This is a genomic window from Deltaproteobacteria bacterium, from assembly GCA_026712905.1.
Classification (GTDB): domain Bacteria; phylum Desulfobacterota; class Binatia; order UBA9968; family JAJDTQ01; genus JAJDTQ01.
In genome coordinates, this window is record JAPOPM010000126.1 from 1 (window position 1) to 47,496 (window position 47,496).

The following is a 47,496-nucleotide window of genomic DNA, read 5'->3' on the forward strand; positions in this document are numbered from 1 at the left end:
GGGTGCCGACGAAACGCACGTAGACGATGCGCGCCGGGTAGTTGATCCTCACCACGAGCCGGTAGTCGTTGCCCTTGATGTTGAAGATCACCCGGTTGCCGCCAACGATGCTGGCGCTGCGGTACTTCTCCTTCACCTTCGCCGGCGTATCCCAGTCCTCCTTCAGAACCTCGCGATACCAGGCGAGCAGCGGCTCCTCGGCATTCGCATGCCGCTCCCAGAAATTCCGGAGCGTCCTCTTGGCGATGATCCGCATGGCTAGACATACACTATTCCCAAAGAGATTGTAAGTACAATGCTCCCAAAAAGCACAAATCTGTGTACACCCCTAGCCAGCGTCAGTCAACCAGAGTCGCGCCGCCCGCCAGGGAATGGCCGTGGACTGTTGCGGCTCGCGAGAGCCGGAACAGCCCTTGGTGCGCTTCCTCCAGCTAACGGGCGCCGCATCGACCCCACGCGCACGAGCACGAAGTCGAGGAAGAACGGCATCACGAGCGGGAGAGCTATCTGGAGTTCAACCGCGATGTGACCAAGTCCGGTCGTGGCATCCCGAAGGGCTCCGCTGGTCGGCCAAGGCGCTCAGAAAACGCCTGATTCCGGGCAAACTCTGCCCAGGACTGACCCCTTCATGCGGCCGCATCGAACGGCTGCAAAATTTCCTGAGAGAACAAAGCAAGAATCTCAACCGGTAGGTTCCGGTGGTTGCGCGCCCCAGCAACCAAAATTCCCGCTATTTGAATCAGATAGCGGGAATTTCTTTGCTGGTGCAGCGGGCAACTGTAAATCTCCCATTTGTGGCAACCGAAAACTGCACACATTGATTGTCGGTGTGAGTGCCGCTGGACTTACCCCGATTCAGTGGACAGTTGAGGGCTGTCGGCACCAGCACTGAAGGTCCGCGACAGCCGCTGGAAGTAAAGCCTTCTCCATTTCCGAGGGATTGGGTAGCCTCGGAGGGTCGTCATGGACATCCGACTCGCGGATCAGGGAGACCTCGAGGTCGGCTCCGCCGTTCGGGCCAGCGTCGCTTTTGGGACGCTCCACAGCCGCCGCAGCGGCGCTCTCGAAGTCGTTCGGGTTCAAGTAGCCCAGGGCGGAGTGCCGACGTCTGGTGTTGTACCAGCCCTCGATGAACTGGAAGACGGCCATGCGTACCTCGGCCGGGGTCTGGAACGCCCTCCGTTCGATGCCCGCGCCTGGCCCCAACGTGGGCTTCTGGAGTGGTCGCGGTCATGGCCGCCGCCAGGACCGCTATTGGGCGACAGCGTGGAGCCCGCAGCAGATCGCCCATCGGCTCCGGATAGAGTATCCCGACGATGACTCGATGAGGACTTCGCACGAGGCCATCTACCAAGCGCTGTACATACAGGGGCGAGGGGCACTGCGCCGCGAGTTGACGGCCTGCCTGCGCACCGGGCGGGCGCTGCGCGTGCCGAGGGCTCGCCGCCGTGGTCGCGGCAAGAAGTTTGTAGGCCCCGACATCATGATCAGCGAGCGGCCCGCCGAAGCCGAGGACCGAGCTGTTCCTGGACATTGGGAAGGCGACCTAATCATCTGACTTGGCAGCTCCGCCATCGGCACATTGGTCGAACGCACCACCCGATTCACGATGCTGCTCCACCTACCCCGCATGGCCGAACGTGGCCGACTCAGGATCAAGAACGGTCCGGCTCTTGCGGGGCATGGCGCCGAAGCCGTCCGGGATGCCATCACTTCGACGATCGCTACGCTCCCTGATCAACTTCGTCGGTCATTGACCTGGGACCAAGGCGCGGAGATGGCCCAGCACGCTCAACTGCGTATCGACACTGGCCTGCACGTATTCTTCTGCGACCCCCGCAGTCCGTGGCAACGCGGCACGAACGAGAACACCAACGGCCTGCTGCGGCAGTACTTCCCTAAAGGTACTGACCTCAATAGGCACAGCGCTAACGACCTTGCTGCTGTCGCCGCCACACTCAACCGCCGACCGCGGAAGACTCTCGGGTGGAGAACCCCATCCGAAGCCTTCAACGAACTGCTACTCTTACACCACCGAGGACGTGTTGCGATGACCCCTTGAGATCGGCCTGGGAACCCTTGTCGGAATGATGGACCACCTCTTTGGGGCGCTGTCCGATGGCCATGTTGAGCGCTGCGAGCACCAATTCAGTACGAAGTGCGCACAGTTTAGGTGTCCACCAAATCGGGGCAACTCCATCTCGCAGACCGGCTACGGAGCCCGACGATGCAGGCGGATAACGACCCGCCGGGTCCGACTCACCTGAAACCGCCAAGGGTAACGGTGATGACCGCAGGTCGCGCGGCCCACGCGGTTCGTGGCACATTCGTGACATGCGTTTGTTCAGCTACAAGATGACCCATGACTCCGGCTTCGCGCCGAATCCGTATGGTCACACCTTGACCCTAGCCACCTGCAAGCCGCAGATTCGCCGGCTCAAATCGGTGGATGACTGGATCGCCGGTTTTACCTCGCGGACACTCGCCGGCCACGACGTGGGCTCGGAGCGCCTGATCTATCTCATGCGTGTGGCCGAGAAGCTGCCCATGCGAGACTATTTTTCCGACTCGCGTTTTCAGGACAAGATCCCCGACATGTCCGCCAGAGGCCCGATGGCGAGGGCCGGTGACAACATCTATCGCCCCCTGCGACCGGACGCGGACTCCTGGACGCACTTCGAGCAGTTGCCGAACCGCAATCACTGGAATCGTGACAGGCCCAACGAAGATCATCATCGGCGGGATGTCTCCGGCCGATACGTACTGATTGCGGATGAGTTCTACTACTTCGGCGGCAACGCCCTGGACCTGCCGCCCGAGTATCGGCCGGAAGTACCGCGTGGGCAGTCCGGCCACGGAAAGGAGACGCCGTGGAAGCAGGCTCGGTGTTTCGTCGACTACATCCGCACCAGATTTCAGCCCGGTCGCGACGGCGATCCACACCGGTGGCCGAAGGTGCCCGATGACCAGGGCGGACGATGCGGTTGATCCTGAGCCGCAAGGGATTCGACTCCGGCAGCGGAGGCTGTCCCAGTCCGATTCTTCCCGACGGCACGATGCTCTCCCTGCCGATTCCGGACAGGAACTCTCGCATCGCCTACCGGGAGATCGAGTATCAAGGCGTCAATATCGGGCAACTCATTGCCGATCTCACCGGCGACACCCGCCGGCTCCGACACTACGCCCATCTGGACCCGGACCTCGACAGAGCCTCGCTGCCTCGTGCCGATGGATGGCGACCGTTACTTGGACAGACCGGTATCGCTCAAGGTCATCTGCGGAAGCAGAGCGTACAGGCGGGCGATCTCTTCCTGTTCTTCGGTCTGTTTCGGCCGGTGGAACGCACTGGGAGCGGCTGGCGTTTCATCAGGCGGGATGGCGCCAAGCATGTTCTTTGGGGCTGGCTGCAAATTGGCCGAATTCACAAGGTTGACGAGCTGACGTCCGAGACCCTGCCTTGGGCTCGCTATCACCCCCACTTCCAGGGCAAGCGCGACGTGAACAATACGCTCTACATCGCTGCCGATGGGCTACGCCTGAACGGGAGGGAGGTCGATGCACCCGGGGCCGGTCTCTTTCGACAGATCGATGATCGGCTGATCCTGACCGATCCGGACGCCGGATCATTGACCCGATGGCGGCTCCCTGCCGCCTTCTATCCCGATGCCCGAAAGCCGCCGCTCAGCTATCACGGCACACCGGAACGCTGGCAGCGTGGTGATGGCTACTGCACTTTGCAAAGCGCCTCAAGAGGACAGGAATTTGTCCTGGACACAGCCCGGTATCCCGGTGTGACGGATTGGTTGTCGTCGTTGCTGGCTGAACAGGCGCTTGAGCGGGGACCACGCTCATCGTCCAAAAAACGGTGACGCCGACGCGAACGATGCAACCTTGATCTCCCCCGCGCGCCTTCGAGCCTTGGCGATGTCGTAACTGCCCGCCCACCTGAAGCAACGCTACCACCTGATCAAACGACTCTCCACCAAGGCGCCGCAAGGACATCCAGCGCCAGCCCTTCCGTCGTGTCGCCCCGGCGTGCAGCAGCAAGATCGCGGCGGCCGTGAATGGATATCATTCACATGATGAATGATTTTCTGCCGCGCCCGATCGGGCTCCGCCTTGATCAATGTCTACGCACCATGCTGGCGGTGGTGATCAGCGGTGCCCGGCAGACAGAAAAGAGCACCCTGGCCGGTCCGTTGGTGTCTCGGGAGCGTCGCTTTATCTCTTCTTGACGACTTTGACGCACTGGACGCTGCCGTGCGCGATCCGCTCGCGCTGGTAGGCACTGCGTCGGGCCTCGCCGCCGAATCTCTGACTCTGGTGGAGGCAAGCCTCGTGGAAGCGGTTGACGAAAGGTACGATCAGGGCGCCCTGCAAATATTTTACGAACTTGATCGTGCCCGGGCTCGACATACGCCGCCCCGTCGCCGTAGGGTTTCGGTATGGAGTCGACATTCCAGCTTGATTTCATCGCATGGTGCCACTTGGTGAGCATGTGGGCTGACGTCGTCAACCGTCTGAACAGCAAGGCCACGACGCGAAGCGGAACGCCCGTTGTTGCGCTCCCCGCGATTGCGCGATCCGAGACGGTCGCCGCCGCAGTCCAGACGCTCCTGGTCGACGGCCCCGCCGCGTCGATCAGCGACCTCGCCCGAAGGGTGGTCACAACCAGCGGCTCCGAAGACAGCGGCTCATTTCACGCGGTCAGACTACACATCACGCGCGCCTGCACATGCCTCGGACGGGACGGCTACAGGCTCATTGAGTTCGGATCGCGCGGTCATACGTCGCCGTACCAGATCCGGGCCTCAGATGAGTTCAAGGACATCGTAGTCGAGATCCTTGTTCCCAAAATCGAGAAGGTCTACCAGAGCCTCGTCCCGGGCGGGGACCGACTCCAGGCCGACGCAGCTCTTTCGTTCTGGGGGGCGGGGCTCCGGGTGTGGAACCGGGTAGCGGGCCAACCAAAGTTCCGAGCGACACAGAACGAAAAGCAGTGGCTATGCCGCAAAACGCTGGCGAGCCCGTTTGCGGCGGCCGTCGTTCAACTCCTCGGCCAGTATCGCTTGATAGAGGAGGCGACGAAGGAAAGGATCACCGCCAACCCAACAGAGTTGGCTGCCGAATTGTGCGCCACCGGAGTCACGCCAACAAGGCAACACGAAGATTCGCCAGAAGGAGATGACTCTGCCACCACAATGGCAAGCGAATATGCTGCGCGCAGGAGAGCAGTGGCAACCGAATATGCTGCGTGCAGGAGAGCGGCCCAGAAAGCAGGAAAAGAGACGCCAGCGTTCAAGTGGATGACTACCATGGTTCGGCGCGTTGTGCGCCACCTCGGGCCAGATGGGTATGGGCTCATCGAATGTACCCGTCAAAGCCGACCGCGGCAGCCCGTAGCAGCGCGCGCATCAGACGCGCTCCTGGAATGCTTGGAGGACGTGCTTCGGCGCGAGTTCACCCAAGCCATAAACGCCAAGGAGGGGCCGAGATGATCGACGGTGTGCTGAGGTATTCAAGCATCGGCATTCTCGCCCTAGGGCTCGTTTCGCCGGCCCTCGGGGAATCCGTGAATTACCAAGCCCAAACATCCAAGGAGGCGGGGCGCCAAGTCGCGGTCGACACCCAAGCATTGAAGGAAGCGCTAGAGCGCATGCTGAACCAGCTCAACAAGCTAGAAAAGAAGTCGGCCTTGCGCGTTCACCCTCACCCGAGAAATCAAGAGGGGGTGCGAGGGCTGGGTGGCACGATTCGGATCGTCTCTCCACATTCGCCGGGCGGTGCCAGCGACTTCCACGCGCGGCTGGTTGCGCGCCACCTCGGAAAACACCTGCCGGGCAAACCGGAAGTCATTGTCGTCAACGTGCCCGGGAGAGGCGGCCGCGCTGCCGTCGCGTATGCCGCCAACAAGACTAGGGGTGGCGTAACCGTGCTACAGCCTACCGGCTCAACCCTCCAAAGGCAGCTCTTCGATGACAGCGATCTCGCCAGTTGGGCATGGCTCGGCTCAATCAACGAGAAACCCATTCTCGTCGTTCCTCGGAACTCACAGTTTCAGAGCCTCAACTCGCAGATGCCCGAACTGAATGTCCATTGCACGTTGCCGGGAACCGCCAATTGCAGCGCTGCCGCCGCGGTGGCGGAAGCTCGGGACACGACCACCATCGTATCCCACGAATTCCACGCGCGCATCCAGGAACGGCTCGCAAGCAACGCGGGCGTCATCTGGTCAAGCAGGGAACGTCGGCTGGCCAAGCGTGGCGCGAGGGCAATCGCTTACTTCGGTATGGACCGCCATCCGGATTGGGACATCGCGGGCGTGCCATTCCTGGAGGACGGCATCGCGGGTAAAGCCACGACATTTCGGCTTTTGGCTCTCCCGGTCATCGTACCGCACGCTTGGGGCGTGCCACCGGGCGCTGCGCCGGATGCCATCCAAGTACTCCGACGCGGATTCCTGGACTTGATGGACGACCCACAATTCGCGGCGGCCGGCCAGCGTGCGAGTCTCGCCATCAGTCCGGGCAAGAGACTCGCGCAATGGATCGAGAATCTTGAACACGAGATGACACCGGCCGCCGTCACGCGGGCCATTCGGGCCAAACTACGACTAGGCCGAGCGACCGGAATCGAACCGGCCGTGCCGTCGCCAAGCCTAATCAGTTTTCCGCCATGCATGGACGGTCCCGTTGTCGACCCGCTTCATAGGCCTTGGAAACGAACGCCTCGGCCTTGTATCTAGGAGAAGAAGATGAAGACGGTACTTGGTATATTGTGCCTCGGTATTGCAGTCGTGGTGTTTCCGTTGAGCGCCTCGGCCGGACCAACGCCGAGTTACGTGACGGAGTGTCGCTACGTCGACGTTCCCCTGACCGGCTGCGGCTGGACCGTGCGACTCCCGAGATGCTGGACGAAGTGCGTTCTGACGGGCTTCCGCGACCCTTCGATCGGACCGATTCCCTGCGGCAGTCTGGGTTTGGGCTTTCTCGGGCTAGGTCTACCGGCAGGGGTAGTACCGGATTGGGGACCCTCCGCGAAGGAGGTGGACCTGACAGAGGTCACCCTACGAACAGGGGCAGCAGCGAACGTGATCAAGGAGTTGTCACGCGAGTTCAGCGTCGCGAGCCATTCACTCAAGCGGCCCTACATCCCATCCAGCGGCCCGGCAGCTGGTATCGACTTCTCGCCGCGTGCCGGTTTACAAACGCTGTGTGCTTTGGGTGCGAGTGACTTCGTTTGTACTCGGTGCCAACTTCAGCCAAATGACCCGGCCTGTCAAAGACTCATCGGAAAGTGGGCTGTTCCGTGGTCTTCACTTGGCTTCGGAGCCACGCGGTGAACCCCGACGCGTTCATTGAGCGCTGCGCAAACACCGTGCCTGCCCGGCGCATGACGGTGCCGGCGATCCTGTTTCCGCGTTGTGCCGAGAGTCTTGGAGAGCTGTCGAAAGACAATCCAGAAGGAAGCGAAACGGTAAGAAGGAACACGGGCACAGCAATCATTGTCGTAGTGACGTTTGCCTTACTGGCTCTCGGCTCTCCCACTCAGGCGTCCCACAGACCTGCTTCAATGGAGCCGTCCTTTCCAAACTCGCCAGCCTACTCATCAGTTTGTCACCATTCGCCAGCGTATCTCGCGTGTGTTCTCAAGCAGGAGCTTGTCCGCTCACTCGATTCTCAAAGTCCACACACGCGGGGGGAATGGGGAGTCAAACGGGGAAAGCGGCCAGAGAACAAGCGGCCAGAGGAGTTGTGGGACGCTAACGGGAATGTGATTGGCTGGCTGTGTCGGAATCGCTTTGGCGAGCTCGAGCCCTTCTTCATTGAGGAGGACCCCGAACAGTGGCCGGAACCAGGGTTTGGCCGGCCCTGACGGATGACAACGCATCGGACCGTGAACACCATCGAAGCACATCACCATGAACGAACCGGCGGGACCGACGCCCTCATCGAGCGCCTCGCCCAGGCGGTGCATGCCCGGCGCATGACGGTGCCGGCGATCCTGTTTCTCGAAGCCCACAAGCCGCTGACGTCGCTGTTCCACACGGCGGCGGTGATGAGCCTGCCGATGATGCTGCCGCTGTTCGGCGCGAAGGCGCGGGAGCTGCCGGCGTTTCTGCAGTCGCGGGACAACGTGGAGCGGCTCGTCCGGCGCATCGAGGAACTGGCCGGGGAAGGCGGTGGTGGCTGATGGGCGGGTTCGAGAACGCCACTCCGGGGGTGCTGGTGGTGATGGCCCTGATGATCGGGCCGGTGCTCTACTACATCCGCGTGGCGCGGCGCCGGAAGGACCTCTACGTGCGCCGGCTGGCCGGAGTGGACGCCATCGACGAGGCCGCCGGGCGCTCGGCGGAGCTGGGGCGTCCGCTGTCCTTCTCCACCGGCCTCACCAACGTCAGCCCGGTCCTGTACGCCTGCCTCGGCGTGCTCTACTACGTGGCGCGCAAGGCGGCGCAGTACCGGTTGCGCCTGCTGGTGCCGCAGAACACCCCGGAGGTCATGGCCATCGCAGAGGACGTGCTGCGGGAAGCCTACCGCGCCGAGGGCCGCTCGGCCCAGTTCGACCCGCGCAACGTCCGTTTCCTTTCAGAGGAACAGTTCGCCTTCGCCGCGGGCTACATCGGCATGGTGCAGCGGGAGCGCGTGGCCGGCGCCTTTCTCTTCGGCAACTTCGCGGCCGAATCGCTGATCCTGGCGGAGGCGGGGCAGCAGGTGGGGGCCATGCAGGTGGGCGCGTCGGTGAGCCCCGAGCAGGTGGCGTTCTTCATCGCGGCGTGCGACTACACCCTCATCGGCGAGGAGCTGTTCGCCGCGTCGGCCTATCTCACCCGTGAACCGGTCCAGCTCGGCAGCCTCTACGGACAGGACCGCGCCAAGCTCGTCCTGTTGCTGATGATCCTGGTCGGAGTGGGCATCGCCACCCTGAACTCGCTGTGGCCCGAACTGGGCCTCACCAACCTGGGCACGCTCATGCACCTCGGCTGGGGGGTCGGGTCGTGAACGTGCGGGCGCGCCTGATCAAACTCGTCACGTTCCTGGGCGGCATCTACTTCTTCCTGGAGTTCGTGCTGCCGGGCACCGTGTTCGGCGTCAAGGTCGACACCTACCACGACCAGATCTCCAACGGCTTCATCACCGTGGGGGCCATGGCCGCGGGGCTGGGGCTCATCAACCTGCTCATGCAGCACGGCTCGCGGATCGTCTTCCTGCGCCGGGAGTGGCCCTACAGCCTGGCGCTGCTCTCCGGTCTGGCCATCATGATCGCCGTGACGGTGCAGGACTGGCGCGGCACCAGCCGGGTGGCGCAGGAGGTTGCGGGCATTTCCCGGCTGGCGGACTTCGCGGGACGCATCCGGTCGGACCACGAGGGCGCCACCGAAGGCGTGCTGCCCGCGGCCGCGCGCAACCGCAGCCTGCGGGAAGCGGTGGACCGGCTGCTGGCGCGCATCGAAGACGAGGTCGGCGCCGTCGACCTCGAGCGTTTCGAGCAAGGGAGCATCGACCACGGGCTCGCGCGAGGCTACCTGGCGGAGGCGGGAAATCGCGCCGCCGCCGCGCGCGCCGCGGCCGGCAGCCTCACGGTGGCCGACGGCGCGCCCCCGGACCTTGCCGCCAACACGGCGGTGGTGCGCGCCCTGCGCGGCCTCGCCGACAACTGGCGCAGCCTGCGCAACCTCGAGTACGAGTACGCCACGCCCAAGCACGTCTACCGGCTGCTCTTCGAAGGGCTGTTCGTAGCCCTGGGTTCTGCCATGTTCTCGCTGCTGGGATTCTACATCGCGGCCGCAGCCTACCGTGCCTTCCGGGTGCGCTCCGCCGAATCGTCGCTCATGATGATCGCGGCGGTGCTGGTGATGCTCGGGCAGATCCCCTTCGGCGTGTGGATCTGGTCCGGGCTGCCGGACCTGCGGCTGTGGCTCCTGGAGATACCCAACTCGGCCGCGTTCCGCGCCATCACCTTCGGCGCCGGGGTGGCGGGACTGGTGATGGCGTTCCGCATGTGGCTCTCCATCGAATCGGAGTCCTTCGACCGGGAGGAACGCTGACGTGAACCTCGCCCGGCTCGACCGCCGCTGGATCTACCTGATGGTCTTCCTGGCCCTGAGCGCGCCCATCGTGACGCAGTACACGGTGCAGCCGGCGCGCATGAGCGACGCGGAGCGGTTCTTCGAGGTGGTGGAAGGCATCGAGGCGGCGCCTGCCCGCTACGCCTTCGTGGCCATGGACTTCGGCCCCAGCACCAAGGGCGAGAACCAGCCGCAGGCGCGCGCGGTGGTGGAGCATCTGATGCGCCGGCGCATCCCGGTGATCCTGTTCTCGCTCTACTATCTGGCCGAGCCGTTCCTCAAGTCCATCCCCGCGGAGGTGGCGAGCCAGCTCGAGCGCGAAAACCCCGGCGAGACCTGGGAGTACGGCCGCGACTGGATCAACCTCGGCTACCGGCCCGGAGCCGGCATCCTGATCCAGGCGATCCCCAAGTCGGAGAATCTGGCCGAGCTGTTCGAGAAGGACGCCCGCGGCAACCGCATCTCCGAGCTGCCCGCGTTCAGCGAACTGCGCACGCTGCGCCAGATCGCCTTTCTCGCCGAATTCACCGGCCTGGTCGGCGCCTTCGACAACTACGTGCAGTATTTCACCAGCAAGGACTACACGCCGGCCTTCGGCCACGGCTGCACCTCCATCACCATCCCGGAGGCGTTCATCTACCTGGACTCGGGGCAGATCCAGGGCCTGCTGGGCGGACTGGCGGGGGCCGCATGGTACTCCGAGCTGCTGCGCCGGCGCTACCCCGAGCGCCCGGTGGACGAGTCGCTGATGCTCAACACCGGGCTGGGGGTGGCCCAGCTCGTGGTCATCGCCTTCATCATCCTGGGAAATCTGGCGGGCCTGCTCGGGCGCCGAAAGGAAGAGTCCTGACCCATGACGAGCCTGGACACCTGGCACGTGGCCACGGTGCTCGTGGGAGGCATCGGCACGCTCGCCATCTTCAGCTTCCTGATCAAGGAGAACCCCTTCTTCCGAGTCTTCGAGCACCTGTTCATCGGCATTGCCGCGGGTTTCGGCCTGGTGCTGGGCATCAAGAACTTCCTCTGGCCCAAGGTGCTGGTGCCGATGCTGGGCCTGGACATCGTCACCTACCCCGACGGCAGCCTGTCCCACGAGTACGACCCGCGTCTGCTGCTCTACCTCCTGCCCATGGTGTTCGGGCTGTTCTACTACTTCCTGTACTCGCGGCGGTACGCGTGGCTCGCCAAGCTGGTCATCGGCTTCTCCCTGGGAATGAGCGGCGGGCTGGCCTTCAAGGGCTTCTTCAACCAGATCATGCCCCAGGTGGTGAGCAGCTTCCGCCCCCTGGTGGTGTTCGAGGAGGGCGCCCTGGCGGTGGGCGCCAGCCTGGAGAACGCGTTCTTCATCTTTACGCTGCTGGCGGTCATGTACTACTTCTTCTTCTCGTTCCGGCACGGCAACCGCGCCGCCGACGGCGTTTCCCTCTCGGGCCGCTGGCTTCTCATGGTGTGTTTCGGCGCGTTCTTCGGTTCCACGGTCATGGCACGCACCGCGCTGCTGGTGGAGCGGGTGCAGTTCCTGCTCATCGACTGGTACGGCGCGCTGGCGGGGCTGATCGCATGAAGACGGATCCCGCCGCCCTGCGCACCGTGCTGGTCACGGACTGCGGCTCCACCACCACCAAGGCGCTGCTGTTCGAGAAGACCGGGGAAGGCTGGCGCCAGACGCACCGCGGCGAGGCCCCCACCACCGTGGAGCAGCCGGTGGCGGACGTGACCGCCGGCGCGCTCAACGCCTTCGCGGAGGTGGAGGAGATCAGCGGACGGAAGATCCTGACGCCGGACGCCGGGCAAGACGGTGGGGCGCCGTTCCTCGAATCGGGCGAAGACGGCGCCCACGGCATCGACCTCTACCTCTCCACCAGCTCCGCCGGCGGCGGCTTGCAGATGACCGTGGCCGGGGTGGTGCGCCAGATGAGCGCGGAGTCCGCGGAACGGGCGGCCCTGAGCGCCGGCGCCATCGTCATGGACGCCATCTCCGCGGACGACGGGCGCGAGGACCACGAGCGCATCCAGCGGCTGCGGCAACTGCGGCCCGACATCGTCCTGCTCACCGGCGGCGTGGACGGCGGCTCCCAGGAGCACGTGGTGGAGATGGCGGAGACCCTGGTGGCGGCGTCGCCGCGGCCCCGGTTCGGCGACACGCTGCGACTGCCGGTGATCTACGCGGGCAACACCGAAGCCGAGGACGATGTCCGGCGCATCCTGGAGAAGACCGCCCAGATGGCGGTGGTGGACAACGTGCGCCCCGTCCTCGACGCCGAGAACCTCGGCCCGGCGCGCGAGGCCATCCACGAGTTCTTCCTCACCCACGTCATGAGCCACTCACCGGGCTACGACAAGCTGCTGCGCTGGACGCCGGTGCCGGTGATGCCCACGCCCGCGGCCGTTGGGGACATGGTGCGGGAGCACGCCGCGAGCACCGGACAGGCGGTGCTGTGCGCGGACATCGGCGGCGCCACCACCGACGTGTTCAGCGTCTTCGAGAACCGCGACGGCGAGCCGGCGTTCAACCGCACGGTGAGCGCCAACCTGGGCATGAGCTATTCCGTGGCCAACGTGCTCATCGAGGCCGGCGTCGAAGCCCTCCGCCGTTGGCTCCCCTACGAAATCCAGCCCTCCGAGGTCCGCGACCGGTTGCGCAACAAGATGATCCGGCCCACCTCGATCCCCCAGACCCTGGAGGACCTGTGGCTGGAGCAGGCGGTGTGCCGCGAGGCCCTGCGCCTGGCGCTGGCGCACCATCGCTCCCTCGCGGTGGGGCTCAGCGGCGTGCAGCAGCAGCGCGGCATCGCCGACATCTTCTCGCAGACCGCGAGCCGCGCGGGCCTGGTGGACATGATGCGCCTGGACCTGGTGATCGGCTCCGGCGGCGTCCTGAGCCACGCCCCGGACCGCATGAGCGCCGCGCTCATGATCGTGGAGGGATTCGAGCTGCTGGGCTTCACGCAGATCGCCGTGGACTCCATCTTCATGATGCCCCACCTGGGCGTGTTCGCCTCGATCCACCCCGAAGCCGCGCGCGAGATCTTCCTGCGCGACTGCCTCGTGAGCGTGGCTCATGCGGTGGTGCCGGTGTTCCCACGCAAGCGGCCGGCAGGCTCGGTGCTGGCGGAAGTTTTCGTCAACGGCGAACCCGCCGAACCCTTCAAGGCGGGCGCGCTGGACCGCATCGACCTGGAACCCGGCGCCGCGACCCGGCTCGTCGTCCGGCCCGCGCGCGGAACCATCGACGTGGGCGCCGGCGCGGGCATGCCCCTGGAACGGGAATTCACCGCGGGCCTGTGCGGCGTCATCCTCGACGGCCGCAACCGTCCTCTTCAAACCGCTCCGTACGTTGACGAGCAGGCGGCGGAGCGCCGGGCCGTCATGGCCGGGCTGGGGCTTATGGAGTCATGAGCCAGGCGTTGACGCCCACGCTCCAGGTGGCGGCCGAAGCCGTGGTGCGGAAGACCCGGGAGCTTCCCGTGCCGGGCCGCATCCTGTGCGCCCCCGGCGACGTCGTGGCCGCGGACACCGTCGTGGCGCGCGCCGAACTGCCCGGCGACCTCTCCATCCTGCGGATCCCCGAAGCTCTCGGTATCGAGCCCGCGGAGGCCCTCAAGAGCCTCTCGGTGAACGAGGGCGACGTCATCACGGAGGGAGACCTCCTGTGCGAGCACGTGGGCCTCTTCGGCCTGTTTCGCTCGCGCTTCCACGCCCCCGTGGGCGGCACCGTCGAGTTCATCGCGCCGCGCACCGGGCACGTGGGAGTGCGGCTCGCGCCCCACGCCATCGACCTGAATGCCTACGTGGCCGGTACCGTGGCGGCCGTCGAACCGGACAAATCCGTCACCATCGAGAGCCAGGGCGCGTTCATCCAGGGGATTTTCGGTGTCGGCGGCGAACGCTTCGGTCCCATCCGCATGCTCGGCGGCGGCCCCAAGACCCTGCTGGGGCCCGCGAAGATCCCCGACGACGTGGCCGGCCAGGTGCTGGTGGGGGGCACGCGCCCGACGCTCGAAGCCCTGCAACGCGCCGCCGGCAACGGCGCGGCGGGCCTGGTGGTGGGCTCCATCGACGACTACGCGCTCACCGGCTACCTCGGCTACGATCTCGGCATGGCCGTCACCGGACACGAGGACGTGTCCATGACCGTCATCGTCACCGAGGGCTTCGGCTGGCTGCCCGTGGCCGAGCGCACCCACGACCTGCTGCGGCGCCTCGAAGGCCGCGCCGCCTCCATCAACGGCGCCACCCAGGTGCGCGCCGGCGCGGTGCGGCCGGAAATCATCGTGGCCCGGATGGAAGAACCGGCCGGCTCCGGCGGCGGGAAGGATGCGGGAACCGGCGCCCTCCCCTCCGCCATGCCGGGGGACCCCGCGACCGGGCTGCGCGTCGGCGCCTTCGTGCGCATCATCCGGGAGCCCCACTTCGGCGTCGCCGCGGAGATCATCTCGCTGCCCGCCGAACCGCAACCCATCGAGACCGGCGCCCGCACCCGGGTACTGGACGCCCGGCTGCCCGACGGCGAGATCGTCACCGTGCCCCGGGCCAACGTGGAGTTGCTGTGACGGCGTGCCTTGGCCGCGGCGCGGGAACGTTTCGGGGCGGTCTCGCTCCCGGCCCTTGCAAGGGGTTCTTGCGGTCATCGTACTTTCATCCATACTGATGAAGTGGCTCCTGTTGATCAGGGTGTCCCAAGTTTGATCCGTGTTCCCCAAGACTTCGTGTTGACCAACTCAAGGAGGTGCCATGCAATCGAGTCGGTTGTTGGGGGCGGTTTTATGGGCGCTGGCGCTCGCCGCCGCGCCGGGTGTAGCGGAGGCGAGCGAGGATGCGCGCCCGAGCCACGGCATCGCCATGCACGGCGACCTGAAGTATCCGCCGGACTTCAAGCACTTCGACTACGTGAATCCCGCCGCGCCCAAGGGCGGCTCCGTCCGTCTTCAGGCCATCGGCACCTACGACAGCTTCAATCCATTCATCGTCAAGGGCAGCCCGGCCGCGGGCATCGGGCGCATCTACGAGACCCTGATGACCGGTTCCGCGGACGAGCCCTTCAGCGAATACGGCCTGCTGGCGGAGAGCATCACCGTCCCCCAGGACCGTTCCTGGGTGGAGTTCCGGATGCGGCCGGAGGCGCGCTGGCATGACGGCAAGCCGGTGACCGTGGACGACGTTGTCTGGACCTTCGAGACTTTGATCACCAAGGCGGTGCCCTTCTACCGCGGTTACTACGGCGACGTGAAGCAGGTGGAGAAGCGCGACGCGCGCACCGTGCGCTTCACGTTCAAGAGCGGCACCAACCGCGAACTGCCGCTGATCCTGGGACAACTGATCGTGCTGCCGAAGCACTACTGGGCGGAGCGGGACTTCACCAAGACCACCCTGGAGGCGCCCCTGGGAAGCGGCCCCTACAAGGTGGGCGCCTTCGAGCCGGGCCGGGACGTGGCGTACGAGCGGGTGGAAGATTATTGGGGGCGGGACCTGCCGGTGAACATCGGCCGGGACAACTTCGACCGCATCCGTTACGACTACTACCGCGACGGCACGGTGTCGGTGGAGGCCTTCAAGGCCGGCGAGTACGACTTCCGCGACGAAAACAGCTCCAAGAACTGGGCCACGGCCTATGACTTCCCCGCGCTGAAGCAGGGGCTGGTGAAGAAGGAGGAGATCCCCCACGACCGTTCCACCGGTATGCAGGCCTTCGTGTTCAACACCCGCCGGGCGATTTTCCAGGACCGCAAGGTGCGCCGGGCGCTGGCCAACGCCTTCGACTTCGAGTGGTCCAACCAGTCCCTCTTCTACGGGCAGTACACCCGCTCCCGGAGCTACTTCGACAACTCGGAACTGGCGGCCACCGGGCTGCCGGGCCCGGAGGAGCTGGCGGTGCTCGAGCCCTTCCGCGGGCGGGTCCCGGAGGAGGTGTTCACCCAGTCCTACAAGCCGCCGGCCACCGACGGTTCCGGGCGCATCCGTGCCAACCTCGGTCGGGCCGCGAAGCTCTTGCGCGAGGCCGGCTGGAGCTTCGACAAGGCCACGGGCAAGCTTACGCACAAGGCCAGCGGCCGGACCATGGAGTTCGAGGTGCTGCTGGTCAGCCCCTTGTTCGAGCGCATCGTGCTGCCTTTCGCGAAGAACCTGGAGCGGCTCGGCGTCGTCGCCACGGTGCGCACGGTGGACAGCGCGCAGTACCGCCGCCGGCTCGATGACTTCGACTTCGACGTGGTCATCGGCACCTGGGGGCAGTCGCTTTCGCCCGGCAACGAGCAGCGGAACTACTGGGGATCGGATTTCGCCGACCGCTCCGGCAGCCGGAACCTGATCGGCATCAAGGACCCGGTGGTGGACGCGCTGGTGGAGGGCGTCATCAACGCCGCCGACCGCAAGAGCCTGGTGGCGCACGTGCGCGCCCTGGACCGGGTACTCCAGTGGGGCCATTGGGTGATCCCGCAGTGGCACATCCCCTACGACCGGCTGGTGTACTGGGACCGCTTCGGCCGCCCCGAGACCACCCCCACCCAGGGAGTGCAGTTCGACGCCTGGTGGGTCGACCCCCGGAAGGTGGCCGAGCTGGAAGCGAAGCGCTCCGGGAGCTGACGATCACTGGCTGGTACCGAAGCCCCGAACCGTCATTCCCGCGAAAGCGGGAATCCAGGCGCCGTGGCGGGGGGAACACGCAACAGGACACCAAGTAAGCGCATGTTCGCCTACATCATCCGCCGGCTGCTGCTGATCATCCCGACGCTGATCGGGATCATGGTGCTGAACTTCGTGATCATCCACTCGGCGCCCGGCGGGCCGGTGGAACAGATCCTGGCGAAGCTCCAGCAGACGGACGTGTCCGCCACCGAACGGTTCAGCGGCGGCGGCGACCAGCGGGAGGTGGGACCGTCGGCCCAGCAGTCAAGGGACAGCGGCACCGCCGGGCGCTACCGCGGCGCCCAGGGCATCGACCCCGAGTTCATCAAGGAAATCGAGCGCCAGTTCGGCTTCGACAAGCCGCCCCACGTGCGCTTCTTCCTGATGATGGGGAACTTCCTGCGCTTCGACTTCGGCGACAGCTTCTTCCGCGACCGCTCCGTGGTGCAACTGGTGATGGACAAGCTGCCCGTGTCCATCTCCCTGGGGCTCTGGACCACGCTGCTGGTGTACCTGGTTTCCATCCCACTGGGCGTGGCCAAGGCCGTGCGCGACGGCACGCGCTTCGACGTGTGGACCTCCGGTGCCGTGATCGTCGGCAACGCGGTGCCGGGGTTCCTTTTTGCCATCCTGCTCATCGTGCTGTTCGCCGGCGGGCGCTACTTCGATTGGTTCCCGCTGCGCGGCCTGGTGTCCGACAACTGGAGCGAACTGGGTTTCTGGCAGCGCATCGTCGACTACCTCTGGCACATCACCCTGCCGGTGATGTCCATGGTCATCGGCGGCTTCGCCGGCCTCACGATGCTCACCAAGAACTCGTTCCTGGACCAGATCAACCAGCAATACGTCATGACGGCGCGCGCCAAGGGGTTGAGCGAGCGGCGGGTGCTCTACCGGCACGTGTTCCGCAACGCCATGCTCATCGTCATCGCCGGTTTTCCCGGCGCCTTCGTCGGCATCCTGTTCACCGGCGCGCTCCTCACCGAGGTGATCTTCTCGCTGGACGGCGTGGGCCTGCTGGGGTTCGAGGCGGCCATCAACCGCGACTACCCGGTGATGTTCGGCACGCTCTATTTCTTCACGCTGCTGGGTCTGGTGATGAAGCTGGTGGAGGACCTCACCTACGTGGTGGTGGACCCGCGCATCGACTTCGAGAGCCGGGAAACCTGAGGCCGAGCGCCACATGACGCCGCTCAACAGAAGACGCCTGCGGAACTTCCGCGCGAACCGGCGCGGGTACTGGTCGCTCGTGGTGTTCTCCGTGCTGCTGTTCGTGAGCCTGTTCGCCGAGTTCATCGCCAACGACCGGCCGCTGCTGGTGCGCTACGAGGGGGAGTTCTACACCCCGGTGCTGGTGGACTATCCCGAGACCGAGTTCGGCGGCTTCCTGGAGACGGACGCCGACTACAACGACCCCGAGGTCCAGGCGCTCATCCGGGAGCGCGGCTGGATCTTCTGGCCGCCCATTCCCTTCAGCTACGACACCATCGTATTCGGCCTGCCCACGCCGGCGCCCTCGCCGCCGAGCGCGCGCAACTGGCTGGGCACCGACGACCAGGCGCGCGACGTCACCGCCCGGCTCATCTACGGCTTCCGCATCTCCGTGCTGTTCGGTCTGGTGCTGACCCTGGTGAGTTCCGTCATCGGCGTCGGCGCGGGGGCGGTCCAGGGTTACTTCGGCGGGTGGCTCGACCTGATCTTCCAGCGCTTCATCGAGATGTGGTCGGGGCTGCCCACCCTGTATCTGCTCATCATCCTGGCCAGCGTCGTGACCCCGAGCTTCTGGTGGCTGCTGGGCTTCATGCTGCTGTTCAGTTGGATGGCGCTGGTGGGGGTGGTGCGCGCGGAGTTCCTGCGCGCGCGCAACCTCGACTACGTGCGCGCCGCCCGTGCCCTGGGCGTGGGCAACCCGCGCATCATCGCGCGCCATGTGCTGCCCAACGCCATGGTGGCGGCCCTGACTTTCCTGCCCTTCATCACCAGCGGCGCGGTGGTGACGCTCACGGCCCTGGACTTCCTCGGCTTCGGCCTGCCGCCGGGCTCGCCGTCCCTGGGCGAGCTGCTGAAGCAAGGCAAGGACAACCTGCAGGCGCCGTGGCTCGGGTTCAGCGCCTTCTTCGTCATCGCCATCATGCTCAGCCTGCTGGTGTTCATCGGCGAGGCGGTGCGCGACGCCTTCGACCCGCGCAAGACCTTCGCTCAGGAATCCGCGGGCGACATCGAGGCCGTGCCCGCGACAGTCGCACCGGCGGCCGGGAGCGCCGTCGAGGCCGTGTCCGGGACCATGGCGCCGGAAGCGGCCGGCAGCGCGCGCGGCAGCGCCCCCGGAGCCAACACGGCCCTGCTCGCCATCGACGACCTGGGGGTGCGCTTCGGCGCGGGGGCCGGCGCCGTGGAAGCCGTGGACGGGGTCTCCCTCACCATTCGCAAGGGCGAGACCGTGGCGCTGGTGGGTGAGAGCGGCTCGGGCAAGTCGGCCACGGCACTGTCGGTCCTGCAACTCCTCCCCTACCCCGCCGCCAGCCACCCGCGCGGCAGCATCCGCTTCCAGGGGACCGAGCTGCTGGGCGGCGCGCCACGGGACCTCCAGGAGATACGCGGCGACCGTATCGCCATGATCTTCCAGGAACCCATGACCTCGCTCAACCCGCTGCACACCATCGCGCGCCAGATCGGCGAGACCCTGAAGCTGCACAAGGGGCTCGACGGCGCCGCGGCCACGGAGCGCACCCTGGAGCTGCTGCGGCTCGTGGGCATCGCCGAGCCCGAGCGCCGCCTGGGCGCCTACCCGCACGAGTTGTCGGGAGGTCAGCGCCAGCGGGTGATGATCGCCATGGCCCTGGCCAACGAGCCCGACCTGCTCATCGCGGACGAGCCCACCACCGCCCTCGACGTGACCATCCAGGCGCAGTTGCTGGAGCTGCTCGTGAGCTTGCAGCGGCGGCTGGGCATGGCGATCCTGTTCATCACCCACGACATGGGCATCGTGCGCCGGCTGGCGGACCGCCTGTGCATCATGCAGCGCGGCAAGATCGTGGAAGGGGGCGCCACCGCCGACGTGTTGGAGCGGCCCCAGCACCCCTACACGCGCCACCTGCTGGCGTCGACCCCCAAGGGCGCGCCGGCCCCTCCCGACACCGGCGGCGCGCCGCTGGTGGCATGCGACGACCTCAAGGTCTGGTACCCCATCAAGGCGGGCCTCCTCCGGCGCACGGTGGACCACGTGCGCGCCGTGGACGGCATCTCCATGGAACTCCACCCGGGACAGACCGTGGGCGTGGTGGGAGAGAGCGGCTCGGGCAAGACCACGCTGGGGCTGGCGCTGCTGCGCCTCACCGGCAGCAACGGCTCGGTGCGCTTCGACGCCCGCGAGATCCAGGGACTGCGCTCACGCGCCCTGCGGCCGCTGCGGCGCGACATGCAGGTGGTGTTCCAGGACCCCTACGGGTCGCTCAACCCGCGCCTGTCCGTGGCGCAGATCATCGAGGAGGGCCTGGTGGTCCACGGGCTCGGGCGCGCGGCCGAGGAGCGCGACGCGCTCATCGTCGAAGCCCTGCGGGAGGTGGAGCTGGAGCCCGAGGCGCGCCACCGCTATCCCCACGAGTTCTCGGGCGGCCAGCGCCAGCGCATCGCCATCGCCCGGGCCATGGTGCTCAAACCGCGTTTCGTGGTGCTCGACGAGCCCACCTCCGCCCTCGACGTGTCCGTGCAGGCCCAGATCGTCGCGCTGCTGCGACGGCTCCAGGAGCAGCACCGCTGCGCCTACCTGTTCATCAGCCACGACCTCAAGGTCGTGCGCGCCATGAGCCACCACGTCCTGGTGGTGCACAAGGGCGTCGTCGTCGAGCAGGGTCCGGCCTCGGCCATCTTCGAGACCCCGCGGCATGAATACACGAAGGAACTCGTGGCCGCCGCGTTCGATATTTGATCAGCCCGTGGGCGTCGGCAGCGGGATTCTCACGGCGCCGTCGGGCAGTTCCTGGACGAAGTGGGATTCGGGCAGGGTGACGTTCAACTCCGGCTTGTCGTAGCGGATCTGGTAGGAACGCCGTAGCGGAGGAGTCTCCAGCGTGATCTTCAGCGGGAAGGGGCCGGCGGAAGTATCGGCGAAGTCTTCGAAGGTGGCCACGTACCAGGGCTTGCCCGAGGGGCTGAAGCGCTGCCAGCGCACCGGGGCCTGGATCTGCGCATCGAAGGTAAGGACATCGGTACCGCCGTCCGCCCGCGTGCGCCGCAGCGCCGAGCCGGCCGCGCGCCAGGCGGCGCCCGGACGCACCGGCGGAAGACCCATCATCAATGCCACCATCTCCTCCAGTTCGAGCAGCAACTCGGTGGCCCTGAAGAGGTTCTGTCGTGAAGTCCGGGCGCGGTAGAAACGCGCTTCGGAGGGGAGGAACCCGGTGACCTCATCGTCGTCGACGGTGAGAATGAGCGCCGCGCCCACCAGGGAGAACGCCTCGAGCCTGAGACGGTGCGGTCGTCGGACCAGCACCGCGGCGTTGAACGCGCGTCTCTTCCCGGCCGCGCGATAGCTGATCCTGGCCAAGCCGCGCAACGATTGAAGCGCCCGGTGCCGTTCCTCGAGAATGGCGCCGAGGGGTCGAACGGTCCTGGGCTTGGGGGCGGGGTCGGTTTCGGGGTCGGTCTGTCGAAGGGCGCAGCCCGCCAACAGGGCCGTCGCGCACAACGCCGCCGCCAACGCGCGCATTCGTCTACACCGCAACGCCGTCAAATTGCCGGCTCCAGTTGATGGATCTTCCCTTGGATCCGCTCCACTTGTTCATCCTCGGTGGCCGCCTTCAACGCGTCGCGATAGCTACGTAGCGCCTTGTCCGTCTCTCCGACCTTGAGATACGCGTCGCCGAGGTGCTCGATGATGATCGGGTCGTCCACCACGAGGCTCACCGCCCTCTCGAGCTGCTCGATGGCCCTCTCGTAGTCCCCCTTCTGGTAGTACACCCACCCCAAGCTGTCGATGTAGTATCCGTCGTTAGGGGAGATCTCCAGCGCCCGGACGATCAGCTCCTCCGCGCGGTCGAGCTCCACGCCCAAATCGGCGTAGGTGTAGCCCAGATAGTTCAGCGCGGGCGCGCTGTCCGGGTTGAGCTCGACGGCCTTCCGCATGTATTCGATGGTCTTGTCCTTGTCCTTGCTCTCGTCGTAAAGCGCCCCCAACGTGAAGTAGACGCGATCATTCTCGGGGTCCAGTTCCACCACCTCGTGCATGACCTCGATGGCGTTCGGAAGATCCTTGGCCTTGCGGTAGATCTCGACCAGAAAACGCAGCAACTCCCCGCGTCGCCGGTCGTCCACCTCCAACGCCTCACGGATGGCGCCCACCGCCTCGGGGTACCGCTCCTGTCCCTGGTAGATCGACGCGAGTTGGACCCGCGCATCGACGAAATACTGGCTGTCCCGGGGGATGCGCCGGAAATGCGTCGCGGCGCCTTCCTCGTCTTCCAGCCGGGCTAGCGTCAGGCCCAGGAAAAACCGAACGCGTTGGTCCTCCGGCCGTTCCGCCAGGGCGAGCCTGAACTCAGAGACCGCGGCCTCCAGGCTACCCAGCTCGTAGTAGACGAGCCCCATCTTCATCCGCGCCGCCCCGGGCGAGGCCTCTTGATCCCCGCGGCGGTCGAACTCGGCCCGTGCATCGGCAAGATCCTCGCCGCCTGCGCGCAGGGCCTTGATGCGTTTGCCCGCCCACTCGTTCCGCGAGTCGGCCTTCAGGAGTTTCTCGTAGGTCTTGAGAGCCTCGTCACGGCGACCGCGGAACTCCTGCACCAGCGCCAGTTCCGCCAACACGGGCGCGGAGGAAGGGTGCAGCTTGAGGGCCGCGGCATAACTCTCCTCCGCGAGCGACAACTCGCCGGAACTCACCAGGACCCGGCCGAGGTAATACGGGCCCAACGGCGATGAAGAATTGCGTTTCTTGTAACGCTCCAGGCTCTCCCGCGCCTGTTCGTAGTCGCCCTCGGCCAGATGGATCGCGCCGAGGTACAGGAGCGACTGCGAATCCTCGGGGTCCAGCTCCAGCAGCTTCCGGTATTCCCGGATCGCTTCGTCCACCCTGCCGGTGGCCCCGTAGAGCCCGGCCAACAGGCGGCGGTTATCCGGCTCCTGGCCGTTCAACCGCACGGCGGCCTTCGCCTCGCGCAGGGCGTCGTCGATCGCACCGAGGACGAGATGCGACCCGGCCAGGCGCGCGCGCACCAAGGCGCTGTCGGGGTCATGCTCCCGCACTGCCTCATAGTGCTCGTGTGCCGCCTGGAAGTCGCCGTCGAGCACGTCCATGCGGGCGCGCATATAGCGGTACATGGCCTGTGCTTCCGCCGGGACGGCGACCTTGGCGTCGTCCCCAAAGGGACCCGGGGGCCCCTGCGCGACTTCATCCACGGGAAGACAGGCCGCGACAAGCAAGCTGAACAGGATTCCCCAGAGGAGTTGCCACATGGTATTTCTTGAGAATGGACCGGTATCCGCCGGTGCGCATCGAAGCGAGTCCGTGACGAGAAACGCCAGCAGTTTCACAATGTTATTTGCAACCAGCCCACCAGCGCTGGCGGTCCCCCTGGAATTTGGCACTAGCTATCACAGGCGGCGTGACCGGTCAACGCGCGACATTCGCAAGTCTGCACCGGGTGCGGGCGTCACGGCGGCGGGAGGCTTCCATGGTACGTGACGCGGCGGTTGAGTCCATTCGCAACGACAACACGTCCGGCTCCCAGACCATTTCCCGGCACGCGGCGGCGCTGGCGGCGGAGCGCGTCGACCAAGCTTGCGGGGAACACGCCGTGGCGTCCCGCGGCACCGCGGACCATGGCCATGTCGTGGCGCTGATCCTGGAGCTGGGGAACGCGCTGATCGAGGCGCATCCGGCCATGGCGCCGCTGTACAATCTCTTCGGCGCCGTGCTGGAAAGCGTGCCGGACGACGACGGCGGCAGCGCCGGCACGCCGGCCCACGACGACATCCCAGGCCGGGTGCGGCGCGCCGCGGGCGCCTTCGTCGAACGCATGGATGAGCACAACCGGGCCATCGGACGCCACCTCGGCGCAATCATCGAGCCGGGTGCGGCGATCTTCACCCATTCAGCGAGCTCCACCGTCCGCGCCGCCTTGCTGAGTTGCCGGGATGCGGGGCGCCGCTTTTCGGTCCACTGCACCGAGTCGCGCCCCGTGGACGAAGGCAGCGCCCTGGCGCGGGAGCTGGCCCGGCACGGCATCGCGGCAACCCTGTCCAGCGACAGCCTCGCGTTCGCGCTGCTGCGGCGAAGCGAACGCGCCATGCTGGTGGTCGGGGCGGACGCCGTCACTGCCCACGGCGTCGTCAACAAGGCCGGCACCCTCGGGTTGGCCACGGCGGCCCGGAGTTGGGGCGTGCCGTTCTACGTTCTGGCGGGGAGCGAGAAGTTCCTGCCGTCCGCGTCGCGCGACAGCCACCTGCGGGAACGGCCGCCCGAGGAGATCCTGGCCGAGATCCCCGAGGGATTGCGGGTGATCAACTACTACTTCGACCTCACGCCTCTGGACTGCGTCACCGCGATCATCACCGAGGAGGGCAGGCTGACGGCGCGGGAAACCATTCGCAAGCTCGCGGAGTGCCGCGTCCATCCTGGCCTGACGCAAAGGAATCAGAACCTTGCGGCTCGGCCTTCTTGTTGACATACACTAAACAACGTCCGTGAGGTGCATTGAAGGAGCTGCAAGGTGGCCGAATCACTGGAGGCGTTGAAGGAGGAGATCCGGGAGCTGACCGCGCGGGTGGAGGAGCACAGCTACCGCTACCACGTCCTCGATGCGCCGGTCGTCACCGATTCCGAATATGATGAAATGTTCCGGCGGCTGACCCGGCTGGAGCAGGAGCACCCGGAGCTGGCGTTGCCCAACTCCCCCACCAGCAAGGTGGGAGGGCCGCCGGTGGAGCGGTTCGCCACGGTGCGGCACACCCTGCCCATGCTGTCGCTGGACAACGTGACCAGCCCGGACGAGCTGGCGGACTTCGAGCAGCGTATTCAGCGGTTCCTCAAGACCGACGATCCCCTGGAATACGTCGTGGAGCCCAAGATCGACGGCGTGGGCGTCGAGCTGGTGTACGAGGACGGCGTCCTTGCGGTGGGCTCCACACGGGGCGACGGCACGGACGGCGAGGACATCACGCAGAACGTGCGCACGATCCGCTCGGTGGCGCTCTCACTGAGACGGGACGGCGCGCCCGTGCCGCGGCTCCTGGCGGTGCGCGGCGAGATCTTCTACCCCACCGAAGGCTTCCGGCGCCTCAACAACCAACGCGAGGAGGCGGGCGAGTACGTGTTCGCCAATCCGCGCAACGCCGCCGCGGGGGCCCTCAAGCAACTCGACTCGAAGATCACCGCCAGCCGGCCCCTGGACATGTTCTGCCACGGCATGGGCGTGGTGGAGCCGGCGGCGTTCGCCAGCCAGGCGGACTTCCTCGCGACGCTCCAGGACTGGGGGCTCAAGCCCGTGCCGCTCACGCGGGTGTGCCGCGGCGTGGACGAGATCGTCGCCTACCAGGAGGAGATGGAAGAGCGGCGCGACGCGCTGCCCTTCGAGATCGACGGCGTGGTCCTGAAGGTCAACAGCCTGGAATTGCAGCGGCGCCTGGGGCAGATCGCGCGCTCGCCGCGCTGGGCCATGGCCTACAAGTTCAAACCGCGCCAGTCCACCACGCGCATCCTCGACATCCATCCGCAGGTGGGGCGCACCGGCACCCTCACCCCCGTGGCGCATCTCGATCCTGTGCAGTTGGCGGGGGTGACGGTGCGGAACGCGTCGCTGCACAACATGGACGAGATCGAGCGCAAGGACATCCGCATCGGCGACACCATCGTCATCGAGCGCGCGGGCGACGTGATCCCGTACGTGGTCCGTGTGGTGGAGGAGGAGAGGGACGGGAGCGAGCGGGTCTTCGAGATGCCCTCGCAATGCCCGCGGTGCGGTTCCCAGGTGTACCGCGAGGAGGGGGAGGCGGCGTACCGCTGCGTGGGGTTGTCGTGTCCCGCCAAGCTGAAGGAGAGCCTCAAGTTCTTCGGATCGCGCAACGCGCTGGACATCGAGGGGCTGGGGGAGAAGCTCATCGAGCAGTTGGTGGAAAAGGAACTGGTGGCGGACAGCGCGGACCTTTACGGCCTGGACGAGGAGACGCTGGCGTCGCTGGAGCGCATGGGCGCGAAGTCGGCGCAGAATTTGATCCGCGAGCTGGGGCGCAGCAAGGACACGTCTCTGGCTCGTTTCGTGACCGCGTTGGGGATCCGCCACGTGGGGGAGGCGACGGCCAAGGTGCTGGCGGAGCACTTCGGCAGCCTCGACGGGATCATGGGGGCGGAGGAGGAGGCGTTGACGGAGGTGCGGGACGTGGGGCCGGAGGTGGCCAAGAGCATCGCGGGCTTTTTCGCGGAGCCGGGAAACCGGAGGGTCATCGAGAAGCTGCTGGCGGCGGGGTTCCGGCTGAAGGCGGAGGCTCCGGCGGAGGGGGCGCTCACGGGGTTGAGCTTCGTGCTTACGGGGAGCCTTGAGACCATGTCGCGTAGCGAGGCGCAGAAATCCATCGTTGCGGCGGGCGGGCGCGTGTCGGGTAGCGTTAGTGGGAAGACGGACTATGTGGTGGTGGGGGTTGATCCGGGGTCCAAGGCTGCGAAGGCGGAGGAGTTGGGGGTTCGGGTGCTTGATGAGGATGGGTTGAGGGCGATGTTGGAGGGGGGTGGTGGAGGGCCGGACGGGATGGGAGGACAGGCCCCGGGATGATGGAGGGCGGACCCAACATCATCCCGGGGCCTGACCTCCCATCCCTGCGTGGCGGCGTTATCCATGGCATCTTGAATCTGCGAGGCCAATTGGGGCGTCGACGAACTCCCCGAATCGTCATTCCCGCGGAAGCGGGAATCCAGGGGTGGGGTGGCACGATGCGAGGAACACTGCGGTCGTGGCCGCGGTCCCCTACGGGCGAGTAGGTAGATGCTTTACGTTGTCGCGACGCCGATCGGGAATCTTGAGGATATTACGCTACGGGCGTTGCGGGTGTTGCGGGAGGTTGATTTGATCGCGGCGGAGGATACGCGGCATACGCGCAAACTGCTGAGCCGTTATGAGATCGGGACGCCGGTCACCAGCTACCACGAGAGGAATGAAAGGGCCAAGGCGGGGGTGCTGACGCGGCGGTTGGAGGCGGGAGAGGACATTGCCCTGGTGTCGGACGCGGGTACGCCTACCATTTCGGATCCGGGCTATCACTTGATACGGGCGGCGGCGGAAATGGGGGTGGGGGTGACGCCGGTGCCGGGGGTGTCGGCGGCCACGGCGGCGTTGAGCGTGTGCGGACTGGCCACGGACCGGTTCGTTTTTCAGGGGTTCCTGCCGGCCCGCCAGGGCCGGAGGCGGGAGGTGCTGCGGCAGCTTGCGGACGATGACCGTACCTTGGTGCTTTACGAGGCGCCGCACCGGATACGGGAGGCGTTGCGCGACATGTTCGATGTTTTGGGCGATCGGGCGGCAATGGTGGGGCGCGAGCTCACCAAGCTGCACGAGGAGTTGTTGCGGGGCACCCTTTCGGAGCTGGCGGAGAGGCTCGATGATGTGGATGTGAAGGGGGAGTTCGTCGTGGTGGTCGCGGGACGGAGTGAGCGGCCGCCGGTGAGCGAGGAGGTGTTGCGGGCGGAGATCGGCAGGCTGCTGGAAGCGGGAGGCACGGCCAACGAGGTGGCGAAGCTCGTCGCCCGGACTTTCTCGCTGGCCAAACGCGACGTTTACAAGCGGGTATTGGAGGTCGCCAAGCGGCTCCCTTAGTAGTACTTCGTGTCCAGGTTTACCTCTCCCCAACTCTCCGCTTCCATCATCATCGCCCAGCGGGCGTAGAATCGGCGCAGGCGCTTGCCGCCGCCGAAGGCGCCGGACTTTTCCTCGTGGCCGAGGTGGGCCTGGATGTTCTGGGGGTAGCGGCGGGCGATGACGCCGCGGGCGGTGCCGGTGCACTGCTCCCAGTTGTTCATGTCGTCCTGCTCGAGGTTGCCGCTGGGGCCGAAGGTCTGGGTGAGGTGGCGGCGCATGGCGGTCTTGATCTCGGCGGGGGCTTCCTTGTCGACCACGCAGTAGGACCAGATCTCGGTCTTCTCGGGGCCGCGGGGGTGCCACACGCGGATCATGTGGCGGATGAAGTTGGGGGAGACGTTGGGGAAGACGGTGGTGACGAGGCCGGCCTGCCGGGCGAGATCGGGGCCGATGCGCTGCACGGCTTCGTCGAAGTGGTCGAGGAGGTAGTCGCGGATGATGCCGCCGGCGACCCGCGTGAAGCCGATGTCGTCGGAATAGGGGCGGGGCTCCTCGTTGGTGCGGGGGTAGGACAGGTCGTCCACGGGCACCTCGCGCACGGACACGTGGGTGACGGTGTGGTGGCCGTCGTCGCCGAAGAAGTTGTCGGCGGCGTACTTCCAGTTGGCGTTCATCACCCACTTGTGCACGCCGCCGATGATCTCGGTGCCGCCGGCGCGGCGGTCGAACATGACGCCCAGTTCCTGCTCCTGGCCGCCGAGGTAGTCCAGCAAGGGCGGCGCCTTGGGATCGAAGGTGGCGAAGATGAGGCCCCTGTAGACGTCGAGTTGAGCGACTTCCACGAGCCCCCACTGCTTCATGTCCAGCTCGTTGCTGTAGATCTCCTTCATGCCGGGCACGCCGATGAGCTTGCCGTCGTTGCCGTAGCACCAGCCGTGGTAGGTGCACATGAAGGAGGTGGCGTTGCCCTGGTCGGCGCGGCACACGCGGTTGCCGCGGTGGCGGCACATGTTGAGGAACGCCCGGACGGTGCCGTCGGCGCCGCGGCACAGCAGCACGGGGTCCTCGCCCATGTAGGTGGCGAGGAAGTCGTTGGGGTTGGGGATCTGGCTCTCGTGGCCCAGGAACAGCCAGCAGCGCGCGAAGATGCGTTCCAGCTCCTGCTGGTAGATGTCCCTGGAGACGAAGATGCGGCGGTCCAGCAGCCCTTGTCGGGTGTCCACGAGATCGTTCATCGGGTTCATCCCACGCTCCCTAAAAGAAGATGCTCAGGTTGGGCGACTGCAGCACGGCCTGGTCGAGGACGATGGTGCGGCGGGCGATCTTCCACTGGTCGCCGACCTTGCGCAATACGTCGTCGCGCTCGCCGACGAACACGTCCCGGCTGTGCTCGAGCTGGGTGCGGTACACCATGAAATACGAACGCACCCTCAACTCCGAGTCGGACTCGCCGGGTTCCACCTGCACGTTGGTGACGAGGTGACGGGTGCGCGACGGCGGCACTTCCGACCAGGCCATGCCGGTGGCGAGACGGGCCACGCGAGTGCGCAGGGTTTCCTTGGATTCCTCGAAGAGCGCCAGCTCGCCGGGCTTGGAGACGGTGTCCGTGAGGTCGTCGCTCTCCCACGGATTGGTCCGTTCCGGCATCCAGTAGACGATGTCGTCGGTGAAGAGTTCCAGCCATTCCTCGAACGCGCGGTCGTCCAGCAGCCGCGCCTCGCGCACGAGGAAGTCGTTGATCTCATGCCACAGATCGTGATCGGTCACGTTGCCTCCGCCTTGTCGGGTTGCACCTTCCGCCGTTGCTTGCGGGGTCGTTACCAGTACCGGGTCTCCAGGTCGACGTCGGCCCAGTTCCCGGCATTCATCATCATCTCCCAGCGCGCGTAGAACGCGCGCAGGCGCCGGCCGCCGCCGATGGGCGGGCAGCGGTCCTCGTGTCCGAGATGGGCCTGGATGTTCTGCGGGTAGCGCCGGGCCACCACGCCGCGGGCGGTGTCGGTGCACTGGATCCAGTTGTTCATGTCGTCCTGCTCCAGGTTCCCGGACGGGCCGAAGGTCTGGGTGAGGTGCAGGCGCATGGCGGTCTTCACCTCGTCGGGCGCGTCCTTGTCCACGACGCAGTAGGACCAGATCTCGGTCTTGTCCGGCCCCTTGGGGTGCCACAGGCGGATCATGTGGCGGCTGAAGTTGGGCGACAGGTTGGGGAAGACGGTGGTGACCAGGCCGGGCCGTTCCGCCATGTCGGCGCCGACGCGCCGCACCAGCTCATCGAAGTGATCCTCGTGGTAGTCGCGGATGAGGCCCTCGGCGACGCGGGAGAGCGCGCGGTCCGTGTCGGGTCGGGCGTCGTCGTTGGTCTGCGGGTAGTAGCGTTTGTCCACGGGCACCCGGCGCACCGAGGCGTGGGTCACGGTGTGGTGGCCGTCGTCGCCGAAGAAGTTGTCCGCCGCGTACTTCCAATTCGCGTTCATGACCCATTTGTGCACGCCGCCGATGACCTCGGTGCCGCCGGCGCGGCGGTCGAACATGAAGTTCAGCTCCTGGTCCTGGCCGCCGAGATAGTCCAGCAGCGGCGGCGCCGCCGGGTCGAAGGTGGCGAAGACGAGGCTTCTGTGGGTGGCGACCTGGGCCACTTCCACGAGGCCCCACTGGGACATGTCCAGCTCGTTGCTGTAGATCTCCTTCATCCCGGGCACGCCGATGAGCTTGCCGTCGTTGCCGTAGCACCAGCCGTGGTAGGTGCACATGAAGGACGTGGCGTTGCCCCGGTCGGCGCGGCACACCCGGTTGCCCCGGTGACGGCACATGTTGAGGAACGCGCGGATGGTCCCGTCCCCGCCCCGGCACAGCAGCACCGGGTCCTCGCCCATGTAGGTGGCGAGGAAATCATTGGGGTTGGGGATCTGGCTCTCGTGGCCCAGGAACAGCCAGCAGCGCGCGAAGATCCTCTCCATCTCCTGCTCGTAGATGTCCCGGGAGAAGAAGACCTGGCGGTCCAACAGGCCCTGTCGGGTGTCCACGAATTCGTTCATTCGATTCATTCCGTTCACCTTAAACCTTTCGGTTCGCATCGGTCCGTGTGCGAGGTCGTTGGGTGGCGATTATATAGGTTTCGGGCGGTTGGCTGTCAACGATGGGACTGGACGACGGGGGCGGCGTCAAAGCCGGTCCCGGGTTTGAAACACGCTTCCGCGCAGCGTAGCATGAGCCACGAAACGGAGTATGAAGACAGTGAAACCTGATGCGCCTCCCCTGTCCGGCGTCCGTGTCCTCGACTTCGGCCACGTGCTGGCGGCGCCGTTCTGCACGCGGCTGCTGGCGGATCTGGGCGCCGACGTGGTGCGGGTGGAGAGCAGCAAGCATCCGGACTTCCCGTGGCCGTCGTCCTACCGGCACTCGGACGGGCGCCACGCCTCCTATCTGAACACAAACCGCAACAAGCGCTCGGTGAGCATCGATTTGAAGCACCCGGCGGGCCGGGATATCGCCCGGCGCCTGGCCGAGGCCGCGGACGTGGTGGTGGAGAACTTCAGCGCCGGGGTCATGGACCGCCTGGGCCTGGGATACGAGTCGCTCAGGTCGGCCAACCCGCGGCTGGTGTTCGCCAGCATGTCGGGCTACGGCCACAGCGGTCCGCGGCGCGACTGGACCAGCATGAACATGAACCTCCAGGGCGCCGCCGGGCTCATGCAGGTCACCGGCGCCGAGGGCGACCCGCCCACCGCCATCTCGAACTCCTGGAACGACTACATCGGCGGGCTTCACACCTGCTACGCGGTCATCGGCGCGCTGACCGAGCGGGAAACGACCGGCCACGGCATCCACCTGGACATGGGCCAGTTCGAGTGCAGCGTCTCGATGATCGCGCCGCTCCTGCTGTTCAGCGCCGTGCAGGGGCGGAGCCCGGAGCGCATGGGCAACCGTTCGGACCGCTGCGCGCCGCGGGGCGTGTACCAGTGCGCGGGCGTTGACCAGTGGTGCGCCGTGAGCGTCCACGACGATGCGCAATGGCGCGCGCTGGCCGAGGCGGTGGCGGAGACGGTCCCGGACGCGGGCCTGGCGGGCGACGCCCGCTTCGCCACGGTGGAGGAGCGGCAGCGCCATCACGACGAGATCGACACGCGCATCGAGGCGTGGACCCGCGGGCTCGAGAGCGCCGACGTGGAGACCCGGTTGCGGCGGGCCGGCGTCCCTGCCGCGCGCATGCGGCGGGTCCAGGACTTGGTGGAAGATGGTTCGCCGTCCAGGGCCTACAAGCGCATGGCCGAGCCCAGGGTGGGTTCCATGCTGACGACGGCGCTGCCCTTCGAGTTCTCGGAAAGCGCCCTGCCGGCGGCAACGCCCGCCCCGTGTCTGGGACAACACACGCGCGAGGTGCTGCGGGAATGGCTGGCCCTCCCGGAAAGCGAGTTGGCGGAGCTGGCCGGCACGGGAGCCTTGGTATAGTGAGCGACGCCCCCGAAACCATCGTCTCCGATGAACTGCGCCGCTGCATCGGCCGGAAAGGCCCGGTGCGCGCGCTGGAGACGTTGAGCGCGTCGGACGTCCGCCGTTACGTGGACGCCACCGGCGACGCGAACCCGCTGTGGCTCGACGACGACTTCGCCCGCTCGGCGGGCTACGGCGGCCGTCTTCTGCCGCCCATCCTGGTGGGATGGACGCCCTTCAGCATCAAGGAGCCCGAGGGGAAGGCGTCATCCTTCGACGTGCGCCGGCAGCTTCCCGTGCCCGCGGCCTACACCAACGTGCGCAACGCCGGCAGCGAGACCGAGTGGTTGCAGCCCGTGCTCCTGGGCGAGCCGCTTACCTGCCAGAGCCACATCGTGGACATCACGGCGCGCCAGGGCAGGATGGGCGCGGGGATTTACGTCACGCAGTTGGAGGAGGTGCGCAACGCCGAGGGCGGCCTGGTGTTCGCGCGACGCCACACGGTGGCGCTCTTCCGGGAACGGCAGGCAAGGGAGTGAGCTTGTGGGGAGAGTGATTGATCTCGGATCATTGGCGGGCGCCTACGCCGCGCGGCTGCTCGCGGAGTCCGGACACGACGTCATCCGCATCGATTCTCCCGGCGGCGACGCCATGCGCCGCATCGGTCCGTTCCTGGGGGATGCGTCCGGGCTGGAACACGGCGCCTTTCACCATTTCCTGAACGCCGGCAAGCGGAGCCTTTCCGTCAACCTCGACTCCGCCGCCGGATGGCGGTTGTTCCTGGAGCTGCTGCGAACGGCCGATGCCGTGGTGACGAGCCGGTCGCTGCCGGTCGACGAGGACGACGCGCCGAAGGCGGATATCGTATGGACCGATATCGAGGAGGCAGAGGACGAGCTGTGCGCCTACGCCCGCTCGGGGCTGCTCTCCCTCACCGGACACCGCGACGGCCGGCCCACGCTCATGGGCGGGCACATCGTCTATCTGGCCACCGGCATTCACGCGGCCGTCGCCACGGCCGCCGCGCTCCGCGTACTGCAAAGCACCGGGAAGGGGCAGCGCGTGCGCGTCGCCATGCAGGATTGCCTGGAGACCTTCGTCGAGCAGGCCATGGTCGAGTACACGTTCTCGGGGACACGCACCGAGCGGCGCGGCAACCGGGGCACCATTACGGCCGTCTCCGGGGCGCTGCCGTGCAAGGACGGCCACTGGGTGGTGAGCCAGATCAACCGGCCCGGCCGCTGGGAGAAGTTCGTGGAATGGGTCCGGGACCCCGAGCTCATGGCCGACTCTTCGCTGGGGTCGGACGACGCGCAACGGGAGAAGAAGGATTTCATCATGGACCGGGTGCTGGCCTGGTCTAAACAGTTCACCAAGTCGGAGATCGTCGAGGAGGGGCAGCGGCGCCGGTTCCCGTCATCGCCGGTGTCGACGCCGCTGGACCTGACCCGGGACGCGCAGCTCATCGCGCGCGGCTACCTCGCCGAAGCGGACGATCCGCGGTTCGGCCGCATCCCGTTCCCGCGCGGGGCGGTCGCCCGCGTCCGGGGACAGGAGATGGGACCGGCGCCGACCCTGGGACAGCACAACGGCGAGATCCTGGCCGAACTGGGCTACTCCGACGCGGACCGCCGGGCAATGGTGGAGACAGGCGCGGTCCAGGAGTAGGGCGCAAGCGCGGTGAGGAATGACCGGCATGACCGGCGCGAAGACACCCATGGCCGAGCAACGATTCTTCGAGGATGTCCAACCCGGCACGGAGCTGGTGGCGCGCGAGTACGGTCCCCTCACCATCATCGACACCGTGCGCTGGGCCGGCCTGCAGGAGAACACGCAGCAACTCCACTACGACCGCGACTGGGTGCGCGAGCACGCCGGCCTGCGCACCTTCATCGCCAGCGGCGCCTACCGGCAGGCCCTGCTGATGCGCATGCTGACCGATTGGCTGGGTCCCCGCGGCCGGCTGCGCAAGCTCGGCATCCGGCACACCTACTCGACCTTCGAGGGCGACACCATGCGGTTCGCCGTGCGGGCGGTTGAGAAAAGCGATGACCCCGCCGATCCGCGGATCGCGTGCGAGTTGGAGGGCGCCAACCAGGAGGAACGGCAGATCCTGACCGGACGGTGCACCCTGGTGCTTCCGTGCCGTAGCTGAAAGGAGCGGAACACCCATGATCATCCCGGCCATGAGTCCCGGCGAAGCCAGGGCTCACGTGGACGAACACTATCGCAAGGTGGCACAACGGTGGCGCGAGCGGGTGACCGGCTCGCCGTTCATGATTCAGCTCATGGAGGGGAGCCTGCCGCGCGCCGCGCTGCGGACGTTCTTCAAGAACTGGGCTTCGTACACCATCGAGATCAACACGGTGGAGGCGGCGTCCTACCACAAGCACATCGCCTTCTTCCGTCGCAATCGCGACCTCATGGCGCCCATGGCGCGCAAACTCGCCGATGAGCTCCTCCATCCCGAGCCGCCCGGACACATTCACGTGGTGCTGGAGACGGCCAAGGCGTTGGGAATCGACGAGGACGAGGTTTACCTGGAGCCCATGCTGGCCGAGTTTCGCGCCAAGATAGACTTCAAGCGCACGATCCTCTGGGAAGGCACCGTGGCCGAGTTCTACGCGGCCGGGGCCACCGAAGAGCAGACCGGCTACTGGTCGGCTGACTGCTTCAAGGCGCTCACCACCCACTACGGCCTCACCCCCGAGCAGGCCATCTACTTCTCCACCCACGAGGAAGCCGACCTCAAGGAGCACGCAGACGGCGTCATGGGCCACGGCAGCTTCCGCCGCCTGGTGCTGCGGCGCCTGCTGGAGGGCGGCATCGAAGTGCGCACCGGCTACGACCTCGACTACTGCGGGCGCACCGCCGTGGACCTCCACGGCGCCATCCTCAACGCCTGCCTGGCGCCGAGAGGCTAGCGGCATCCTTGCGCCAGGAAGGCTCGTCACCGTTGTGCATCGGTCTCATTGTTCCCGCGGTGTTTCGATGCTCTTGCACCGGTCCACGCTACTACAGTCCCGGCGCCCGCGGCAACGAGCGACGGTTCACCCGTTCTTCATCATTCCTTAACGATGACGCGCTAACCTGTGGCTACAGCGATGAAGATCGCACTGATCACCGACGCTTGGGAGCCGCAGGTCAACGGCGTGGTACGCACGTTGCAGCAGACCCGCGCACACCTGGAGAGGCTAGGGCACGAAACGCGCTTCGTGACGCCGCTGGATTTCGCCACTTTCCCCTGCCCCACCTATCCCTCCATTCGGCTGGCTCTACTCCCCGGCCGCGGAGTCCGGCGCATCCTGCGGGAATTCAAGCCCGAGGCCGTGCACATTTCCACCGAGGGACCCATCGGACACGCGGCGCGCTCCTTCTGCTGCCGCCTCGGTATCCCTTTCACCACGTGCGTCCACACGCTTTTTCCCGAATACATACGTGCGCGCCTTCCTATTCCGGTGAGCTGGTCCTACCGTGTTCTCCGCAAGTACCACGGCCGCGCAGCTCGAACCCTCGTGGCGACGCGTTCCCTGGCCGGGCATTTGCGTCGAAACGGCTTCGACAACCTCGCCATTTGGGCAAGGGGCGTCGACGCCGACCTGTTCAAGCCCGCACCCAAGTCCTTCCTGCCGGGCCCGCGGCCAGTGTCCATGTACATGGGGCGCGTGGCGGTGGAAAAGAACATCGAGGCTTTCCTGGATCTGGACCTCCCCGGCACCAAGTACGTGGTGGGAGACGGCCCGGATCTGCAAAGGCTGCGCTCGCGTTATCCGGACGTCCGGTTCGTCGGCCAGAAGCTGGACGAGGAGCTGGCGGCGCATGTGGCCGCCGCCGACGTGTTCGTCTTCCCGAGCCTGACGGACACCTTCGGGCTCGTCATGCTGGAGGCCATGGCCTGCGGCGTTCCGGTGGCGGCGTTTCCGGTCAGCGGACCGTTGGACGTGGTACGGAACGGCACGACCGGCGTGCTGGACCGGGACCTTCGCGCCGCCGTTCTCGGCGCACTCGACCTTGATCCCGCCGACTGCGTGGCCTACGCCCGGCAGCACACCTGGCTGGAGTGGACCCGGCGGTTCGTGTCGCTGATGGAGCCCATCGAGCCAGGCTTCTGGAAAGACGCCACCGCGTCCCCCTCCCCCGCCTCCGCCCCACCTGGATTCCCGCTTTCGGGGGAATGACGTACTCATCCGGTTCTAGCCGTGCGCTATCGGTGGAGGAGAGAGTGCGCACTACCAGGCCCGCCAACCGCTCCGTTGCGGTGGTGGGCGTCGCCCTTGCCGGTGAGCAGCGCTACGGAAGCGGGGTCCACGTCCTGCACGCCGTAGGCGATACGGTGAGTGTCCTGCCATTCCAACAACTCCAGCCGTCCATCCTCGTGCTCCACCAGAGCGCTGTTGCTCTCCACCCAGTCGCCGCAGTTGCAATAGGTGATGTCGTTCAAGGAAACGATCTGAGCCCGGTGGATGTGTCCGCAGATGACTCCGTCCACGCCCAGGCGCGCCGCCTCGAACGCCACCGCCGCCTCGAAGTTGCTGATGTAGCGCACGGCATTCTTGACCTTGTGCTTGATGGCGCCGGCCAGCGACCAGTAGGGCAGCCCTACCCTGCGCCGCGCCACATTGAGCCGCGTATTGACGGCCAGCAGCAGGTCGTACGCATGACTGCCCAGGAGCGCGATGGCCCTGGAGGAACGCACAACGCTGTCGAACTGGTCGCCGTGGATGACCAGGAACCGCTTGCCGTCGGCCTTCCGGTGCACGACCCGGTCCTTGATCCGGATGTTGCCGAAGGCCATGCCGTCGTAGTCACGCAGCATTTCGTCGTGATTCCCCGGCACGTAGATCACCTTGGTGCCGTACTTGGCCTTGCCGAGGATCGTTCGTAGAACGTTGTTGTGGTCCTGGGGCCAGAAGGGCCGTTTGCGCACGGACCATATGTCGATGATGTCACCCACAAGGTAGAGAAACTCGCATTCCACGGAACGCAGGAAAGCGAGCAGGGACGCGGCGCTGCAGCCACGGAAACCCAGATGGATGTCGGAGAGCCAGACCGTCCGGAAATACCGCGGCACTGTTCCCGTCGAGTTCGACACGTTGCCACCTCCTGAGTGGTTCGAACCGGGGAAGACAATCCCGGTCCGTCGATTTTGAATTCCCAGTGGAAAGGCTAACGTCTCCGTGTGTTCATGAGATGACGCGGTTGCGTCGGAAAAGCGAAGTGTTCGTTGATGTTCCGTTACGAGACGCGACGGCCTGCGTGCGTGCAAAGGCCGTCAGGGGTTTCCGTCTCGGTCGATGCAAGTCCTGGCTCGGCTGATCCAGGCGAGCTTGTCGGCCGCTTGGACCCCATGCCTTGCGTTTTGGCCGCGGCGATAGCAAGACATTTAATGCGACCTTAACCTGTGTCGGATATGGAACCATGATGGCGACCCGGATTACTTCCTGGCGTCCGCCGACTGGATGCCGCGCAACCTCGACCGCCGCGTCGAGGTGGCCTTCCCGGTGCTGGAGCCCGGACTGCAAAAGACCATCGACGAGGTGCTTTCCCTGCAACTGCGCGACAACACCAAGGCATGGAACATCCTGCCCGACGGCACTTCGGAGCGGATTCCCCGGAACGGCGAAGCGGGGGTACGATCCCAGGAAGAGACCTACTCCGTGCTGGGCTCCCCGCGCGGCGCCAACCGGGCGCTGGAGGAGTGAACGAGACCGGCCTCGGCGGCCATTTCGCGGTCCCTTGAACAGAGATGCAGCATTCGACTCCAGAAGTACCGCGAGTGCCCGTGGATGCATCCGCGAGCCCGTTGCCGCGCGAAGTGGCGCTTGAGAACATCGTCATGTGGACCGGGCTGGGCCGCTACGACGACGTACGCCGGCTCCTGGCCGACTTCCACCCCGCCGACATCGCGGAGCTGCTGGATCAACTCGACGAACCGCGGGTGCGACAACGGGTATTCGGGCTACTGTCCCACGAGACCGCCTCCGCTGTCCTGAGCCTCGTCCCGCCGGAGGTGCGCGACGAACTGGTGGCGGACCTCTCGGACCGGGAACTGGCCGGGCTCGTGGAGGAACTGGACACCGACGATGCCGCGGACCTGATCGAGACCCTGCCGGAGGAGCGTACCCCCACGGTCCTGGCGGAGATGCCGTCGGAGCTGGCGGAGGAAATCGGCGACCTGCTGGACCACCCGCCGGACAGCGCCGGCGGCATCATGCAGACGGAGTACGTGTCGGTGCCGCAGTACGCCACCGTGGAGCAGGCCATCGGCCTGATCCGGCGCGCGCAGGACGACGTGCCCGAGGTCCACGACGTCTTCGTGGTGAACATGGAGCGGCGCGTCACCGGCATCCTGCCTCTCAGCAACCTGGTGCTGGCGCGCCCGGACGAATCCGTCGCCCACATCATGGAGCGGCCGGTAATCTCCGTTCCCGTGGCGATGCCGCAGGACGAGGTCGCCCGGGTCCTGCAGAAGTACGACTTCGTCACGGTTCCCGTGGTCGACGACCAGGACCGGCTCGTGGGCCGCGTCACCATCGACGACGTCGTGGACGTCATCGAAGAGGAGGCCAGCAAGGACATCTACGCCATCGCCGGCGTAGAGAGCGAGTCCATCAACCTGGCGCGCGACTCCGTGTTCAAGCGCGTGGGCGAACGCTTCGCGTGGGTGATGACGACGGTGCTGCTGGGGCTCGTGGTGGCCCTGGTGATCTCCAAGGTCTTCGTCGAAACCTTCGAGAAGATGGCGCTCCTGGCCGCGTTCCTGCCGGTGATCATCGCCACCGCCGGCGCCGTGGGGCTCCAGTCCTCCACGCTGGTGGTGCGCGCCATCGCCCTCGGCACCCTCTCGCTCCAGCGCGTCCTCTCGGTCATCCTCTACGAAGCCGCCACCGGCCTGGTCCTGGGCGCGAGCTGCGGCCTGATCACCGCCGCCGCCAGCTACCTCATCAACATGGGCACCCCCGACATCCTCAAGCTCTCCCTCGCCGTGTTCATCGGCATGGTCATCTCCGTCACCACCGCCGCCTGCGTGGGCACCGTCCAGCCCATCATCTTCTACAGGCTCAACCGCGACCCCGCCGTCGCCGCCGGCCCGCTGGTGACGGCGTTCAACGACTTGCTGGGAACGACGCTGTACTTGGTGGTGGCGACGGCGCTTCAGGCGTAGAGGGGCATGGGTTTGGAACAGCTTACCTAGCACTACGTCACCATCACCCCCACCCGGCTGGCTTCGAGGACTGGGGCAGTGTCCTCGGTGACGAGGTCATGGTCGCCGCCCTCATCGACCGGCTGCTGCACCACTGCCACATCGTCAACATCCGCGGCAACAGCTACAGGATGCGCGAGCACCGGAACCTCGTACGGCCCGCATCCGAGCAGCCCCCCCAAGGGGTTGCGCTATGAACACCAGGTCCTGCCGTTCCGGCACGCGAGAGGGGTTGGACTCCAGTCGCTACGCGCCCTCCGTCCAAGCCCTCTCGCCCAACCGGAACCAACCGAAGAGCTTCAGATCTGCACTGACGCCCTTCTCGGAACTGTGCAGTTTTCGATTGCCAAAAGTGTGCAGTTTTCGGTTGCCATTGACAGGATGGACTGGCTTCTTCAGACTTCGCGAGTGTGAGTTCGAGTCTTCGGGCGCATGGCTCCAGAGGCGGAGATCGCTGCCGGTCGTGGGCAACTCGACGAAAGCCACCTGGGAGTCATTCACCGGTCCTCGTCCACCAGGCACCACCAGGCGAAGTAGGCCGATTGCGTACGGAAGGGGGTCCAAGTGCGTTTCCCGACGCTGCCTTTTTGTTTGCCTCTGGTACTGTTCCTCGTGGCCTGCGGGACGACTTCCGGAGGTACCAGTCACATCGAGGTCGAGAGCAACCCTGCGCTTCAGCCCCCAGTCGCCGGTACGTATGTAGGCGTCGGGCCGATATACCGGGACTTCGACTCACTGTGGGTGGAGTCACTGGAGACTTTCCATAGTTCGGGTTACTCCTTGTATCTGTCGTATGGAACGATTCAAGACGGTACTGGCCGGACCGCGGAATATCTCGCCCATGATGCCGGCGCCCATGGCCGTATTCGGCGTTTCGGCCTGGAGCCGCCTACCGTTGTCGTCGCCGAGGGCACTGAGCCGTATCTCGTCAGGGAAACGCTCTCGGCAGTTCAGACGATCAACGCTTCACTGCCGGATAGTTGGCAGTTGCGGTTCGCCTCGCACCCAGCGGCAACGAACGCCGTGCGACCGCCGGATGGTCAAATTGTGGTCGAGTTCCAACCACGTGAGGAATGGCCGCCGGAGCACGCGTTCGAACCGGAGGCCGGCAGTCTTGTGCGGCGGTTCTATTCTCCGGATGGCTCGGATATCGTGTCGGGTCATATCTGGATGGACGTTGGACGTCTAGGGAATCGGTATCGACGACGTGATCCCGTCCTTTTTCGCGAAATCCTGCACACGCTCGGCCGCAACCTACTGGACGGCACGCAGTTTCCCAACACGATCATGAACGAGCCACCTGAACGAAGTCCTTTGTATGTGCTCCACCCCCTGGATCGCGAAGCGTTGCTCGCGGTGTACGGATGGCTTGGACCCGGTACAACTACAGATCAGATGCATGAGCGACTTGGGCCTTGGTCGGAGGAATCAAGGAATCTGGTGGGCGAATTCGCAGTCCCGTGCCCCATAACCGCGGAGTGCGAAACTGCTTTGTTACCCGTCATATTCGGCGTCTCAGCGCGAAACGGCCTAATACAACCGTGGACGCAGGGCGTCAGCCCCTCCCGTGGCGCCCCCTACGACAGCGACGGTTCCGGTGTGGCGTTCTGGGCCGGCCATCTGGTGGGATTCACGCCGACCAATCGGGCAGTGGTGGGGGAAGCCTCCCTGGAGTTAGATACCGAGACTCTGCATGGAGAGCTTGTGTTCAGGAATCTGGAATCCTGGACCGCGGAACCGGGAGCGCCGGGCACCGGCAACCGGTGGGGAGATGGGGACCTCGACTACACGGTAGCCGTTCGTGAAGACACCCTGGTCAGCATCGCCGGCGATGAGGGCGTGATCACGGGACGGTTCTCCGGCAGCTACCATGACGGGATGGCCGGGGTGCTCGAACGGGATGATCTCAAGGCCGCGTTCGGCGGGGAGCGATGGTATGACAGGAACGACCGCTGAAGGCTCTCGGTGTCGTGCGGACTGGATCAACGCGAAGACGATCAGCCTGATGAGCACCATGACCGGGTGGTCCCCACCAAGCGGCGGAGCAAAGCAGGTTCCTATGGGGCAGTCTCTCCGGAAACCTACCGTCTATGGCATCGCCGGGGAATTTCAGCGACCCGCAGGGGTCGCAACCGGGACCACCGAAAGTTGCGCTCGCTGGGATTCAGGGTACGAAAGACGACTGGGCTCATTTGCTAGACGTCAAACCCCAATGCGGAAGCAACCGCCCGCTGTCGAGAGTCCAAGGTGATGAACGAGATAGTACTTGGCACTGGCGCGACGTAAAGCGCCGTCGCGACATGCCACAGGTCGGCGCCTCGCAAGTAGCCGGCCTCGACCACGGCCTCGAACTCGCGGGTCAGCCGCCGGTCCGGCAGGATCCATTCGATGTCCGAGACGAGGTCGGAAGCGAATCGCCGTCGTTCGCGAGCGAATACGGCACGCAACTCGGCTTCGAGGAGGTTCGAGGATACGAGACGGAGAAACGAGTCCAGCCTTCGGGCACAAGTGGCACCGCCACGTTCATCGAAGGCAACGGCGACGAGCGCGGAGGTATCGACGTAAGCGACGGTCATTCGCCGCGCTCCGCGAGAAACCGCTTGAGAGCCCCTGGGCGGCGTACCACCGACCTCAGGGGTTTCCTGGGTCCAGATGACCTGATCAAGATTCCTTGCCGTTCCAGGTCATCGAGCCGTGCTTCGATTGTCTCGCGTGACTCGCGGATCGCGCGAATCTCGGCCACGGGCTTCCCCCGGTAGGAAACCGTAACGGTTTTCCCGTCGCGCACCTGCCTGAGAACCTCGGAGAACCGCGCTTTAGCGTCATATGCCGAGTAGGTGATAGACATACGACATCATAACCGGTCAGACTGGTCGAGACAATCCGACATAATGAACCCGCAACCACACCCGCCAGGCTACCGAAGCGTACAGCCTTTCCGTCCGCGGCGCAGGCACGCCAGGTTGTGGTGGAAAACCCCCACCTGGGCGCGGGCGAAGCCGGCCCGGCCGGCGCCGTTCGCCCGGCTGCGCTGGTAACGTGCCCAATCGCCTTGGTTGCCGTCGCGCCAGTAGCCGTCGAGGACCTGGGCGGGCAGCGGCTTGAGTTGCGGGCGGGTGTTGTAACGCGCGCCGGGCGGGCCGTCGCGGCCGGGGAGGCGGCGGCGTTCGCCCAGGAAGCCGTGGAAGGCGTAGAAGGCGTCGGTGCCGGGCTGGAACTCCATCTCGTAGTCGACGGTGCGGTCCGGATCGGTAATGTCGTCGGCGGACATGGTCGGGCGCTCGCCGAAACCCATCATGAAGGCCCTGGCTTCGAAGTCCAGGAACCGCACCGCACGCCGCACGGTCCGGCCGGGCACGTGCGGGTAAAGCTCGTTGGAGCGGATGGCGACGTCGATGTCGAAGCGTCCGTCGGGTCCCAACTCCACCGACTCTCCCACCAGGTAGGTGCGCAGGTAGTTGTGCTGCTGCAGCGTGAGGGCCACCGGGCGCCCGGCCGCGTCCAGCACCACGAACGCGGCGGTGTAGTGGTCGAGCTGATGCCAGTCGTCCAGGTCCGCCACCAGCCGTAGCGGGAGGGCGAACGCCTGGGGCAGCGCGGCGGGCAGACCGCTGACACGGAAGACCAGGTGGTAGGTGACGACGGTGAACGCTTCGGGCGCCTGTCCGTCTTTACCCGGCGCCCACAGGCCGGTGCGCTCCACCGCCGCGTAGACCACGGGACGCGGTTGGACGTCGCCGGGCACGTGCGTGAACTCGGCGCGGACGTCGTCCCGGTAGCGGTTCAGGTCGGCGGGCGTGGGACCGTCGATTCGGACGCCGTCTCCGGTCACCAGGTAACCGTGGGCGATGTAATCCCGGTAGAAGTCGATGGGGCCCTCGTGGCCCACCGGCAGATGGAAGCGCGGCGCGTGCCGTCGGGCCAGCGCTTGATCCGCCGGGCCCGCGGCCGGCGCGGGGGGGTTCGCCGCAAAGTACTCGGCGAAACCGGGATACTGCGAGAAATTGCGGTCGGCGCCGAAGGCGCCCACACCGACGGCCAGCAGCAGAAGTGCCGCGAAGCAACCCGACAGGGCTATAGTTCTCGTACGACCTCCCGACACTAGCGCCTGCGTTTCCTTCCGGGACGTGGACCAAACTCCCGCTTCAGGCCGCCCCCGTCCAGTTTCGCCCTGTGAAGATACGCGGTAAGCGAACCGTAACCGGTGTCGCCGGCGAAGCGGACCGGTACCGGCGGCATTTCATCGAATACCCGCGCCACGTGAAGCTTCACGTCGGTGTGGTGGCGATCCCGGCGGCGGCCGGTTTCCCGTTTGAAACCCGCCTTCCTCTCGAGCCGAAGGCGACACGTCACCGTGGGTCCGGCAAAGGGAGAGTATTGGCTGGCCTTGAGCCGCGCGGTTCCGCGGGCTTCACCCACAAGCTCGTAGAGACGGCGGCCGGTAAATACCGGGATGCGCAGCTCGCATCCCTTGCCACCGTCAAGCCGAGAGAGAACCGCAAGCAAGGCGCCCGCGGGGTCCAGGGCGCCCTTGAGCTCGGCCGGGGCCACCGCTGGCGAGTTCCCGGCTTTCCGACGTGGCTTCATTCGCAGAACGCTCGGCGTTCCCCCGTCGAAGCCAAGCTCGACCAAGCGCTTCTTGCGCCACCGCTTGCTGCTGTAGCCCGCCCGAACCGGCACGATGTCCCCGGCAACGAGCGCACCGTGCGAATAAGCCGTGGTCTTCAAACGAGTGAGTGTCTTGACCAAGCCGGTGGTCTTCAAACGCACCCGCACGGCATACGCCGACGCATCGAGATCGAACGCGGCGGCGTCCGGGTCATAAGACGCGGCGTCGAATTCGACGCCGAGATCGAGGTTGGCCGCGCGGACGCCGGCAAAGTAAGCCCGGTAGGCAAGCTGCAGCCGTCCTTCGCCCGCGGAGGCGGTGGATATCGAGAGGACTCCCACGAGCACGGCCAGGGAGAGACAGCACAACATGAGCCGTGCGCATCGCCGTGCCGCTGAAGCCGCCAATTCCATCCGTCGAGTAAACCAAGTCCGGGCCGGTTGAGCAACAACGGCGGGCGTCCTCCTTCGAACGGTGTGTGGCGAATCAAGGCAGGAGAGAGGATTGGCGCACCGGCAAGCGGTACCCGTACGTTCGGCCCACTTGACGCCGCGCGCATTACCGAGTCAAACTCGGGACCGGAAACGCTGCACCCATCGTCGGGGCACCGCGTGCACGACCCGTCACACGCGGATTGGAGGACCCATGAACCGGCCTGTCGCATATGTGATAGCCGTACTTGTCGCGTCACTGCTTCTGAGCAGCCCGCCGGCGAGTGCGGAAGACGGCGTGCCCAACCCGCTCCGCATCGGCAGCGAAGGCGCCTATCCGCCGTTCAACGTCGTCGACCCGTCCGGGCAGCTCAAGGGCTTCGACATCGACATCGCGCTGGCGCTGTGCGAGCGCTTGAAGGTCGAGTGCAAGCTGGTGGCGCAGGACTGGGACGGCATCATCCCGGCGCTCCTGGCCGGGAAGTACGACGCCATCGTGGCGAGCATGTCCATCACCACCGAGCGCAAGAAGGTGGTCGGCTTCACGGACAAGTATTACAGCAACAAGGTGCGCTTCGTGGCGGCCAAGGAGGGCGGATTCGACCCCGGGAACCTCGCCGGCAAGACCATCGGCGCCCAGCGCGCCACCGTGTCCGCGAGCTGGCTGGAGAAGAATGCCGGCGGCGCCGAGATCAAACTCTACGACACGCAGACCAACGCGTACCTCGACCTGAGCGCCCGCAGGCTCGACGCCATCTTCGCCGACGGCCTGGTGCTGCACGAATGGCTCAAGACCAAGGCTGGCGCGGGTTTCATGCTGGTGGGCGACGCCTACGACCTGGACGAGGGCATCGGTATCGCGGTGCGCAAGAAGGACGACGCGCTGCGGCAAAGGCTCAACACCGCGCTGGCCGCCATCCTCGCCGACGGCACCTACGCGAAGATCAACGCGCGCTACTTCCCCTTCAGCATCTATTAGCGATGCCCGCCGCTAACGGGCGTCACCGCACCGAGAGCGCGAACGGCCACAGGCGGCCCGGATGAACGGGCACGCGCCGGTGCTGCTCGGCTTCGGCGCCCAACTTGCCGCGGGTGCGCTGGTGACCGCGGCTCTGGCGCTGGCCGGGTCCAACTGACCGTAGTGGCGATGGCGGCGGGGACCGCGCTGGCCTTGCCCATGGCCGTCATGCGGACCTCCCCGAGATGGTGGCTCCGGGGGCCGGCCTGGCCCGCACACTCATCGCGCGCACCTACCCGGCGGTGGAGTTTTTTACGCTGGCGGGGTTGATCTACCTCGTGCTGACCCTCCTGATCGTGCGCGGCGTGCGCCTGCTGGAACGTCGCTGGGCTCTCCCCGGCCAAGCTATCGAGGGCGTGCCCGCGTCGCGCCATGGAGACCTGCTGGCGTGATCACGGTGCGCCACGGCCGGGAACGATCCGACCCAGAGACCGTTCCACGTTGCAGATTATCAGAATTCTGATAGGATCTTTCTCAGAGCCTTTCCGTGCGGAGGATCAGCCATGCCCACCATTCGCCCTATTTCGGATCTGCGCAACAAGGCCCCTGAAATCTCGAAACTCTGCCATGAATCCGGAGAGCCGGTCTTCATTACGAAAAACGGCGAGAGTGAGCTGGTGGTGATGAGTGCGGCGGCCTACGAACGGGATCAGTCGCGGCTCAAGCTTTACGAGTTGTTGAACGCGGCTGAAGAGGATTTGCGTCACGGAGACCGGGGTATCGGTGTGAAGGCCTTGGCAGCCCTTCTCCGCGAGGCGCGCGGATGACGCGACGGATCCGCGTTCTTCGTCGCGCCCAATTGGATCTCCTCGAAATTCAGCAATACATTGCGCGGGACAATCCCACGGCGGCCGAGGACGTGATCAACGCCCTGCTCGCTCTGATCTCCGGTCTCGGAGAGTTCCCGGAGCGTGGACGAATTCCCAGGGATGCGGTTCTCAAGGCCTCCGGCTACCGCTATCTGCGACATAGTGAATATCTTGTGCTTCACAAGGTTCTTCGATCTCAGGTCCGCGTGTACAGAGTCGTGCACGGACGGCGCAGATATGAAGACATCCTGTGACGCATGAAACCGGCGCGGCCCGGACCAGGTACGCGCCGCACACAAGAGACAATCCCGAGAGGGCCTCGCGGGCCAGGAGAAGCTTATGGTCAAGGCGCACCAGAAGATTTGCGAGGTCCTCGCCGAGGCGCGGGTGGATTTCGTTTTCGGCATACCCGGCGGCAGCGCCATGCGCATATTCGATTCGCTGTCCCACTACGCGGACCGGGTGCGTCCGATTCTGGTCCGGCACGAGCAGGCGGCCTCGGTCATGGCCGACATGTACGGGCGCCTGACGGGCAAGCCGGGAGTGGTCCTCGGCCAGGGGGCGTTTGTCGGCACCAACGCGATATTCGGCACCCTGGAGGCGCACTTGGCGGGCTCGCCCATGGTGGTGCTGGCGGATACCACCGAGGGCGGCGATTTCTCGCTGAACCCCAGGAACGCCAGCGGCTGGGGGCACTATGGCGGGTTCGACCTGAGGAACCTGTTCTCCGGCATTACCAAGTTCTCCGTTCTCGCCGCCACCCCCAAGGAAGCGGTGCTGGGCCTTCAGATGGCCATCAAGCACGCCACCACGGGGCGCCACGGGCCCACCGCGGTGATCATGCGCCAGGCGGCCATCGCGGGCGAGCTGGATCCGGACAAGCCACCGCGGGTCCACCACACCAAGCACTGGCTCCAGGGGGACGCGACCATGCCGGCGGTGGCGGAGCTGATTTCGGCCATCGAGCTGCTGGAGGCGGCCGAGCGCCCCGTCATCATCGCCGGCAACGGCGTCCATGCGGCGAAGGCCTACGATGAGCTGGCGGCCATGGCCGAGCTGCTGGAAAGCCCGGTGGCCACGACCTACAACGGCAAGAGCGCTTTCCCGGAGAACCACCCGCTGGCCCTCGGCATGATGGGCCGGTACGGGCAGCCGGTGGCCAACAGCGTGATTCAGGAAGCGGACACGATCCTGGTGGTGGGTTCCCGGCTGGCCCCCAACGACACCAACAGCGAGTTGCTCATCGACAGCGACCGGCAGACGCTGATCCAGATCGACATCGAACCCAGGAACGCCGGCTGGTCCTATCCCGTGGCGGTGGCGCCCTCCGGCGGTGCCAAGGCCGGGTTGAGGCAACTGCGGCGGCCGGTCGCGGGCGATGAGCCGCTCGCTGGGGGTGGCGTCGGGGGCCAGCCGGGAGCCCCCCACGAGGATCGTGTCCGCTTCCTGAATCACGCTGTTGGCCACCGGCTGGCCGTACCGGCCCATCATGCCGAGGGCCAGCGGGTGGTTCTCCGGGA

Annotated in this window: 42 protein-coding genes and 4 pseudogenes; 35 read left to right on the forward strand and 11 right to left on the reverse strand. The window is 66.1% G+C overall.

Going from position 1 to position 47,496, the window contains the following annotated elements; genetic code table 11:
* Together OXF11_09790 and OXF11_09795 are read right to left on the reverse strand one after the other, a co-directional pair.
* Window positions 1–256 (reverse strand): type II toxin-antitoxin system HigB family toxin (locus OXF11_09790; GenBank protein ID MCY4487392.1); only part of this gene is annotated, 256 nt, incomplete at its 3' end.
* 806 nt (window positions 257–1,062) lie between these two features.
* Window positions 1,063–1,188: pseudogene (locus OXF11_09795) on the reverse strand (integrase core domain-containing protein).
* A gap of 79 nt (window positions 1,189–1,267) precedes the next feature.
* Between OXF11_09795 and OXF11_09800 the strand changes: the two are divergent.
* The 17 genes and pseudogenes from OXF11_09800 (at window position 1,268) to OXF11_09880 (ending at window position 20,621) form a co-directional block, all read left to right on the forward strand.
* Window positions 1,268–2,062, forward strand: a pseudogene (locus tag OXF11_09800) (IS30 family transposase).
* A gap of 272 nt (window positions 2,063–2,334) precedes the next feature.
* Window positions 2,335–2,988 (forward strand): hypothetical protein, encoded by a 654-nt coding sequence (locus OXF11_09805; protein ID MCY4487393.1) that lies wholly within the window; start codon window positions 2,335–2,337, stop codon window positions 2,986–2,988.
* A complete protein-coding gene (locus OXF11_09810) occupies window positions 2,979–3,869 on the forward strand; it encodes a hypothetical protein (GenBank protein MCY4487394.1) in 891 nt (296 codons plus the stop codon). Before OXF11_09805 ends, OXF11_09810 begins: the two co-directional genes overlap by 10 nt.
* A 195-nt stretch (window positions 3,870–4,064) precedes the next feature.
* Window positions 4,065–4,235, forward strand: coding sequence for a hypothetical protein (locus OXF11_09815; GenBank protein MCY4487395.1), 171 nt, complete (start codon window positions 4,065–4,067; stop codon window positions 4,233–4,235).
* 210 nt (window positions 4,236–4,445) lie between these two features.
* Window positions 4,446–5,498: a hypothetical protein gene (locus tag OXF11_09820; protein MCY4487396.1), complete on the forward strand. Its 1,053-nt coding sequence runs from the start codon at window positions 4,446–4,448 to the stop codon at window positions 5,496–5,498.
* Window positions 5,495–6,745 carry a hypothetical protein gene (locus tag OXF11_09825; GenBank protein ID MCY4487397.1) on the forward strand — a complete coding sequence of 417 codons (1,251 nt, stop codon included), beginning with the start codon at window positions 5,495–5,497 and terminating at the stop codon, window positions 6,743–6,745. Before OXF11_09820 ends, OXF11_09825 begins: the two co-directional genes overlap by 4 nt.
* A gap of 1,133 nt (window positions 6,746–7,878) precedes the next feature.
* A complete protein-coding gene (locus OXF11_09830) occupies window positions 7,879–8,193 on the forward strand; it encodes a hypothetical protein (GenBank protein ID MCY4487398.1) in 315 nt (104 codons plus the stop codon).
* Entirely contained in the window at window positions 8,193–9,002 is an 810-nt protein-coding gene (locus OXF11_09835; GenBank protein MCY4487399.1) for a hypothetical protein, read from the forward strand. Before OXF11_09830 ends, OXF11_09835 begins: the two co-directional genes overlap by 1 nt.
* Window positions 8,999–10,048, forward strand: a complete 1,050-nt coding sequence (locus OXF11_09840) for a hypothetical protein (GenBank protein ID MCY4487400.1) — start codon at window positions 8,999–9,001, stop codon at window positions 10,046–10,048. Before OXF11_09835 ends, OXF11_09840 begins: the two co-directional genes overlap by 4 nt.
* A 1-nt stretch (window position 10,049) precedes the next feature.
* A complete protein-coding gene (locus tag OXF11_09845) occupies window positions 10,050–10,919 on the forward strand; it encodes a hypothetical protein (protein MCY4487401.1) in 870 nt (289 codons plus the stop codon).
* 3 nt (window positions 10,920–10,922) lie between these two features.
* On the forward strand, window positions 10,923–11,633 hold the full coding sequence (locus tag OXF11_09850) for a hypothetical protein (protein ID MCY4487402.1): 711 nt from the start codon (window positions 10,923–10,925) through the stop codon (window positions 11,631–11,633).
* Window positions 11,630–13,468, forward strand: coding sequence for a glutamate mutase L (locus tag OXF11_09855; protein MCY4487403.1), 1,839 nt, complete (start codon window positions 11,630–11,632; stop codon window positions 13,466–13,468). Before OXF11_09850 ends, OXF11_09855 begins: the two co-directional genes overlap by 4 nt.
* Complete coding sequence (locus OXF11_09860) at window positions 13,465–14,622, forward strand: hypothetical protein (GenBank protein MCY4487404.1); 1,158 nt, start codon at window positions 13,465–13,467, stop codon at window positions 14,620–14,622. Before OXF11_09855 ends, OXF11_09860 begins: the two co-directional genes overlap by 4 nt.
* A 181-nt stretch (window positions 14,623–14,803) precedes the next feature.
* Window positions 14,804–16,651, forward strand: coding sequence for an extracellular solute-binding protein (locus OXF11_09865; protein MCY4487405.1), 1,848 nt, complete (start codon window positions 14,804–14,806; stop codon window positions 16,649–16,651).
* 102 nt (window positions 16,652–16,753) lie between these two features.
* Window positions 16,754–17,863: a microcin C ABC transporter permease YejB gene (locus OXF11_09870; protein MCY4487406.1), complete on the forward strand. Its 1,110-nt coding sequence runs from the start codon at window positions 16,754–16,756 to the stop codon at window positions 17,861–17,863.
* A 13-nt stretch (window positions 17,864–17,876) separates the two neighbouring features.
* Window positions 17,877–18,875: pseudogene (locus OXF11_09875) on the forward strand (ABC transporter permease).
* Between the two features lie 102 nt (window positions 18,876–18,977).
* Window positions 18,978–20,621 carry an ABC transporter ATP-binding protein gene (locus tag OXF11_09880; GenBank protein MCY4487407.1) on the forward strand — a complete coding sequence of 548 codons (1,644 nt, stop codon included), beginning with the start codon at window positions 18,978–18,980 and terminating at the stop codon, window positions 20,619–20,621.
* Here OXF11_09880 and OXF11_09885 read toward each other — a convergent pair whose 3' ends face one another.
* A complete protein-coding gene (locus tag OXF11_09885; protein MCY4487408.1) occupies window positions 20,622–21,401 on the reverse strand; it encodes a hypothetical protein in 780 nt (259 codons plus the stop codon).
* A 20-nt stretch (window positions 21,402–21,421) separates the two neighbouring features.
* Window positions 21,422–23,143 (reverse strand): tetratricopeptide repeat protein, encoded by a 1,722-nt coding sequence (locus OXF11_09890; GenBank protein ID MCY4487409.1) that lies wholly within the window; start codon window positions 23,141–23,143, stop codon window positions 21,422–21,424.
* A 218-nt stretch (window positions 23,144–23,361) separates the two neighbouring features.
* On the opposite strand from OXF11_09890, the gene OXF11_09895 reads away from it, so the two are divergent.
* The 3 genes from OXF11_09895 to rsmI all read left to right on the forward strand — a co-directional run bounded on the left by OXF11_09895 (window position 23,362) and on the right by rsmI (window position 27,492).
* Entirely contained in the window at window positions 23,362–24,354 is a 993-nt protein-coding gene (locus OXF11_09895) for a hypothetical protein (GenBank protein MCY4487410.1), read from the forward strand.
* A gap of 57 nt (window positions 24,355–24,411) precedes the next feature.
* Window positions 24,412–26,454, forward strand: a complete 2,043-nt coding sequence (ligA, locus tag OXF11_09900; GenBank protein MCY4487411.1) for an NAD-dependent DNA ligase LigA — start codon at window positions 24,412–24,414, stop codon at window positions 26,452–26,454.
* 210 nt (window positions 26,455–26,664) lie between these two features.
* The gene (gene rsmI, locus OXF11_09905; protein MCY4487412.1) at window positions 26,665–27,492 is read left to right on the forward strand and encodes a 16S rRNA (cytidine(1402)-2'-O)-methyltransferase; all 828 of its coding nucleotides are present in this window, start codon (window positions 26,665–26,667) and stop codon (window positions 27,490–27,492) included.
* On the opposite strand, the gene OXF11_09910 is transcribed toward rsmI, so the two are convergent.
* From OXF11_09910 to OXF11_09920, 3 genes are read right to left on the reverse strand one after another with little or no spacing between them, the layout of a single operon-like run.
* The gene (locus tag OXF11_09910) at window positions 27,489–28,709 is read right to left on the reverse strand and encodes a Rieske 2Fe-2S domain-containing protein (protein MCY4487413.1); all 1,221 of its coding nucleotides are present in this window, start codon (window positions 28,707–28,709) and stop codon (window positions 27,489–27,491) included. The two genes, rsmI and OXF11_09910, sit on opposite strands and share 4 nt — an antisense overlap.
* Before the next feature lie 19 nt (window positions 28,710–28,728).
* Complete coding sequence (locus OXF11_09915; protein ID MCY4487414.1) at window positions 28,729–29,241, reverse strand: 3-phenylpropionate/cinnamic acid dioxygenase subunit beta; 513 nt, start codon at window positions 29,239–29,241, stop codon at window positions 28,729–28,731.
* A 50-nt stretch (window positions 29,242–29,291) separates the two neighbouring features.
* A complete protein-coding gene (locus OXF11_09920) occupies window positions 29,292–30,509 on the reverse strand; it encodes an aromatic ring-hydroxylating dioxygenase subunit alpha (protein ID MCY4487415.1) in 1,218 nt (405 codons plus the stop codon).
* A 190-nt stretch (window positions 30,510–30,699) separates the two neighbouring features.
* Here OXF11_09920 and OXF11_09925 point away from each other — a divergent pair, with 190 nt between their 5' ends.
* The 6 genes from OXF11_09925 (at window position 30,700) to OXF11_09950 (ending at window position 36,083) form a co-directional block, all read left to right on the forward strand.
* Window positions 30,700–31,923 carry a CoA transferase gene (locus tag OXF11_09925; GenBank protein ID MCY4487416.1) on the forward strand — a complete coding sequence of 408 codons (1,224 nt, stop codon included), beginning with the start codon at window positions 30,700–30,702 and terminating at the stop codon, window positions 31,921–31,923.
* Window positions 31,923–32,444 (forward strand): MaoC family dehydratase N-terminal domain-containing protein, encoded by a 522-nt coding sequence (locus OXF11_09930; protein MCY4487417.1) that lies wholly within the window; start codon window positions 31,923–31,925, stop codon window positions 32,442–32,444. The genes OXF11_09925 and OXF11_09930 overlap by 1 nt, the downstream gene beginning before the upstream one ends.
* A 4-nt stretch (window positions 32,445–32,448) precedes the next feature.
* Window positions 32,449–33,573, forward strand: coding sequence for a CoA transferase (locus tag OXF11_09935; protein MCY4487418.1), 1,125 nt, complete (start codon window positions 32,449–32,451; stop codon window positions 33,571–33,573).
* 28 nt (window positions 33,574–33,601) lie between these two features.
* Window positions 33,602–34,060 (forward strand): MaoC/PaaZ C-terminal domain-containing protein, encoded by a 459-nt coding sequence (locus OXF11_09940; GenBank protein MCY4487419.1) that lies wholly within the window; start codon window positions 33,602–33,604, stop codon window positions 34,058–34,060.
* 16 nt (window positions 34,061–34,076) lie between these two features.
* Complete coding sequence (locus OXF11_09945; GenBank protein MCY4487420.1) at window positions 34,077–34,829, forward strand: iron-containing redox enzyme family protein; 753 nt, start codon at window positions 34,077–34,079, stop codon at window positions 34,827–34,829.
* A 180-nt stretch (window positions 34,830–35,009) separates the two neighbouring features.
* On the forward strand, window positions 35,010–36,083 hold the full coding sequence (locus OXF11_09950) for a glycosyltransferase family 1 protein (protein MCY4487421.1): 1,074 nt from the start codon (window positions 35,010–35,012) through the stop codon (window positions 36,081–36,083).
* Between the two features lie 26 nt (window positions 36,084–36,109).
* Here OXF11_09950 and OXF11_09955 read toward each other — a convergent pair whose 3' ends face one another.
* Complete coding sequence (locus OXF11_09955) at window positions 36,110–36,997, reverse strand: UDP-2,3-diacylglucosamine diphosphatase (protein ID MCY4487422.1); 888 nt, start codon at window positions 36,995–36,997, stop codon at window positions 36,110–36,112.
* A gap of 316 nt (window positions 36,998–37,313) precedes the next feature.
* On the opposite strand from OXF11_09955, the gene OXF11_09960 reads away from it, so the two are divergent.
* From OXF11_09960 to OXF11_09975, 4 genes and pseudogenes are all read left to right on the forward strand, one after another.
* Entirely contained in the window at window positions 37,314–37,607 is a 294-nt protein-coding gene (locus tag OXF11_09960) for a hypothetical protein (protein MCY4487423.1), read from the forward strand.
* An 80-nt stretch (window positions 37,608–37,687) separates the two neighbouring features.
* A complete protein-coding gene (gene mgtE, locus OXF11_09965; protein MCY4487424.1) occupies window positions 37,688–39,070 on the forward strand; it encodes a magnesium transporter in 1,383 nt (460 codons plus the stop codon).
* Window positions 39,071–39,132: 62 nt separating this feature from the next.
* Window positions 39,133–39,306: pseudogene (locus OXF11_09970) on the forward strand (ATP-binding protein).
* 583 nt (window positions 39,307–39,889) lie between these two features.
* Window positions 39,890–41,065 carry a hypothetical protein gene (locus OXF11_09975; GenBank protein MCY4487425.1) on the forward strand — a complete coding sequence of 392 codons (1,176 nt, stop codon included), beginning with the start codon at window positions 39,890–39,892 and terminating at the stop codon, window positions 41,063–41,065.
* A 239-nt stretch (window positions 41,066–41,304) separates the two neighbouring features.
* On the opposite strand, the gene OXF11_09980 is transcribed toward OXF11_09975, so the two are convergent.
* The 3 genes from OXF11_09980 to OXF11_09990 all read right to left on the reverse strand — a co-directional run bounded on the left by OXF11_09980 (window position 41,305) and on the right by OXF11_09990 (window position 44,089).
* On the reverse strand, window positions 41,305–41,685 hold the full coding sequence (locus OXF11_09980; GenBank protein MCY4487426.1) for a type II toxin-antitoxin system VapC family toxin: 381 nt from the start codon (window positions 41,683–41,685) through the stop codon (window positions 41,305–41,307).
* A gap of 341 nt (window positions 41,686–42,026) precedes the next feature.
* Window positions 42,027–43,211: a hypothetical protein gene (locus OXF11_09985; GenBank protein ID MCY4487427.1), complete on the reverse strand. Its 1,185-nt coding sequence runs from the start codon at window positions 43,209–43,211 to the stop codon at window positions 42,027–42,029.
* Window positions 43,211–44,089: a DUF3108 domain-containing protein gene (locus tag OXF11_09990; GenBank protein MCY4487428.1), complete on the reverse strand. Its 879-nt coding sequence runs from the start codon at window positions 44,087–44,089 to the stop codon at window positions 43,211–43,213. Before OXF11_09990 ends, OXF11_09985 begins: the two co-directional genes overlap by 1 nt.
* Before the next feature lie 274 nt (window positions 44,090–44,363).
* Between OXF11_09990 and OXF11_09995 the strand changes: the two genes are divergently transcribed.
* From OXF11_09995 to OXF11_10015, 5 genes are all read left to right on the forward strand, one after another.
* Complete coding sequence (locus OXF11_09995) at window positions 44,364–45,128, forward strand: ABC transporter substrate-binding protein (GenBank protein MCY4487429.1); 765 nt, start codon at window positions 44,364–44,366, stop codon at window positions 45,126–45,128.
* Between the two features lie 224 nt (window positions 45,129–45,352).
* On the forward strand, window positions 45,353–45,559 hold the full coding sequence (locus OXF11_10000; protein MCY4487430.1) for a hypothetical protein: 207 nt from the start codon (window positions 45,353–45,355) through the stop codon (window positions 45,557–45,559).
* 111 nt (window positions 45,560–45,670) lie between these two features.
* The gene (locus tag OXF11_10005; protein ID MCY4487431.1) at window positions 45,671–45,934 is read left to right on the forward strand and encodes a type II toxin-antitoxin system Phd/YefM family antitoxin; all 264 of its coding nucleotides are present in this window, start codon (window positions 45,671–45,673) and stop codon (window positions 45,932–45,934) included.
* Window positions 45,931–46,230: a type II toxin-antitoxin system RelE/ParE family toxin gene (locus tag OXF11_10010; protein MCY4487432.1), complete on the forward strand. Its 300-nt coding sequence runs from the start codon at window positions 45,931–45,933 to the stop codon at window positions 46,228–46,230. Before OXF11_10005 ends, OXF11_10010 begins: the two co-directional genes overlap by 4 nt.
* Window positions 46,231–46,315: 85 nt before the next feature.
* The coding region (locus OXF11_10015; protein MCY4487433.1) for a thiamine pyrophosphate-binding protein at window positions 46,316–47,496 on the forward strand (1,181 nt) is incomplete at its 3' end.

What these genes read in the sequence shown, in the direction of transcription:
- OXF11_09805 (MCY4487393.1), top strand. Translation starts at nt 2,335, where the DNA reads ATGCGTTTGTTCAGCTACAAGATGACCCATGACTCCGGCTTCGCGCCG.
- OXF11_09810 (MCY4487394.1), top strand. Translation starts at nt 2,979, where the DNA reads ATGCGGTTGATCCTGAGCCGCAAGGGATTCGACTCCGGCAGCGGAGGC.
- OXF11_09815 (MCY4487395.1), top strand. Translation starts at nt 4,065, where the DNA reads ATGGATATCATTCACATGATGAATGATTTTCTGCCGCGCCCGATCGGG.
- OXF11_09820 (MCY4487396.1), top strand. Translation starts at nt 4,446, where the DNA reads ATGGAGTCGACATTCCAGCTTGATTTCATCGCATGGTGCCACTTGGTG.
- OXF11_09825 (MCY4487397.1), top strand. Translation starts at nt 5,495, where the DNA reads ATGATCGACGGTGTGCTGAGGTATTCAAGCATCGGCATTCTCGCCCTA.
- OXF11_09830 (MCY4487398.1), top strand. Translation starts at nt 7,879, where the DNA reads ATGACAACGCATCGGACCGTGAACACCATCGAAGCACATCACCATGAA.
- OXF11_09835 (MCY4487399.1), top strand. Translation starts at nt 8,193, where the DNA reads ATGGGCGGGTTCGAGAACGCCACTCCGGGGGTGCTGGTGGTGATGGCC.
- OXF11_09850 (MCY4487402.1), top strand. Translation starts at nt 10,923, where the DNA reads ATGACGAGCCTGGACACCTGGCACGTGGCCACGGTGCTCGTGGGAGGC.
- OXF11_09855 (MCY4487403.1), top strand. Translation starts at nt 11,630, where the DNA reads ATGAAGACGGATCCCGCCGCCCTGCGCACCGTGCTGGTCACGGACTGC.
- OXF11_09860 (MCY4487404.1), top strand. Translation starts at nt 13,465, where the DNA reads ATGAGCCAGGCGTTGACGCCCACGCTCCAGGTGGCGGCCGAAGCCGTG.
- OXF11_09865 (MCY4487405.1), top strand. Translation starts at nt 14,804, where the DNA reads ATGCAATCGAGTCGGTTGTTGGGGGCGGTTTTATGGGCGCTGGCGCTC.
- OXF11_09870 (MCY4487406.1), top strand. Translation starts at nt 16,754, where the DNA reads ATGTTCGCCTACATCATCCGCCGGCTGCTGCTGATCATCCCGACGCTG.
- OXF11_09880 (MCY4487407.1), top strand. Translation starts at nt 18,978, where the DNA reads ATGGCGCCGGAAGCGGCCGGCAGCGCGCGCGGCAGCGCCCCCGGAGCC.
- OXF11_09885 (MCY4487408.1), bottom strand. Translation starts at nt 21,401, where the DNA reads ATGCGCGCGTTGGCGGCGGCGTTGTGCGCGACGGCCCTGTTGGCGGGC.
- OXF11_09890 (MCY4487409.1), bottom strand. Translation starts at nt 23,143, where the DNA reads ATGTGGCAACTCCTCTGGGGAATCCTGTTCAGCTTGCTTGTCGCGGCC.
- OXF11_09895 (MCY4487410.1), top strand. Translation starts at nt 23,362, where the DNA reads ATGGTACGTGACGCGGCGGTTGAGTCCATTCGCAACGACAACACGTCC.
- rsmI (MCY4487412.1), top strand. Translation starts at nt 26,665, where the DNA reads ATGCTTTACGTTGTCGCGACGCCGATCGGGAATCTTGAGGATATTACG.
- OXF11_09910 (MCY4487413.1), bottom strand. Translation starts at nt 28,709, where the DNA reads ATGAACGATCTCGTGGACACCCGACAAGGGCTGCTGGACCGCCGCATC.
- OXF11_09920 (MCY4487415.1), bottom strand. Translation starts at nt 30,509, where the DNA reads ATGAACGAATTCGTGGACACCCGACAGGGCCTGTTGGACCGCCAGGTC.
- OXF11_09925 (MCY4487416.1), top strand. Translation starts at nt 30,700, where the DNA reads ATGAAGACAGTGAAACCTGATGCGCCTCCCCTGTCCGGCGTCCGTGTC.
- OXF11_09940 (MCY4487419.1), top strand. Translation starts at nt 33,602, where the DNA reads ATGACCGGCGCGAAGACACCCATGGCCGAGCAACGATTCTTCGAGGAT.
- OXF11_09945 (MCY4487420.1), top strand. Translation starts at nt 34,077, where the DNA reads ATGATCATCCCGGCCATGAGTCCCGGCGAAGCCAGGGCTCACGTGGAC.
- OXF11_09950 (MCY4487421.1), top strand. Translation starts at nt 35,010, where the DNA reads ATGAAGATCGCACTGATCACCGACGCTTGGGAGCCGCAGGTCAACGGC.
- OXF11_09980 (MCY4487426.1), bottom strand. Translation starts at nt 41,685, where the DNA reads ATGACCGTCGCTTACGTCGATACCTCCGCGCTCGTCGCCGTTGCCTTC.
- OXF11_09990 (MCY4487428.1), bottom strand. Translation starts at nt 44,089, where the DNA reads ATGTTGTGCTGTCTCTCCCTGGCCGTGCTCGTGGGAGTCCTCTCGATA.
- OXF11_09995 (MCY4487429.1), top strand. Translation starts at nt 44,364, where the DNA reads ATGAACCGGCCTGTCGCATATGTGATAGCCGTACTTGTCGCGTCACTG.
- OXF11_10000 (MCY4487430.1), top strand. Translation starts at nt 45,353, where the DNA reads ATGGTGGCTCCGGGGGCCGGCCTGGCCCGCACACTCATCGCGCGCACC.
- OXF11_10005 (MCY4487431.1), top strand. Translation starts at nt 45,671, where the DNA reads ATGCCCACCATTCGCCCTATTTCGGATCTGCGCAACAAGGCCCCTGAA.
- OXF11_10010 (MCY4487432.1), top strand. Translation starts at nt 45,931, where the DNA reads ATGACGCGACGGATCCGCGTTCTTCGTCGCGCCCAATTGGATCTCCTC.